68 protein-coding genes and 4 pseudogenes (1 of these 72 only partly in view) are annotated in these 56169 nt (G+C 45.1%); 34 read left to right on the top strand and 38 right to left on the bottom strand.

Features of this window, described 5'->3' with window-relative positions:
• Positions 1 to 432: the 5' portion of a thermonuclease family protein gene (locus C9889_RS06725; protein WP_129598150.1), read on the bottom strand. The gene continues 336 nt to the left of window position 1, outside the view; only the first 432 of its 768 coding nucleotides appear in the window; it begins with the start codon at positions 430 to 432; its stop codon lies beyond the left edge, outside the window.
• Positions 433 to 514: 82 nt separating this feature from the next.
• Here C9889_RS06725 and C9889_RS06720 point away from each other — a divergent pair, with 82 nt between their 5' ends.
• The 13 genes and pseudogenes from C9889_RS06720 to C9889_RS06665 all read left to right on the top strand — a co-directional run bounded on the left by C9889_RS06720 (position 515) and on the right by C9889_RS06665 (position 8632).
• Positions 515 to 1210, top strand: coding sequence for a matrixin family metalloprotease (locus C9889_RS06720; protein WP_129598148.1), 696 nt, complete (start codon positions 515 to 517; stop codon positions 1208 to 1210).
• Positions 1207 to 1555: pseudogene (locus tag C9889_RS06715) on the top strand (methylated-DNA--[protein]-cysteine S-methyltransferase). The gene C9889_RS06720 and the pseudogene C9889_RS06715 overlap by 4 nt, the downstream one beginning before the upstream one ends.
• A gap of 86 nt (positions 1556 to 1641) precedes the next feature.
• On the top strand, positions 1642 to 2025 hold the full coding sequence (locus tag C9889_RS06710) for a translation initiation factor IF-5A (protein WP_129598146.1): 384 nt from the start codon (positions 1642 to 1644) through the stop codon (positions 2023 to 2025).
• A gap of 8 nt (positions 2026 to 2033) precedes the next feature.
• Positions 2034 to 2903 carry an agmatinase gene (gene speB / locus C9889_RS06705; RefSeq protein WP_129598144.1) on the top strand — a complete coding sequence of 290 codons (870 nt, stop codon included), beginning with the start codon at positions 2034 to 2036 and terminating at the stop codon, positions 2901 to 2903.
• Between the two features lie 40 nt (positions 2904 to 2943).
• Positions 2944 to 3597 carry an HVO_0476 family zinc finger protein gene (locus C9889_RS06700; RefSeq protein ID WP_129598142.1) on the top strand — a complete coding sequence of 218 codons (654 nt, stop codon included), beginning with the start codon at positions 2944 to 2946 and terminating at the stop codon, positions 3595 to 3597.
• Positions 3564 to 3854 (top strand): hypothetical protein, encoded by a 291-nt coding sequence (locus C9889_RS10810; RefSeq protein WP_263853990.1) that lies wholly within the window; start codon positions 3564 to 3566, stop codon positions 3852 to 3854. Before C9889_RS06700 ends, C9889_RS10810 begins: the two co-directional genes overlap by 34 nt.
• Complete coding sequence (locus C9889_RS10805; RefSeq protein ID WP_263853989.1) at positions 3839 to 4213, top strand: hypothetical protein; 375 nt, start codon at positions 3839 to 3841, stop codon at positions 4211 to 4213. Before C9889_RS10810 ends, C9889_RS10805 begins: the two co-directional genes overlap by 16 nt.
• 79 nt (positions 4214 to 4292) lie before the next feature.
• A complete protein-coding gene (locus C9889_RS06690) occupies positions 4293 to 5306 on the top strand; it encodes a phosphate uptake regulator PhoU (RefSeq protein WP_129598141.1) in 1014 nt (337 codons plus the stop codon).
• An 82-nt stretch (positions 5307 to 5388) separates the two neighbouring features.
• On the top strand, positions 5389 to 6024 hold the full coding sequence (locus C9889_RS06685) for an Era-like GTP-binding protein (RefSeq protein ID WP_072361427.1): 636 nt from the start codon (positions 5389 to 5391) through the stop codon (positions 6022 to 6024).
• A gap of 6 nt (positions 6025 to 6030) precedes the next feature.
• A complete protein-coding gene (locus C9889_RS06680; RefSeq protein WP_048902195.1) occupies positions 6031 to 6390 on the top strand; it encodes a DUF2073 domain-containing protein in 360 nt (119 codons plus the stop codon).
• A 14-nt stretch (positions 6391 to 6404) separates the two neighbouring features.
• Positions 6405 to 6914, top strand: coding sequence for a hypothetical protein (locus tag C9889_RS06675; protein WP_072361433.1), 510 nt, complete (start codon positions 6405 to 6407; stop codon positions 6912 to 6914).
• A 5-nt stretch (positions 6915 to 6919) separates the two neighbouring features.
• Positions 6920 to 7522 (top strand): 6-phospho-3-hexuloisomerase, encoded by a 603-nt coding sequence (gene hxlB / locus C9889_RS06670; protein ID WP_129598139.1) that lies wholly within the window; start codon positions 6920 to 6922, stop codon positions 7520 to 7522.
• Between the two features lie 3 nt (positions 7523 to 7525).
• Positions 7526 to 8632 (top strand): pyridoxal phosphate-dependent aminotransferase, encoded by a 1107-nt coding sequence (locus tag C9889_RS06665; RefSeq protein ID WP_129598138.1) that lies wholly within the window; start codon positions 7526 to 7528, stop codon positions 8630 to 8632.
• A gap of 1 nt (position 8633) precedes the next feature.
• On the opposite strand, the gene C9889_RS06660 is transcribed toward C9889_RS06665, so the two are convergent.
• Positions 8634 to 9584, bottom strand: coding sequence for an NOG1 family protein (locus C9889_RS06660; RefSeq protein WP_191985826.1), 951 nt, complete (start codon positions 9582 to 9584; stop codon positions 8634 to 8636).
• A 117-nt stretch (positions 9585 to 9701) separates the two neighbouring features.
• On the opposite strand from C9889_RS06660, the gene C9889_RS06655 reads away from it, so the two are divergent.
• Positions 9702 to 10577 (top strand): CBS domain-containing protein, encoded by an 876-nt coding sequence (locus C9889_RS06655; RefSeq protein WP_129598136.1) that lies wholly within the window; start codon positions 9702 to 9704, stop codon positions 10575 to 10577.
• Positions 10578 to 10581: 4 nt separating this feature from the next.
• Here the strand turns inward: C9889_RS06655 and C9889_RS06650 are convergent, their stop codons facing one another.
• Positions 10582 to 10875, bottom strand: a complete 294-nt coding sequence (locus tag C9889_RS06650) for a phosphoribosyl-ATP diphosphatase (protein WP_129598134.1) — start codon at positions 10873 to 10875, stop codon at positions 10582 to 10584.
• Positions 10876 to 11044: 169 nt separating this feature from the next.
• On the opposite strand from C9889_RS06650, the gene C9889_RS06645 reads away from it, so the two are divergent.
• A complete protein-coding gene (locus C9889_RS06645) occupies positions 11045 to 11434 on the top strand; it encodes a CBS domain-containing protein (RefSeq protein ID WP_225420022.1) in 390 nt (129 codons plus the stop codon).
• 121 nt (positions 11435 to 11555) lie between these two features.
• Here the strand turns inward: C9889_RS06645 and C9889_RS06640 are convergent, their stop codons facing one another.
• From C9889_RS06640 to C9889_RS06630, 4 genes are read right to left on the bottom strand one after another with little or no spacing between them, the layout of a single operon-like run.
• Positions 11556 to 12842: a 3-isopropylmalate dehydratase large subunit gene (locus C9889_RS06640; protein WP_225420021.1), complete on the bottom strand. Its 1287-nt coding sequence runs from the start codon at positions 12840 to 12842 to the stop codon at positions 11556 to 11558.
• A 51-nt stretch (positions 12843 to 12893) separates the two neighbouring features.
• A complete protein-coding gene (locus tag C9889_RS06635) occupies positions 12894 to 13529 on the bottom strand; it encodes a YkgJ family cysteine cluster protein (protein ID WP_129598130.1) in 636 nt (211 codons plus the stop codon).
• A 7-nt stretch (positions 13530 to 13536) separates the two neighbouring features.
• Entirely contained in the window at positions 13537 to 13803 is a 267-nt protein-coding gene (locus C9889_RS11285; RefSeq protein ID WP_318531596.1) for a DHHA1 domain-containing protein, read from the bottom strand.
• Between the two features lie 11 nt (positions 13804 to 13814).
• A complete protein-coding gene (locus C9889_RS06630; protein ID WP_318531555.1) occupies positions 13815 to 14900 on the bottom strand; it encodes a DHH family phosphoesterase in 1086 nt (361 codons plus the stop codon).
• A gap of 232 nt (positions 14901 to 15132) precedes the next feature.
• On the opposite strand from C9889_RS06630, the gene C9889_RS06625 reads away from it, so the two are divergent.
• The 9 genes from C9889_RS06625 (at position 15133) to C9889_RS06590 (ending at position 20018) form a co-directional block, all read left to right on the top strand.
• Entirely contained in the window at positions 15133 to 16329 is a 1197-nt protein-coding gene (locus tag C9889_RS06625; protein WP_318531554.1) for an NAD(P)H-hydrate epimerase, read from the top strand.
• The gene (locus tag C9889_RS11280; RefSeq protein ID WP_318531595.1) at positions 16323 to 16598 is read left to right on the top strand and encodes an ADP-dependent NAD(P)H-hydrate dehydratase; all 276 of its coding nucleotides are present in this window, start codon (positions 16323 to 16325) and stop codon (positions 16596 to 16598) included. Before C9889_RS06625 ends, C9889_RS11280 begins: the two co-directional genes overlap by 7 nt.
• A 12-nt stretch (positions 16599 to 16610) precedes the next feature.
• Positions 16611 to 16796, top strand: a complete 186-nt coding sequence (locus C9889_RS06620; RefSeq protein ID WP_013038316.1) for a hypothetical protein — start codon at positions 16611 to 16613, stop codon at positions 16794 to 16796.
• Between the two features lie 13 nt (positions 16797 to 16809).
• On the top strand, positions 16810 to 17277 hold the full coding sequence (gene moaC / locus C9889_RS06615; protein ID WP_129598128.1) for a cyclic pyranopterin monophosphate synthase MoaC: 468 nt from the start codon (positions 16810 to 16812) through the stop codon (positions 17275 to 17277).
• 62 nt (positions 17278 to 17339) lie between these two features.
• Positions 17340 to 18188, top strand: coding sequence for a ribose-phosphate diphosphokinase (locus C9889_RS06610; protein WP_129598126.1), 849 nt, complete (start codon positions 17340 to 17342; stop codon positions 18186 to 18188).
• Positions 18189 to 18215: 27 nt separating this feature from the next.
• On the top strand, positions 18216 to 18596 hold the full coding sequence (locus C9889_RS06605; protein ID WP_129598124.1) for a hypothetical protein: 381 nt from the start codon (positions 18216 to 18218) through the stop codon (positions 18594 to 18596).
• A complete protein-coding gene (locus tag C9889_RS06600; RefSeq protein WP_225420020.1) occupies positions 18568 to 19239 on the top strand; it encodes an endonuclease III domain-containing protein in 672 nt (223 codons plus the stop codon). Before C9889_RS06605 ends, C9889_RS06600 begins: the two co-directional genes overlap by 29 nt.
• A complete protein-coding gene (locus tag C9889_RS06595) occupies positions 19226 to 19537 on the top strand; it encodes a hypothetical protein (protein ID WP_129598120.1) in 312 nt (103 codons plus the stop codon). The genes C9889_RS06600 and C9889_RS06595 overlap by 14 nt, the downstream gene beginning before the upstream one ends.
• Positions 19503 to 20018 carry a C15orf41 family protein gene (locus C9889_RS06590; RefSeq protein WP_164999309.1) on the top strand — a complete coding sequence of 172 codons (516 nt, stop codon included), beginning with the start codon at positions 19503 to 19505 and terminating at the stop codon, positions 20016 to 20018. The genes C9889_RS06595 and C9889_RS06590 overlap by 35 nt, the downstream gene beginning before the upstream one ends.
• A 2-nt stretch (positions 20019 to 20020) precedes the next feature.
• Here the strand turns inward: C9889_RS06590 and C9889_RS06585 are convergent, their stop codons facing one another.
• The 4 genes from C9889_RS06585 to C9889_RS06575 are packed head-to-tail and all read right to left on the bottom strand — an operon-like array spanning position 20021 to position 22936.
• Positions 20021 to 20239, bottom strand: coding sequence for a hypothetical protein (locus C9889_RS06585; RefSeq protein ID WP_129598117.1), 219 nt, complete (start codon positions 20237 to 20239; stop codon positions 20021 to 20023).
• 51 nt (positions 20240 to 20290) lie between these two features.
• Positions 20291 to 21217, bottom strand: a complete 927-nt coding sequence (locus C9889_RS10470; protein ID WP_225420019.1) for a ferrous iron transporter B — start codon at positions 21215 to 21217, stop codon at positions 20291 to 20293.
• A gap of 41 nt (positions 21218 to 21258) precedes the next feature.
• Entirely contained in the window at positions 21259 to 22263 is a 1005-nt protein-coding gene (locus tag C9889_RS10465; protein ID WP_225420018.1) for a FeoB small GTPase domain-containing protein, read from the bottom strand.
• A complete protein-coding gene (locus C9889_RS06575; protein WP_129598115.1) occupies positions 22247 to 22936 on the bottom strand; it encodes a metal-dependent transcriptional regulator in 690 nt (229 codons plus the stop codon). Before C9889_RS06575 ends, C9889_RS10465 begins: the two co-directional genes overlap by 17 nt.
• Before the next feature lie 163 nt (positions 22937 to 23099).
• On the opposite strand from C9889_RS06575, the gene C9889_RS06570 reads away from it, so the two are divergent.
• A complete protein-coding gene (locus C9889_RS06570) occupies positions 23100 to 24050 on the top strand; it encodes a deoxyhypusine synthase family protein (protein WP_129598113.1) in 951 nt (316 codons plus the stop codon).
• A 13-nt stretch (positions 24051 to 24063) separates the two neighbouring features.
• Complete coding sequence (locus tag C9889_RS06565; RefSeq protein WP_129598111.1) at positions 24064 to 25107, top strand: decarboxylase; 1044 nt, start codon at positions 24064 to 24066, stop codon at positions 25105 to 25107.
• A gap of 1 nt (position 25108) precedes the next feature.
• Here the strand turns inward: C9889_RS06565 and C9889_RS06560 are convergent, their stop codons facing one another.
• Positions 25109 to 25651, bottom strand: a complete 543-nt coding sequence (locus C9889_RS06560; RefSeq protein ID WP_129598109.1) for a pyruvoyl-dependent arginine decarboxylase — start codon at positions 25649 to 25651, stop codon at positions 25109 to 25111.
• A gap of 126 nt (positions 25652 to 25777) precedes the next feature.
• Here C9889_RS06560 and lysS point away from each other — a divergent pair, with 126 nt between their 5' ends.
• Together lysS and C9889_RS06550 are read left to right on the top strand one after the other, a co-directional pair.
• On the top strand, positions 25778 to 27361 hold the full coding sequence (gene lysS / locus C9889_RS06555; RefSeq protein ID WP_129598107.1) for a lysine--tRNA ligase: 1584 nt from the start codon (positions 25778 to 25780) through the stop codon (positions 27359 to 27361).
• A gap of 1 nt (position 27362) precedes the next feature.
• Positions 27363 to 28013 carry a class I SAM-dependent methyltransferase gene (locus tag C9889_RS06550; RefSeq protein ID WP_129598105.1) on the top strand — a complete coding sequence of 217 codons (651 nt, stop codon included), beginning with the start codon at positions 27363 to 27365 and terminating at the stop codon, positions 28011 to 28013.
• On the opposite strand, the gene C9889_RS06545 is transcribed toward C9889_RS06550, so the two are convergent.
• From C9889_RS06545 to hisF, 7 genes are all read right to left on the bottom strand, one after another.
• Positions 27972 to 28220, bottom strand: coding sequence for a pro-sigmaK processing inhibitor BofA family protein (locus C9889_RS06545; RefSeq protein WP_129598103.1), 249 nt, complete (start codon positions 28218 to 28220; stop codon positions 27972 to 27974). The two genes, C9889_RS06550 and C9889_RS06545, sit on opposite strands and share 42 nt — an antisense overlap.
• 77 nt (positions 28221 to 28297) lie before the next feature.
• Positions 28298 to 28735, bottom strand: coding sequence for a nucleoside 2-deoxyribosyltransferase (locus C9889_RS06540; RefSeq protein ID WP_129598101.1), 438 nt, complete (start codon positions 28733 to 28735; stop codon positions 28298 to 28300).
• A complete protein-coding gene (locus tag C9889_RS06535) occupies positions 28732 to 31128 on the bottom strand; it encodes a DUF3656 domain-containing U32 family peptidase (RefSeq protein WP_129598099.1) in 2397 nt (798 codons plus the stop codon). The genes C9889_RS06540 and C9889_RS06535 overlap by 4 nt, the downstream gene beginning before the upstream one ends.
• 68 nt (positions 31129 to 31196) lie before the next feature.
• Entirely contained in the window at positions 31197 to 31439 is a 243-nt protein-coding gene (locus C9889_RS06530; RefSeq protein ID WP_129598097.1) for a hypothetical protein, read from the bottom strand.
• A complete protein-coding gene (locus C9889_RS06525; RefSeq protein WP_129598095.1) occupies positions 31432 to 32421 on the bottom strand; it encodes a DUF7490 domain-containing protein in 990 nt (329 codons plus the stop codon). Before C9889_RS06525 ends, C9889_RS06530 begins: the two co-directional genes overlap by 8 nt.
• Positions 32422 to 32545: 124 nt before the next feature.
• Positions 32546 to 32833 (bottom strand): MazG nucleotide pyrophosphohydrolase domain-containing protein, encoded by a 288-nt coding sequence (locus C9889_RS06520; protein WP_129598093.1) that lies wholly within the window; start codon positions 32831 to 32833, stop codon positions 32546 to 32548.
• Positions 32834 to 32843: 10 nt separating this feature from the next.
• A complete protein-coding gene (hisF, locus tag C9889_RS06515; RefSeq protein ID WP_129598091.1) occupies positions 32844 to 33665 on the bottom strand; it encodes an imidazole glycerol phosphate synthase subunit HisF in 822 nt (273 codons plus the stop codon).
• A gap of 121 nt (positions 33666 to 33786) precedes the next feature.
• Here hisF and C9889_RS06510 point away from each other — a divergent pair, with 121 nt between their 5' ends.
• The 4 genes from C9889_RS06510 (at position 33787) to C9889_RS06495 (ending at position 36953) form a co-directional block, all read left to right on the top strand.
• Positions 33787 to 34065 (top strand): hypothetical protein, encoded by a 279-nt coding sequence (locus C9889_RS06510; protein WP_129598089.1) that lies wholly within the window; start codon positions 33787 to 33789, stop codon positions 34063 to 34065.
• 702 nt (positions 34066 to 34767) lie between these two features.
• Complete coding sequence (locus tag C9889_RS06505; RefSeq protein WP_129598087.1) at positions 34768 to 35760, top strand: DUF4198 domain-containing protein; 993 nt, start codon at positions 34768 to 34770, stop codon at positions 35758 to 35760.
• 103 nt (positions 35761 to 35863) lie between these two features.
• Positions 35864 to 36493, top strand: a complete 630-nt coding sequence (gene cbiM, locus C9889_RS06500; RefSeq protein ID WP_129598085.1) for a cobalt transporter CbiM — start codon at positions 35864 to 35866, stop codon at positions 36491 to 36493.
• Positions 36486 to 36953, top strand: a complete 468-nt coding sequence (locus C9889_RS06495; protein ID WP_129598083.1) for a peptidase associated/transthyretin-like domain-containing protein — start codon at positions 36486 to 36488, stop codon at positions 36951 to 36953. Before cbiM ends, C9889_RS06495 begins: the two co-directional genes overlap by 8 nt.
• A gap of 37 nt (positions 36954 to 36990) precedes the next feature.
• On the opposite strand, the gene C9889_RS11275 is transcribed toward C9889_RS06495, so the two are convergent.
• Positions 36991 to 37167 carry a hypothetical protein gene (locus C9889_RS11275; RefSeq protein ID WP_318531553.1) on the bottom strand — a complete coding sequence of 59 codons (177 nt, stop codon included), beginning with the start codon at positions 37165 to 37167 and terminating at the stop codon, positions 36991 to 36993.
• Positions 37168 to 37212: 45 nt separating this feature from the next.
• On the opposite strand from C9889_RS11275, the gene cbiQ reads away from it, so the two are divergent.
• Both cbiQ and C9889_RS06485 read left to right on the top strand, forming a co-directional pair.
• Complete coding sequence (gene cbiQ / locus C9889_RS06490; protein ID WP_263853987.1) at positions 37213 to 37728, top strand: cobalt ECF transporter T component CbiQ; 516 nt, start codon at positions 37213 to 37215, stop codon at positions 37726 to 37728.
• Positions 37729 to 38640, top strand: a complete 912-nt coding sequence (locus C9889_RS06485; protein ID WP_129598081.1) for an energy-coupling factor ABC transporter ATP-binding protein — start codon at positions 37729 to 37731, stop codon at positions 38638 to 38640. It abuts the gene before it with no gap.
• A gap of 12 nt (positions 38641 to 38652) precedes the next feature.
• Here the strand turns inward: C9889_RS06485 and C9889_RS06480 are convergent.
• The 18 genes and pseudogenes from C9889_RS06480 to glyA all read right to left on the bottom strand — a co-directional run.
• Positions 38653 to 40418, bottom strand: a pseudogene (locus C9889_RS06480) (ribosome biogenesis/translation initiation ATPase RLI).
• 30 nt (positions 40419 to 40448) lie between these two features.
• Positions 40449 to 40835 carry an EMC6-like membrane protein gene (locus tag C9889_RS06475; protein ID WP_129598079.1) on the bottom strand — a complete coding sequence of 129 codons (387 nt, stop codon included), beginning with the start codon at positions 40833 to 40835 and terminating at the stop codon, positions 40449 to 40451.
• An 84-nt stretch (positions 40836 to 40919) separates the two neighbouring features.
• Positions 40920 to 41822 carry an MBL fold metallo-hydrolase gene (locus tag C9889_RS06470; RefSeq protein WP_225420017.1) on the bottom strand — a complete coding sequence of 301 codons (903 nt, stop codon included), beginning with the start codon at positions 41820 to 41822 and terminating at the stop codon, positions 40920 to 40922.
• A gap of 185 nt (positions 41823 to 42007) precedes the next feature.
• The gene (locus C9889_RS06465; RefSeq protein ID WP_129598077.1) at positions 42008 to 42277 is read right to left on the bottom strand and encodes a thioredoxin family protein; all 270 of its coding nucleotides are present in this window, start codon (positions 42275 to 42277) and stop codon (positions 42008 to 42010) included.
• A gap of 132 nt (positions 42278 to 42409) precedes the next feature.
• Complete coding sequence (gene cofE, locus C9889_RS06460; RefSeq protein WP_129598075.1) at positions 42410 to 43207, bottom strand: coenzyme F420-0:L-glutamate ligase; 798 nt, start codon at positions 43205 to 43207, stop codon at positions 42410 to 42412.
• The gene (thiC, locus tag C9889_RS06455; protein ID WP_129598073.1) at positions 43191 to 44435 is read right to left on the bottom strand and encodes a phosphomethylpyrimidine synthase ThiC; all 1245 of its coding nucleotides are present in this window, start codon (positions 44433 to 44435) and stop codon (positions 43191 to 43193) included. Before thiC ends, cofE begins: the two co-directional genes overlap by 17 nt.
• Positions 44436 to 44456: 21 nt before the next feature.
• Entirely contained in the window at positions 44457 to 45338 is an 882-nt protein-coding gene (locus C9889_RS06450) for a methylenetetrahydrofolate reductase (RefSeq protein ID WP_129598071.1), read from the bottom strand.
• Between the two features lie 63 nt (positions 45339 to 45401).
• Positions 45402 to 46013: a methylenetetrahydrofolate reductase C-terminal domain-containing protein gene (locus C9889_RS06445; protein ID WP_129598069.1), complete on the bottom strand. Its 612-nt coding sequence runs from the start codon at positions 46011 to 46013 to the stop codon at positions 45402 to 45404.
• Positions 46014 to 46132: 119 nt separating this feature from the next.
• Positions 46133 to 48055 carry a hydantoinase/oxoprolinase N-terminal domain-containing protein gene (locus tag C9889_RS06440; protein WP_129598066.1) on the bottom strand — a complete coding sequence of 641 codons (1923 nt, stop codon included), beginning with the start codon at positions 48053 to 48055 and terminating at the stop codon, positions 46133 to 46135.
• Between the two features lie 258 nt (positions 48056 to 48313).
• Positions 48314 to 49090: a dihydropteroate synthase gene (locus C9889_RS11270; protein WP_318531552.1), complete on the bottom strand. Its 777-nt coding sequence runs from the start codon at positions 49088 to 49090 to the stop codon at positions 48314 to 48316.
• Positions 49015 to 49548 (bottom strand): dihydropteroate synthase, encoded by a 534-nt coding sequence (locus C9889_RS11265; protein ID WP_318531551.1) that lies wholly within the window; start codon positions 49546 to 49548, stop codon positions 49015 to 49017. The genes C9889_RS11270 and C9889_RS11265 overlap by 76 nt, the downstream gene beginning before the upstream one ends.
• Before the next feature lie 36 nt (positions 49549 to 49584).
• Positions 49585 to 50445, bottom strand: a complete 861-nt coding sequence (folD, locus tag C9889_RS06430) for a bifunctional methylenetetrahydrofolate dehydrogenase/methenyltetrahydrofolate cyclohydrolase FolD (protein ID WP_129598065.1) — start codon at positions 50443 to 50445, stop codon at positions 49585 to 49587.
• Between the two features lie 9 nt (positions 50446 to 50454).
• Positions 50455 to 51114, bottom strand: a pseudogene (locus C9889_RS06425) (serine hydroxymethyltransferase); the annotation flags it as partial.
• Positions 51115 to 51403: 289 nt separating this feature from the next.
• A complete protein-coding gene (locus C9889_RS10105; RefSeq protein WP_164999308.1) occupies positions 51404 to 51550 on the bottom strand; it encodes a hypothetical protein in 147 nt (48 codons plus the stop codon).
• Positions 51551 to 51560: 10 nt separating this feature from the next.
• Positions 51561 to 53423 (bottom strand): annotated as a pseudogene (locus tag C9889_RS06415) (hydantoinase/oxoprolinase family protein); the annotation flags it as partial.
• Positions 53392 to 54288 carry a dihydropteroate synthase gene (gene folP / locus C9889_RS06410; RefSeq protein WP_318531594.1) on the bottom strand — a complete coding sequence of 299 codons (897 nt, stop codon included), beginning with the start codon at positions 54286 to 54288 and terminating at the stop codon, positions 53392 to 53394. The gene folP and the pseudogene C9889_RS06415, both read right to left, overlap by 32 nt.
• Before the next feature lie 96 nt (positions 54289 to 54384).
• Positions 54385 to 55245, bottom strand: coding sequence for a bifunctional methylenetetrahydrofolate dehydrogenase/methenyltetrahydrofolate cyclohydrolase FolD (folD, locus tag C9889_RS06405; protein WP_129598064.1), 861 nt, complete (start codon positions 55243 to 55245; stop codon positions 54385 to 54387).
• Positions 55246 to 55254: 9 nt separating this feature from the next.
• Positions 55255 to 56169: serine hydroxymethyltransferase (glyA, locus tag C9889_RS06400; RefSeq protein ID WP_164999307.1), on the bottom strand; the 915-nt coding region annotated here is incomplete at its 5' end.

Below are 56169 nucleotides of genomic sequence, written 5' to 3'. Positions count from 1 at the left end.
CTCAGCTCTTGCATGTTGCTGGGCTTCAGCAAAAATATGCTGATATTTCGTGTCGGGCTCATAGGCCTTGGCCAGAGCCAAACCTTCTTCCACAAGCTCCCTGTTTACCAGTTCACCGTCAAGCCAAACGTATCTCAATAAACGGTCATAAGTATCCCGGTTACTGCTATCCCCTTCCAGCAAAACCTGCTTACCTTCGATCCGGTTGGACAAATAATATTTTGCCTCGGTATAATAGGGTTCATCTACCTCCGGTGTATCTATCCCGATTAGTCTTACTTTCTCCCCGGAATCCGTCACAAAAGTATCCCCATCTATCACGCTGGCAACCGTTGTGGTCGAATTCACAATCTGGCTTTCATCCGAAGAAAGACATCCACAAGAAATTAGTATGAAAAGAGCAACGACCATAATTAATGACTTTTTAAACATAGGAAGAAAATAATTCTGCCACTATTAAAATATAATTGTACCCCGGGCAATCTTTATTTTTGATGGGAGATTATTGGTTGGTATGAAAATACCGGCTAGAAAAATCCTTTTCGTACTACTTGCCGTCATGATATTTTTCACCAGCACATCCCTTGCAGATATTGAAAAAATATCAGACAAACCCTGGGACCACAGCCCCATAACAGTATATATAGATGATAAGGATACGCCTGAACACTACAGCCCCACCTACAGAGAACAGGTTGAAATTGCCCTGGATTACTGGGAAAAAGGTGGCAACGGAGCCCTCAGTTACCAGCCGGTATTCAAGGTCATCGACAATCCTGACGCTGACATAAATGTTCGCTGGGTTGAAAATCTTGAAAAGGTAGAAGGAGCCGATGAAGGAGTGGCTGGATACTGTAGACCCACCATTGTCGGGAACAAATACCTGCATGCTGAAATTGTGCTTGAAGCAGGAAATTACCAGGGTTTTTCCTGGGTGCAATATGGCGATGCAAATATGCAGGAGGTGTCCAAGCACGAAATAGGACATGCCCTGGGACTGGGACATAGCACAGACAGAGGAGATATCATGTATCCCAGCTATGAACAACGTGACAACATCAACCCCCTCCTCTTGAAATCCACTTTCCCCTACCTTATAGGTGCAATAATAGTAATCGTAACCATAATAGGATACCACGGGATTGGCTGGAGAATAATGCGCAAGCAACGCAAACAAATCGAGAAAGAGGTTTTTAAAGGCAAAAAATGAATATGCAGCAGCTGTGTTGCGACATCATGAAATATCTCGCAGGCGAGCATGTGGATTTCCTGAAATACGAGCCTGACCTTACGCATCTTACAAAGTTCCAGCGGGAAGTCCTGGAAGCCACCCGAAAAATTCCTTACGGACAAACACGCACATACGGGCAACTGGCAAAAGACATTGGTAAAATTAAAGCCAGCCGCAGTCGGCCGGGCGCTCAACAAAAACCCTTATCCCCTGGTAATACCCTGCCACAGGGTAGTTGCTAAAAATAGTATAGGTGGCTATGCAGGTGGCACAGAATTAAAGAAAAAATTACTGGAAATGGAAAAAAGCCATTTATTACGATGAATCAGTTCGTTAAGTTGATATAAGGGAACCGAAAATTATACCCCTGACTATCAAATGTTCATAATTTATCAAAGGAGTGTAATCACATGAAACAACAGGTTGAAGTAAAGGAACTCAAGGAAGGCAAATATATACTAATCGATGACGAACCATGCACTATCAAGGGTCTGTCAAAATCCAAACCCGGAAAACACGGTTCTGCTAAAGCAAGGATTGACGCAGTTGGTATCTTCGATGGACAAAAACGCTCAATCGTAAGTTCTGTTTCCTCAAAGACCTTTGTGCCTATTGTCGAAAGGAAAAGTGCACAGGTACTTTCCGTCACAGGAAACATTGCCCAACTCATGGATATGGAAGAATACTCCACCTTCGAAATGGAGATACCCGATGAATACAAGGACAGGGTGAACGAAGGAGGAGACATTTCATACATAACCGCTATGGGTAAAATGAAGATAGACCTGCGTTAAATAACGAAATGTTCTACCAGCCCCTCATGATGGACGCCCTGTGGGATTACGGGGCTGCAAAATATGTTGTATTCGGAGTCCCTTTTGACGGGACTTCCTCTTACAGGCCGGGAAGCCGCAGGGCTCCGGATGCTATGAGACAGGCGTCTGAAAATTTTGAAAGCTACAATCCTTTTTTTGATATTGACCTTGCATCTATTCCGATTCATGATGCAGGCAATCTTGAAGTTTATTCTTCAGTTGATGAAACCCTCAGGGACCTTTACTATGATACCAGGGACATAGTAAAAAATGAAAAGATTCCCATAATGATGGGCGGGGAACACTCCCTTACTCTTTCCACCGTTAAAGCCTGTGCAAAAGACGATGATGACATTGGAGTGATCGCACTGGATGCTCATTTTGACCTGCGGGAAGAGTTTGGCGGAGTGAAAAATAACCATGCGTGTGTCAGCCGGCATATCTTGGAAGAGGCCACCGACAGGTATGTATCCATTGGAACCAGGAGCGGACCCCGGGATGAATGGGATTTTGCAAAAGATAATCACATATCCTATTACACACCGGAAAAAGTGAAAGATTACTCTGCCAAAAAAATTGCTACAAAGGTTATGAAAGAAATAGGGACCTCACAATTCTACCTATCTCTGGATATGGACTGTCTAGACCCTGCTTATGCCCCTGCAACAGGTACTCCTGAGCCCTTTGGTCTTGATCCCTGGCAGGTAAGGGACCTGATACATGCTTTTGCCCCCCACACGATTGGTTTTGATATTATGGAAATTGCTCCGGACTATGACAGTGGACAGACAGCCCTGCTCGGTACAAAACTACTAAGGGAATTCATAGCCGCACATGCAGCCGGCAATATCCAATAAGCATCAATTAGATATATATCCTCAAACCTAACTGGCGATTATGAGTGAAGAGATCGAGACCACATGCCCTGCATGCTCACCACAGGAATTCGTGTGGCACGACATACTGAAGGATGGACAGAACATGCTTGTCCGGTGCCAGGTTTGCGGTGATGTACATCCCACAGAGATCGAGACAGAGAAGACCATCCCGGTAAGAATAGTAATCAGTCGAGGGGATGAATCATTCAAGACTAATGCACTTTTTGAAGAGACACAGGTCGTCACGACAAACGAAGAATTGGTTGTGGAAGACCAGAATGGTGAAGACGTATACCCCATACAGATCACTTCCATCGAAACACCCACAAAACGTGAAGAATACGCAAAGATTGCAGATGTTGAAACCATATGGGCACGTGCGATTGATGAAGTCGATGTCAAAATATCAGTACAATCCATAGGAAATACAAATCCCCACACAAAAAGAGTACCAGGAGAGGAAATTTTTGAAGTCGGCCTGGAATACGAAGCTGGAGGAGAGCGCTTCAGGATCACAAGAATAAAGATACGTGGAGGAAAATTCAGGTTTAAAAGGGGAGACAAAGTCGAGGCAAAATATATAAAAAGAATCTTCGGCAGGGTGGCCTATAAGAAAGGCTGGGGTGGGGGCAGGACCGCTTGGAGTATGAAGAGAAACGTAAGGAACTGGTAAACCAGATCAAAGAAGAAGGAATCGGGAAACAGGTGCTTGAAGCTATGGGGAAAGTTCCCAGGCACCTTTTTGTTTCCAAAGATCTTAAAGACTATGCATATATTGATTCTCCCTTACCTATAGGGAACAGGCAAACGATTTCAGCACCTCATATGGTAGCCATAATGTGTGATGTCCTGAAAATAGAAGAGGGCATGAAGATTCTTGAAATCGAACCGGTTCCGGTTATAATGCTGCTGTTATGGCCGAAATGGTAGGCAAAGAGGGACATATATACAGCATTGAAAGAATCCCTTTTTTAAAGCAATTTGCCGAAAGTAACCTTAAAAGCGCGGGTTACACCAATGTTACTGTAATCGAAGCAGACGGCACCCTCGGTTATCCCCCACAGGCTCCATATGAACGTATATGCGTAACCTCCGCAGCTCCATCTATTCCTCAACCTCTCAAAGAGCAACTTTCAGCGGGCGGAATTATGGTGATACCGGTTGGCAAATACATGCAAAACCTGATTCTTGTCCACAAAATTGGTGACGGAACCTTCAGTGAGGAAAACCTTGGTGGCGTTATTTTTGTACCCCTTATTGGAAAATACGGGTACAGAGAAGCTATTTAATGAAAATTATATACGATGGACATATATACAATGAATCCATCTATATACGCATATATAGTGATGACGAATTAATCGAGGGATGGATATAGAAACAAGAAAAGTACAGCAAACCGGAGGTTCTACATACATTATTTCCCTCCCAAAACCCTGGGCACAGAGAATGGGAGTTGAAGCAGGCTCCAGAGTATCCGTCAGAAACCAACCCGATGGATCCCTTAATATAGCCACTCTGGACACCACAACAAAACCCAAAAAACGTAAGATGGAAATCACCAATTACAAGGGAGAAGGGCTGATACGTAACATAATTGCCGCCTATGTTGCCGGTTATGACCTTATCGAACTTGTTTCCCCAAGAATACTTGCCGAGCAGAAAAAAATAATACGAGAAGTCTGCCACAAATTAATCGGCCCTGAAATCATCGAGGAAACCTCCAAAGGTGTTCTCATACAGGATCTACTCAACCCTGAAGAAGTTTCCATCAAAAAAAGTATCCGCAGAATGTACCTAATTTCCACTTCAATGCATAAGGACGCCATACAGTCCCTCAAGACCGGTGAAAAAGACCTTGCACTTGATGTGATGCTCAGGGATGATGAAGTGGACAGATTGTTTTTACTCATATCAAAACAGTTCCGCTCTCTGTTCAGAGGAACACGGCTTGCCGATACCACAGAGACATCCATTGATGAATATCATGATTTCCGACTTGTTGCAAGTTCCCTGGAAAGGATTGCAGACCATGCCCACAGAATCGCAGGAGTTACCAGAAAACTGCAAGGACCTGTTCCCGAAGAAATAATGGAACCTATAGAGAAGGCGAGCGAGGAGGCACGCAACACTGTGGAAAAGGCAATTGATGCCCTCTATGGTTGTGATGTGAAACTGGCGAATAAAACCATTGAGAACATAAAGCACATAAAAACCGATGTTGACAAACTCAATGCATCCTTTATGAAGCTAAAAGATGTAGGGACTGTAGTCGGACTGGGAACTGTGGCCGATAGTATAGAGAGGACAGCAGAATACGGCACGAATATCGCTGAGACTGCTATAAACATGGCCATCGCCACTACAGAGGAAAGTGCCTGAATTGAAAAACAGACGCTTATTTATATAATGATATTATCAGAAATTAAGAGGACAATTCCCACATCATAAATGGAGGAAATAGATGGGAGTAATAAGATCATTAAAAAGAAACTTCACAGGTCTCCTGAAGAAACTGCTCAATAAAAAAAGTGCAAGGATTGGCATTTATGGACCCCCAAATGCAGGCAAGACCACCCTTGCAAATCGCATACTACGTGACTGGACAGGAGATGCCATGGGTTCAGTATCCAATGTTGCACATGAGACACGCCGTGCCAGGAGAAGAGAAGGAGTAACAATCAAAGGCAATGGTAATTCATTATCACTTGATATTATAGACACTCCCGGTCTTGCCACAAAGATAGATTTCCATGAATTCATGGAGCAGGGGATGAGTGAAGCAGAATCTAAACGCAGAGCAAAGGAAGCCACTGAAGGAGTTATTGAAGCGGTCAAATGGCTGGAAAACCTTGACGGTATAATCCTTGTAATGGATGCAACCGAAGACCCATTTACACAGGTAAATGTCACGGTCATAGGAAATATGGAAGCTCGAGGCCTTCCACTCTTAATAGCTGCCAACAAGATCGATCGTGAAGATTCATCACCTTCAACAATAAGGGAAGCGTTCCCCCAGCATCCACTCGTTGCCATATCTGCCCTTGAAGGAAAGAACATTGATACTCTTTATGAGGAAATTGCAAAGAGATTCGGGTGATTTGAAATGCAGGGTATTCAAATGGATTTACTTTCAGAGGACCGTCTTGCAAGGATGAGCCCTGTGGAAAAGGTGCGTTTCATCATTGATGAAGTCAAAAACGGCAAAATCCTTGTACTGGAAAGGGGACTCAGTCCCGAGGAAGAAGCCAACCTTATCGAGATGACAATGACACAAATAGCACCTGATGAATTCTCAGGTATAGAAATGGAGACATATCCAGCCCACGAAACCAAGTCTTTTCTGGGAAAACTTTTCAACAAAGGCCCAAAAGGCAGACTGACCCTTATTGGTCCGGCCGATCAGCTCAAGACCCTCAAGAAAGACAGGGATATGATTACAGCATTGGTATCCTCAAACAGATAAGTGTTGTTTAACCTATGGAATCCATAGAAAGAGACATTAAGGAAAATACCAGCAACCAGTCCCTTTCATCTTATGAAATGGGAAGAGACGACGTCAATGTCATTTGTACCTATGGAAAAATATCGGTGTGGTTTGGCAGGCAGACTCCTGAAGTCGTGGTTGGGAGAATCCTTATTTCGATTTCCCGGATTGATAAATCCGCTGTCCATGAAGTGGAAATTGTTTGTCCTTTTGAGAAAATAACAGAATATGAAAGCCATGGATATGTATTGGTATCCTATGCTAAATGTGAAGGTGGTTACAGGGCTACATTCCACATACCCTTCTATAACAAAAAGGCCCTTTTCTTTTTTGCAGAACACATAGTCAGAAAATTGCAGCAGAGAGATGTAAAAATAGATATATACTGGAACGGGGATGATTCAGACATCACCCGATTAACTGAACATCTCGAAGAAATTGATGACTGGAAAGTAAAAAACATAAATTACAAGGATAACAATAAAGAAAAACAGGAGAAATAAAGAGAATGAATACCTGTAATGAATGTGAACACCTCACATTATCCATGGAATTAATGGCCGATCAAATAAAGAACATAGCACAGAGGCTCGACAGGAAAAGTATCAAGAAAACCATCGAGTACATAATGGGTGCAGATTCCATTTTTATAATGGGAGCAGGGAGATCCGGTCTTGTTGGAAAAGCTTTTGCTATGCGCCTTATGCACCTGGGATTTACAAGTTATGTTGTAGGAGAATCTACAACCCCAGCTGTGAACAAAAACGATGTAGTAATTGCCATATCCGGATCAGGAGAAACACGCTCAGTATCAGACCTGGGAAGAATTGCAAAGGATATCGGAGCAACCCTGATAACAGTAACCTCCAACAAGGATTCCACACTTGGCCATATATCAGATGCAACCCTGGAAATACATGGACGCAGCAAGGAAGACGCAGGCGGTTATCTTGAAAGACACATGAGAGGGGAATATTCCCACCTCACACCCCTGGGAACTTCCTTTGAAATTTCTTCCCTTGTCTTCCTTGATGCCCTTGTTGCAGAATTGATATTTATAACAGGTGCATCAGAAGCGGACCTTAAATCGCGCCACGCCAAACTGGAGTGAAACATGTTTGCCGGCAAATTCTCGCAGAGGGTACAGGACATTGATATATCCGGCATCCGTAAGATATTCGAAGCGGCCGGCTCGGATGCCATCAATCTTGGATTGGGCCAGCCGGATTTTGACACACCCGAACATGTAAAAAAGGGTGCTATAGATGCCATAAATGAAGGATTTACAGGTTATACCCTGGGACCCGGCATCATAGAACTCAGGGAGGCATTGAGCAAAAAATTCCGGGAAGAAAATTCAATTACCACTACACCGGATGACATAATCGTAACATCCGGTGCCTCAGAGGCCCTGGAAATTGCACTTGCATCACTGGTAAACCCGGGTGATGAAGTTCTTCTTGCAGATCCGGGTTTCGTATCATACGCATCTCTGGCAGGAATCATGGGAGGAAAAGGAATCGGTGTGCCCCTGTCCGATGACCTGAGAATGCAACCTGAAGACGTGATGGAAAAGATCACGTCAAAAACCAAAGCTTTTATCGTGAATTCTCCTTCCAATCCCACAGGGGCCGTCCAGACGAAAAAGGATATGAAAGGATTTGCCGAGATTGCAGATGACTATGACCTTACACTGATTTCAGATGAGGTCTATGAGCATTTTATCTATGAAGGAGAACATGTCAGCCCCGCCCAATATTCTGACAATGTAATTACCGTGAACGCAACATCAAAGACCTATTCGATGACGGGCTGGAGACTGGGATACGTAACAGCTTCTCCAGAATACATCCAGCAAATGTTAAAAGTTCATCAATATGTACAGGCGTGTGCATGTTCCATTTCCCAGAGGGCTGCCCTTGCTGCCATTCAGGGACCACTTGACCCGGTTGTGCATATGCGCGAAGAATTTAAAAAACGCAGGGATATGCTCATAGAAGGGCTCAATGGGATGGGTATCAAATGCCACAAGCCCGCAGGTGCATTTTATGCATTCCCCGAGGTCGAACCTGAATATGCCCAGCAACTTATCGCAAATGGAGTAGTGGTCGTGCCGGGTGAAGCATTTGGTGAAGGTGGAGCAGGACATATGCGCATATCATACGCCACCTCCATGCAAAACATAAAAAAAGCAATGAAAATTATGGAAGAAATACTTTAAATTATTCTTCCAGGCGCTCGAGTAACAATGAAAGCGCCTCATCTATTCCTTCACCGGAGAGGGTGGACATTTCAATATCCACTTTAAACGTGTTGTTTTCACAAAGGTCCAGTTTGTTTGCAGCGACCAGCACAGGCAATCCAAAATTATCCCGTACATCATCAAGCAATTTTACCTGTTGGGACATTTCATAGCCACAGGTTTCGCTGGGATCAAGGATGAAAATTACCACTGCATCAAGATATTTCAGAGCAGTGATAGCCTGCATCTCCACTTCGTTGCGATCCGACATAGGACGATCAAGCAGACCGGGAGTATCGATTACCTGATAACGGTTATATCCTCGCATAAAGTGACCGATCGTAACACCCTTGGTTGTAAAGGGATATGAAGCAACCTCTGGTCTTGCATCGGTGACAGCAGCCACAAAACTCGACTTACCCACATTGGGATAACCCGCCACAACTATTGTGGGTTCTTCCCTCACATCCGGAAGCTTGCGAAGCTTGTTGCGGGCTTCATTCAGATACAAAAGATCTTTCTTGATGGATGAAATAATGGAAGCCATCCTGCCAAAAGCTTCTTTTCGCACCTGTGGTGATGAAGGGGCACCCCTCATTTTCTGGACATATTCTCTGGAAAGATCATGGATCTTATAAGATGCCCAGTCAAGCCGGGACAAGGATTGCCTCATCCTGTCGACATCTACAAGAATCTGAGCCAATTCATAATAAAAAGGTGGTATGGTTTCAAAGCTGGGGAACCTCCTCACAATGTTGGAGAGATTATCTGTCAGGATGTTACCTGCAGTAAGTACCATTGATTCATCTGCTTTCAGAGCAGCCTCCCTACCTCCTCTCTCCTTACCTGCATTTGCACGACTGGCCCGCCTGAAAGCCTTGTCCACAAGTTCATCTTCTGTAGGTACTGTACTAATCTTCTCAAATATCATGATACGATTACCTTCCGATTGCGACAAACACAAGTAAGATATATAGTCTTTATTCTGCAAAAACACTATTTATAAATACAGCTTTTGATTATTTCTTGTTATAAAACGGTGGTCATCATGGAACTTACTCCAATCCAGAAAGAAATACTAATTGCATTGATAAATTTACAGCGCCAGAAAGATTCGGCCGTTAAAGGGGAAGAGATCGCCGATCTGATTGACCGCAATCCAGGGACAGTCCGAAACCAGATGCAGTCCCTGAAAATGCTGGGACTTGTAGAAGGAGTCCCCGGTCCAAAGGGAGGATACCGTGCAACAGGTACCGCCTATGAAGCTCTTTGTGTCACATCCATGGAACATGAAGCAATTGTGCCCATCTATCGTAACGGGGAACTTGTACAGGGAGCTACAGCTGCTGAGATAATATTCACAACAGTCAGGCATCCCGACCTTTGCAATGGCAGGATTAAAGTAATAGGCAATGTCCGCAGTTTCCACGAAGGAGACCAGGTGCAGGTAGGCCCGACACCTGTAAACAGGCTTACAGTCCGTGGGGAAATCGTAGGCAGGGATGATACCGAAAATTCCCTTCTATTCTCAATAAACGAAATGGTTTCACTACCCAAAAAATCCGTCAAACATTACATAACTCACCAGCCAATTTATGTGAGTGTCAATTCAACAATTCAGGAAGCTGCCAGAATACTGGTAAGCAACAATATACACGGTGCACCTGTGGAAGATAACAGCAAGATTGCCGGGATTGTGACGTTCACAGACATAGGAGAAGCTCTTGCGAGCGGAAAAATGACCCTAAAAGTCAAAGATATTATGACAAAGGACCTTATCACCATTGACGGGGATTCTTCCCTCAGTGATGCGGTCCAGATGTTCAACGAATACGATATCGGAAGACTTGTGGTGACACTCAACGAAGAGCCGGCAGGACTGTTATCAAAAACAGATGTCCTTCACGAACTTGCTGTTTACTGAAATCTCAGTGACGTCTGCCTTTCATCTCAGCAGATATCTCATCCAGGGTAATGTTGTTGGCTGAAAGCATGACCAGCATGTGGAAAAACAAATCGCAGGATTCCTCAACAATTCTTTCCTTCTGTCCATTTTTTGTGGCAAGGATTACTTCGGTGGACTCTTCGCCTATTTTTTCCAGAATCTTATCCATTCCCTTGTTGTGTTTCAAGAGAGAACACACATAAGAACCCTCAACTGCGTTTTCTTTGCGATCTTCTATTACATCATATACATCTTCTAGAACTGAAATTGAACTCATTGATAATCACTCCCTGAAGAATGGAATACAAGTTTTCCAAAGGTTATATGATATTATATGATTTTCCCTCCTTCAACAGCCAATGCCTATATATGCTTGCAAAAATAAATTAAATGAGGAAGAAGTAAATGATACCTTCCAAGGAGTCAGAAAAATGATAGGGGAAAATATGCAGGTAAAAGATGCAATGAGCAGAGGAGTGGTTACAGTGCCAATGGATGCAACAGCAGCAGAGGTTGCAGAAACAATGGCAAATCGTGATGTTTCTGCTGTTGTAGCGGTTGACAAAAATGGTGAAACCTTTGGATTTGTTTCCGAGATGGACATCCTATCCAGACTCGGAGACAAAAACTGGGAAATTGACTCAATAGAAGACCTGATGGCGTCATCTATTGAAACCGTGAATCCGGATATGAAACTAAAGGATGCGGCAAAACAGATGGCTGAAAAGCACATACATCGCCTGATAGTAATGTCAGAGGATAAAGTCGGTGCGTCATACAGGCCAATCGGGATACTGAGCCCGGTAGACGTAATAAAATACCTTGTCCGAAAATAAATAGGATGACGTTGGAAGAAAAACCAATATGACGGGATACCTTTAAGCTTTTCAGCCAACGTCTTGTCATTCAATTAACATTGATAAATATATTTTTTGTGGTCTCCCGTCTACTGTTTAATTATATTTTTCTTGGATCGGTTATTTCACCTGTCAGTGCGGCAGCTGCGGCTGTCGCAGGAGAACCCAGATAGACAAAAGACTCGGGACTTCCTTCCCTGCCACGGAAATTCCGGTTGGAGGTTGCCAGGCCAACTTCACCGTCACCCAGAAGACCGAACGAGCCACCCATACACGGTCCACAACATGCAGATTCCACAATTGCACCGGCTTCCATGAACTGTTCTATATAACCGGCCCTGAGGGCTTTCATGTATTCGGTCCTTGAAGCAGGTATAACCAGCATCCTGACGCCCTCTGCAACGGGTTCATCGCCCATCATATTGGCAACAATTTCAAGGTCTTCGAACCTGCCGTTGGTACAGGAACCCACAAATACCTGATCCACTTTTGTTCCTTCTACTTCTGAAACGGGCTTTACATTGTCAACATTATGAGGACAGGCAAGCTGTGGCTCCAGGTTCGACACATCGTAGTGACGGACGTCCAGGTAGTCTGCACCGTCATCGGAAACCCAATAGGGATCAAGTTTGTATCCGGGTATCCTTTCCTGCAGGTATTTCTCGGTAACACCATCCGGTTCGATGATACCTGCCTTCCCTCCCATCTCTATGGCCATATTGGACATGGTCATCCTTTCAGAGATAGAAAGGGAACGTACTGTCGAACCTGCATATTCCGCAGCCATGTATCTTGCACCTTCAACACCCACATCGCCTATCAGGTGAAGAATAAGGTCCTTGGAATAAACCCTCTCGGGCAATTTTCCTTCAACTTCAAAGCGGATGGTCTGGGGAACACGGAACCAGAGTTTGCCAGAAGCAAGTACTGCTGCCATATCCGTAGAGCCCACACCGGTGGAAAAGGCACCCAGGGAACCATAAGCACATGTATGTGAATCCGAACCTACTACAAGGTCACCTGGTTTCACATGTCCCTTTTCGGGAACCACCTGATGACATACCCCTTCATAAACATCATAATTGAGAATATTCTGCTCCTGTGCAAACTCACGCAGCATAATGTGATTCTTTGCTGCATGGAGAGAATCAGCCGGGACCTGATGATCAAACAGGATAACAATCTTGCTGGGGTCCCACACTTTTTTCTCTTCCCTGCCTTCCATGATTTCATAGAAACCATCAACAGCCAGTGGACCGGTAATGTCATGGGTCATTGCAAGGTCAATATTTGCAAGGACGAAGTCCCCGGCTTTGACTTCCTTGCCCGAGGCACGGGAAAATATCTTTTCAGAAATAGTCATTGGATGAGAGTCATTGGCAGACATGATAATCAGCAAAAATAATGTGTGATATAATAAATAAACCAATCGATAGAATCATTTGTCATCAAGTAGCCATTTACCCCTGCTATCATGTACAATCAAATTATAATCAGAAGCAGGTTGGGAAGCCAGAAATAATGGACCCTCTTTAAAATGCCTGTATGTCATAATGGTATCCCGAAGTTCAATAATATAGCGTTGTAACACTTCATTTGCAAGCCTGCGTGCATGATAAAGCGGTAAAATCCCGCCCTCGATCTCGCATTCTGAAATTTCCAGCTTGGCTTCTGCGATATAGAAAGGATAGGTCCTGCAGAGAAGGGGCCTGAATGGATATATGGTACATCCGGCCGCACCCAGGAAGACACACTCTCCGTTTGTTTTTCTTTTGAGCCTCAAGCCAAATGTATGTACATTGCCTTCATTATCTGCCAGAAACATACCCTCTTCTGCTACCGTCGGTTCAATCGCATTTATATTGCCGCCTTTTTTCAAGTTATTAATATCAAAATAGGTCAGCAGTACGCTGTTATCTCCTGAGGAAAACTTGCAGCATCTGCCACATCCGCTGCATCTGAAACCAGTGCGGATAATTTCCACGACCAGATCATGAAGAGATATGGAAATAGAGTCCAATGCCTGTTTTTCCAAATTCTTTAAAATAAGTGAACGATATTCTTTTTCCTTCATTCAGATCTTATTCATCCACTTCCTCTACCCCGACAGCCTTGAGGAATTTCTTAACGACTGCCTCATCCACAAGTTTCAGTAACGTCTGGCGGTCCTTTATGCCACTGAAAACACCCAGAGCTATCTGTGCACCTGCAGATGTGGAATGGCCTCCGGCAGAACCCTCACCAAAGGCCTTTTTCATTATGTCACCCAGATTGACACGGATATCATTGCTGCGTCCTGAGACATAGATGACTTCATCACTTACACCAAAAACTATTGTGGTAAATATACCCTCAAGATTTAGTAAGTAATCGGCTGCCTGGGGAAGAGTATCTCTGTCCCGGATGTTCCCACATTGGAAAGCAGGTAGCTACCAAAGACCTGCCGGTTCTTGATAGCCTGGCCCAGTACATCGAGGGTTTCGATGGACATTGAAGGTCTTTCAAGCTGATCCAGAACCTCATGGTCGGCCATAGGGTAAAGGAAAGAAGCAGCTGAAAGATCATTGGGATCGGTATTGCGTTTAAAATCCAGCGTATCGGTACGAATGCCGTACAGCAGAGCTGTGGCAATTTCACTGCTGATATCTATATTCAATTCCTGCAGGTATTTGGTCATTATAGTAGCAGAAGCCCCCACATTGGGCCGAACATCAATAAAATCAGCATCAATTTCAGCATCACCCACAGGATGGTGGTCTATTACCACACCAATGTGTGTTCCTTCTGAAAGCATATTATTTGACCCTGGCACCGCACAATCGACAAGAGCAATCTCATCAAATTCAGATATATCCCGGCCTTCCATATGCTCGAGATTGATACCCAGCAGGTTTACAAATGCCTTGTTCTCCTGATGGCCTATTTCACCATTATAGAGAATCGTGGGATGCAGACCATAATTTTCGGCCATGAGTTTAAGGGCCAGGGCACCTGATATAGCATCGGGGTCAGGGTTGTCATGAACCACTACAGCAAGGCTTTTGCCAGTGTTTTTGCTGAACCACTGGGAAAGCTGGTTACCAATTCGCACAGATTCAGCACGTTCAAGCGATCTTGAAAGGGATTTTGATACTATCCGGGATGGCATGAACACAAAATCCGCACCAATTTCTTCCATTTCCTGCAGATTAATTACATCTGAGGCCCTTGCAACACAGTAAAGAGAAGGACGGAAATGTTTTTTCACATTCCTGAGAGCCTGTTTATTGGCCTCGTTATCTGAACTGACAATCAATACGCCGGATAGTTTTTTGGTCTGAAGGCCACGTAGAGTTTCAATCTCAGAAATATCACCCACTATCGCCTCATAGGCTTCCTCACGCAGAGTTTCAACTTTTTGTGGGTCCTTATCTACTATGATAAGTTCTTTTCCTAATTCCCTCAATGACTTTGCTGTGGCAAAACCAATACTTCCACTTCCGAGTATCAGATAGGTAGGCTTAAAACGTGTCCTTTCAGGTTCATTTTCTTTTGGCGTGGCGGGAATGATAATATACCTCCCTGTAGAAGATGAAATATCCCTAACTATTAAGACATTTTCGTCTCAAATCGGTGAATAATGGTAAAACAGCAGAAATTTCATTAACTCAGAAGAACAATAAAGAACAGGGGAAAGAATGCAATCTATCACACCTGAAAGAATGAAAGCCATAGACACAAACTGCACACATCTGGGATTGAAAGGGATACAGCTTATGGAAAATGCAGGAGCTGCAATTGCACGTAAAGTGTTATCCCTGGATGTTCACGACAATGTATTGATCGTGGCAGGCAGGGGAAATAATGGCGGCGATGCGTTTGTTGCCGCCCGCCATCTAAGTTATTATGATAATATTAGAGTAAGGGTGGTCCTGGCGGGGAAAGCAAGCGGCATAAGAACAAAGGACGCATTGGAAAATTTCAATTTATTGAAACATTGTGGTATTAAAGGTCTGGCTGAAATTACGGATTCCACACAATCCGATATTTTCCAATGGTTCAAAGAAGCGGATGTCATTGTAGATGGTCTGCTTGGCACGGGCATCCGGGGACATGTCAGGGAACCTGAAGCTACATTGATAGATGCCATAAATACCGGTAACTCCTATGTGGTTGCAGTAGACACACCCTCAGGTCTCGATCCTGCTACTGGAGAGGGTGAGAATACTGTCATGGCAGATACAACCCTTACATTTCACAGAATGAAAACCGGACTCGAAAACCAGGGCGAATTTACAGGAGATGTCGAAATCATCAATATCGGCGTTTGCAGGGACGCAGAAGACACTGTAAACAGAGGGGACCTGGAACCTCTGCTCAAAAGACATATTGATTCACATAAAGGACAGTCCGGCAGGGTACTTATCATTGGAGGAGGGCGATACTACGGAGCACCAGCCCTTTCAGCAATGGCTGCCCTGCGCACTGGTGCAGACATCGTTACCATTGCATCCCCGGCAAATGTGTCGGATACAATTGCCTCATTTTCCCCCAACCTAATTGTCAGGAAATTATCCTCTGACATTCTGCATACAAACGATATTGAAATCTTAAAAGATCTTATTCATGCACACGATGTGGTGGTTATCGGGATGGGGCTGGGTAACGAAGAAACAATACACCAGACAGTACACCAGATCCTACCCCTATGCAAAAAGATTGTTGTGGACGCAGATGCCCTCAATAAATTACAACTACCCCCTCCAGAAAATTGTGAAATGATACTTACACCCCATTCCGGGGAATTAGCCAGGCTCACAGAAAAGGAAGTTGAAAAAGAACTGCCTGCAAGAGCCAAAATGTTACAGGATTTTCCCGGGAAAATAAAATTATAACCGTCCTTAAGGGAAAAACCGATATAATTTCTGATGGCAGATACATAAGACAAAACTATAGCGGAAATGCAGGTATGTCCGTTGGCGGCACGGGAGATGTGCTTGCGGGAATAGTTGGTGCCCTGTTCTGTCGCACGGATGCGTTTAATGCAGCTTGTTGCGGGGCATTTGTAAATGGAGAAGCAGGAGATGTTGCTTTTGCAAAAAAGGGGTACGGATTACTGGCAACAGATGTGATCGAACATATTACAGACATTATGAAACAATGAAAGGTGAATTAAATGACGCACACAAAAGACAGGAATATTGTAGTGGATATTGAAAGGAACAGGCTGCGAGTTATAATCAGCCACGGAGAAGATGAAGAAATAATCAAATTAAGTGTTGGTGAAGCCCGGACACTCCACAAAGCTCTCGGGGAAAAACTTGAGGATTATGAGCAGCGCCAGAATCTCAGAATAGATTAAATGAGGCGAATCCGTGGGAGAATTCACTCACATCAAAGATGGCCATGTCCATATGGTCGACGTTTCCGAAAAAAGCGAGTTGAAACGCACTGCTCTTGCCAGGGGCAGTATATTCCTTTGTAAAGAAACTATTGGAGAAATCCAAAAGGGAGATGTCGAAAAGGGCAATGTACTGGCCACCGCCCGCATTGCCGCCATAATGGCTGTCAAAAAGACTCCGGAGCTCATTCCTATGTGCCACCAGATCCCGATAACCGGTATCGACATGAATTTTGAGAGAGGTGAGGACAGGATTACTGTTGACCTATCAGTCAAATCCAGAGGTCAGACCGGGGTGGAAATGGAGGCGATTACAGGCGTAAGCTGTGCCCTCCTTGCAATATGGGACATGGTCAAAGCACTTGAGAAGGATGAAAACGGAAACTATCCCCATACCCGGATTACTGATATTGAAGTAATCCATAAAGTGAAAGAAAGCTGATACCCAATTCTTATAAGTAACCAATACATTCATAGCCATTATCAAAAAAGCGAGGGAATGATGTGAAAATAATAGCCGGACCAGCTTCCCAATTGCTTGCCTCTAAAGTGGCACAGCAACTCAATACGCCTCCTACAATATGTGATTATAAAAGATTCCCTGACGGGGAACTGTATACTCGCATCAAGGATGACAGTATCGATGATGTTACCATCATACAGAGTACACCTACAGATGGCGATTATGTAGCCCTGCTACAATTAATAGATGCTTGTGAGGAAGCACCAACCATCAACGTTGTAATACCCTATATGGGATATGCCAGACAGGACAAAGTCTTCAACCGGGGAGAACCGGTCAGTGCGCGTGCAATTGCCAGAACCATTAATGCTGACAGGGTTTTCACAGTAAACATACATGAGAGAAGCATACTTGAGCATTTCAATGCCGATTCCTTTGACCTTGACGCTTCACACTTAATCGGGAATCATATACGTTCCCTGAACCTGACAGATCCACTCATAATCTCTCCCGATGTCGGTGCCCTCGAACTTGCAAAAAGTGCATCTGCAGATATAGGCATTCCCTACGAACAACTTGAAAAAACAAGGCATAGCGGAGAAAGTGTAACTATTGCTGAAAAAGAGATTGATGTGAGCGGAAGGGACCTGATACTGCTGGACGACATGATTGCAACCGGTGGTACCATGGCAGAATCCATCCGTATGCTTAAAGAACAGGGTGCAGCAGACATATATGTTGCCTGTATACACCCGGTACTTGCACGCAATGCTGTGGTGCGTCTTTACAATGCCGGGGTCAAGGAGATCATATCCACTGATACCCTTGAAAAACCACAGAGCATTATATCGGTAGCCCCCCTGATAGCCGATACCCTTAAAAGCCTCTAATATTCACCTATATGAGGAGTGTAATGTATGTCTTTACCGGAAATCTGTCCCATTGATGGGACCCAGGTGTGCAAAAAAAGAAAGTGCCACCTCTACCATGTGGATTGGCGTACCGGTGATGAAAACTGTTCCGTTGGGTATAATCAGACCACAAAAATGAGAAAGAGTTCTGAGTCTGTAGTGGATGAATATGCTCAACGTGTGAAGGAAAAACTAAAGAACAGGACAGAACCACCGGTAGATTCCAGAGAACCCACTGAGGAAATCCCACAACCAGAGAGCAATAAGGCTCCCACAAAAGAAAAAACCAGAGAGATATCCACAGAAGGAAAGAGGAAAAGTATAGACAAAGCAATGGAACTTGACCTTCCAGATGATTATGAAGAAGAGTTCTGGTCCGACAGATAAAGCAGATAATATGCACGCAGAGATGCTGCAATCTATCTATGACACACTCATCGGGGAATTTGGTTCACAGCAGTGGTGGCCTGCTGAGACCCCTTTTGAAGTTATCGTTGGAGCAATGCTTACACAGCAGACAAAATGGACTAATGTGGAAAAAGCTATCGATAACCTCAAACAGAAAAATATGCTTGAGGCCGGCAAACTGGCAGAGATGGATCTGCAGGAACTTGAAGAGGATGTCAGATGTACCGGATTTTACAGGCAAAAGGCCAGCAGATTACAGGGAATATCCAGCTATATTGATCGTCACGGAGAAGAAGTACTTTTCTCCCTTCCTGCAGAAAAACTACGCAAACGTTTACTCGAATTAAAAGGCATCGGACCTGAAACCGCAGATAGTATCCTCTTATATGCTGCCGGAAAACCCTGTTTTGTAATTGATACATATACGACCAGAATAATGCGGTGTATCGGAGTTGAGGGCAATTACCACCAGCTGCAGGAAATGTTTGTAAAAAATATTCCAAAAGATGTGGAAATGTATAAGGAATACCACGCCCTGATAGTGGAGTATGCGAAAAAGTACTGTGCAACCAAACAGTGCGAAAAATGTCTCCTGAAGGGGAACGTGGATGGACAAAACTGAATACAATGAGATACACCGAAGTGTCACTGATGCTTCAGACTTCGAAAAACTGGCCCTGGATTACTGCCAGCCCGTAGGTGTAGTCGCTTCCATCCTGCACCAGAAGATTATCGATCACGTCAAGAAAAAACATTATATCATCCAGAATAAAAAGTGCTTTACTGCTCAAAAAATGGAAAAGCGGCAGCAGTATAATTCAACTTTCAGAAGAATACAAGTTCCCTCCTACCCTTATAGCCACAACACTGCTAAAAGAGATGGGGATGTCCAAAAAATACGTATTCAACCATCTAGATGAGATAGAAGACAACCGGCTGGCAGCTGAAATAAAAGAAGCCCTTGAAACAGATCTCTATTTTTCACCTGAAGCCCACTCTTTCCAGGCCAGGAAAGGAATTTTCGGGGAAATGATCGTAGCCAGGTGGCTTGAATACAGAAATATCGAATATCTGACAGAAGAAGAATTGAGAAAGCAAAGTGCAGAAAAGACACCTGATTTTCTCCTTCCAGATCCTGTTGAGATCCGGGGCCAACAGGTAAACTGGATCGAAAGCAAAGCCGTATTTGGTAACGAAACCGATCATCAGAACTATATCAAAAAGCAGTTTTCCCACTATGAAGAATTATACGGCAGCGGAATGGTTATCTACTGGTACGGTTACGTGGACGGAATCAGCCTGGAAGGCCATATAATAAGTGACTACAGGATAGATGATGAGTTTGATCCAGACATCCTGCGGGATATAGTAGAATTACTCAATCTCGCGCCTGACTGGTAAAATTACATTCCTTCATTGGCCCTCAGTGGCAAATCGGTGACTGTATCACTAAAATCTTCCTTTAATAAAACATCGCCCTCTACGAGACTGGCATGTGTACCCATGGTTTCGAGCAATGAATCTACCTCTTCTCCCACAGGTTCTCTCATATTGTTCATTTCAAAAATATCTTGTAAAACAGATATTGCATTTCTTTTGCGGGAATCAGTGATGCGTGTCATTAAAGTTAACACCGTTGATTGTTTTTAAAAACCTGTCGATTTTTACCTATTTTACAAGAGCATTCCTATTTGGTAGATTACTGCACCCACGGTGAATGCAAGGAGTATCGTGAATGTGGAGATCATAACAGTATCCCTTGTGCCCAGCTCATGTTTAAGTATTGCAATGGTTGCAACACAGGGAATGTATATTGTTGTAATTACAGCAAACACGTACATCTGCAGAGGCGTCAATACCATTGCAAAGTTAGCAGTACCCGCAAGCACCGCCAGTACCTCAAGCGCCATTTCCTTGCGCAGTATACCGAATACAAGTGCTGTGGCAGCAAAAGCAGGCAGACCCAGAATCCCTACAGATATAGGAGATACGGCATTCTCAAAAATATCCAGAATACCCAGAGTATCCAGCCCACCCAGTAATGCACTCCCCACTATCAGAAGAGGGAATGCGATATAGACAAACTCACGTATCCTAAGCCAGGTCTTTTTAAGAGTGGACACAACATCAGGATGTCTCAACGGACCCATTTCCATAATAAAACCGGTCCGCTCGCCGGGAAGACCCCTTCCCAGTATCCAGCCGGTAATGAAAATTATGAAAATCTCCAGTACATAGATTGATACTGCAGCCCAATAACCTACAAAGGTACCTACAAGTCCCAGAATAATAACAGTCCTTGCAGAACAGGGGATAAGGGATATGAGAACTGAAGCGATACGCCTCTCCCTCAATGTATTCAATGCACGGGTAGCCATGATTGCCGGTACATTACAACCCAGCCCAAGTACCAGAGGGATCACTGCCCTGCCATGCAACCCCATCCTGTGAGTCAGGTTATCCAGCAGGAAAGCTGCACGGGTCAGATATCCCGAATCCTCGAAAACCGAGAGGATAATATAAAAAACCCCTATGTAGGGAATTGCAATGGCAAATCCAGCCTCTATGCCCAGCAGGGAATAGATGATTACATTGCGCACAAGGGGGTTGCTTGTTGCAAGCTCGGCTTCAACCGGAGCTATCAGGTAGGTTTCAAAAGATGGACGATTCCCTCTTCCAGGAATCCTCCAACCCTGAAAACCAGAAGGAAAGTAAGTAAAAGGGCTGCTGCAAGACCCACGACACCCACATATTCAGATGTGAGCATGTCATCAATACGATGCTTTAGAGAAGTGTCCTTTTCCACAATTGACTGCACCGAGTCTGTAATCTGGCCGGCTTCCCCATAGAGGTCTCTTGCCATGGTATCTGAAATCGCCATATTGTGGACATCTTCGATTTCTGAAGCCATTTCTGAAGCTTTTGATAAAAGCAGGTCTGCTTCGTGGGGTCTGCAGCACATGCGTACAAAATCAGAGTCATTTTCAAGAGCTCGCAATTTTATTACAGAGGCCGTATCAGGAAAATCCACACCAAGATCATTGATAGCGTTAGTTATATGATTATCATAGTGAACACGGATTCGCCCTGCTGGTGAAAGGGATGGATCAACTGCTTCTTTCAGGACCTCATCAAGCCCGATTCCCTTTGTGGCAACAGTAGGTACAACAGGTACACCCAATATTTGGGATAATTTGGGGGCATCAATGTCAATTCCCATTTCCCTGGCGGCATCCAGCTGATTGAGGGCAATTACTACAGGTACACCGAGTTCCAGTATCTGGAGGGTAAGATAGAGGTTACGTTCCAGTCTTGTTGCATCCACCACATTTACGATCACATCGGGATATTCACGCAGCAGATATTCCTTTGAGACCCGTTCATCCTCTGTGGACGTACCCAGTGAATAAATACCCGGCAAATCCACAATATCTATTTTCTTCTGGCCAACCTTTACAGTGCCACGTGTCATTTCCACGGTGGTTCCCGGATAATTGGAAACCATGACACCCACACCGGTGACCCTGGAAAAAAAAGCACTTTTACCTACACTGGGATTGCCAACAAAGGCAATTGTCATGTCATGATCGCCGTCATGCATGCGTTTTTCGGCTGCCCCGCAGCAAGAATCAGGAATGACTACCACGTCTCCGTTGCATGTGGTCGTTTTCTGCAGGTTTCACAAAAATTTTCTCTGCCACTTCATTTCCCAGGGCTATTTCAGTACCCTTGGTAATTATAGAAATACAACCCTGTTTTTGTTTTCTTTTGATTTCAATATCCTCACCTGCAACCATCCCCAATGACGTGAGCCTATCCTTGGTCTCTTTTGGCAGGGCAACCATTACCACTTTTCCTTTAGTTTTTTCATTCATTTCTACAAGAGAAATATAATGTTCCCTGCTCAAACTACATTTAGAAGGCAGAGTGGTTTCAGAAATATCACAAAGACCTTTTTCTGCCAGATAAGAGCACATTCTTTCAAGTACAACATCTGACATAACATGTTCGAGCGCACAGGCTTCCTGGTCCGCTACTTCTTCATTTATATCAAGTACCCTGGTGAAAAAGTTCTTGAGCACCAGATGTTTTCGCTGAAGATTGTTGGCCTGTATTATTCCGGATTCGGTCAATTCAACCCCACTATAAGGAGCATGAGTCACAAGGCCTTCATCCGAGAGGCGCTGTATCATTTCAGTAACTGTTGCCGGAGAAATTTCAAGTTCCTTTGCTATATCCTTGTTCTTGGCCGGGGAACTTGTGCGATTGATCAAACCCTGTATGGTTTCCAGATATTCTTCGGTTCTCTCAGTATACATAAATGACCCACTTCTAGAGGAAAATTAGAATACATGTTATATTAGGTTATGCGAAAGTGAAGTAGATAATCTATAAATATATATTTAACGCTCGCACACAAATGCCGAACAACTTTTTAAGTGAATAAGAACATGAATTGTATCCTAAAAGTCGTGATATACAATGGTTCAGGTAAAGGATCTCCACTGGAAAAAAGACATGAGAGTGTCCGAACTCGTTGATTCCTATGAGAATGTGGGTTTTCAGAGTGTAGAACTGCATCGGGCATCCGAAGTAATAGTCAAGATGAAAAAGGATTCAGCAAAGGTTTTCCTTACATTTACCTCCAACATGGTTACTTCCGGGCTGAGAGGATTTTTTGCCCAGCTCATTGAATTGGGAATTGCAGACGTGCTTGTTACAACGGTCGGGGGCCTTGAAGAGGATATAATGAAAGCCACAGGGGAAGTTTTCTCCATCGGCAATTTCAATACAGACGATGTGGAGCTCCATGAGAGAGGAATTAACAGAATCGGGAATCTCCTGATCCAGAACCAAAGTTACATGAATTTCGAGGATATGATCACGGATATTCTCAGGAAACTCTACGCAAAGCAAAAAAGATGGTCTGTATCAGAGATGCTGCGGGAAATCGGCCTGCTTTTGGATGACCAGAACTCAATCCTTTACCAGGCAGCAAAGAATGATGTGCCTGTTTTCTGTCCCGCCATAACTGATGGTGCCTTCGGATTCCACCTGTATCTTTTCCAGCAGGAAAACCCGGATTTCATAGTTGACGTCGTGAAAGATTTCGGCAACATTCTCCTTACCACCAGCCATGATGACAGGAAGGGAGTTATCGCCCTGGGTGGTTCAATATCCAAACACCATGCAATCCTGGCTACATTGCTCAACGGAGGGGCGGAATACGCTGTATACATGACCACAGCCCACCGCACTTCAGGGAGCATGTCCGGTGCCAATACAAGTGAAGCAAAATCCTGGGGCAAGGTTAAGGATGAAAGTGATATTGCCACGGTTATCGGTGATGTCAGCATAACCTTCCCGATGGCAATGACTCGGGCACTGGATGAACTGTACGAAGAAGGATTACTGAATATAGAAAATAAGTAAAGAGATTTATAAAATGACTGTCCCTGATCCCAAATTCATTCTTTCAAAAAGCGTGATTATGCAACAGTATGATCTGGTGAAGGATATCGCTGACATTGTCTCATACAGTTCCAAGACTAACCCTAAAGTCACCCCTGTACTTGAAGAGATGACGGATTGTCTTTTCAGCGTCCATATGGAGAACGAACTGAAACATATATGTGATCTATCCAGAGCAGTATTTCTGGCACAGGGGTGGAGCAGTGCCCAGGCAAAGGAACTCTATAACAGGGGCATTCGGAATTTCATTCTAGACAACGAACACGACCTGGAAGTCCTGCTTGCAACCCTTAAGGACACCAACCGCAAGATCAACCTTATGCTCAGGCTCAAGCTGCGGGAAAATTCCATACGTACCGAACGCTATTTTGTCTTTGGTATGCCTTCTGCAACCATAAACCGACGTATTGGCGAACTGGTGGACAGCCCTAATATCGGTAAACTTGGCATACATTTCCACAGGAAGACCCAGAACGTGAGCGAATGGAAACTGCAGCGTGATATCGAAGATGTAATCAGTCCTGAAACACTGGATGCCATCGATGTTCTCAATATCGGGGGAGGTTTGCCTTCAATTTATGCCAACAGTAATGCCGATGTCATCGGAGGTATTTTCAAAAGAATTACAGATTTCAGGAAATGGTTGCATGACAGGGACATATCCCTCATGATTGAACCCGGCAGGTATATTGCCGCGCCTGCAGGCAAACTGGTGAGTCGTGTGATGGCGATTTATGAGGACAATGTCATCGTGAATGCTTCCGTATACAACAGTGATATGGATGCAATCCTGGTACCTGTAAAACTTCGTGTGGAGAATGAGGTCAGCAGCCATGAAGGAGAAGCCTATGTGATCAAGGGTTGTACACCCTGTTCAATGGATCTGTTCAGGTACCGTGTTTATCTCGAAAAGAGGCCGCAAATTGGCGATCCGATTACCTTCATAAATGCAGGGGCATATAATTTCAGGTCTGATTTCTGCGATCTGGAAGAAATCACCACTGAATTTACTGATTGAGTTACTCCACAAATACCATAGCAGCCACAACGGTTGTCCAGAGACCACTCCTGTCGCCTTTGGCAGTCTGGCAGAAATGAGAAGTATTAATAATATGACCGCTGGCCCTGTAGAGCTGTTCCCTTTCCTGCCAGGCAGAATCGGCATCAAATTCAATACCCAGGGTGGTTGCGAGCATTGTGGCAGCAATATCCTCTGCATATATCCCTGCGGTATCCTCATCTTCCCCGAAGGAATGGTGTTCTGAAATGTACCCATAATTATCCTCATTCACAGGTACCGCCGTTCCTACTGCCGAAGCTATCAGACGATGAGCTTCATTGGTCTGGTTGCGAGCAAGTACGGAATAGACGATCTCCCCGGGACTGAGATCTTCAAGACCCTCCTCCTTTGGAATCATCCTGCAACCGGGGGGCAGGATACTGGAAACACTCACAAGATTATATTTTTCAATACCCGCATCCCTTAACGCAAGTTCAAAGGAAGCCAGTTTATCCCGATGGACACCTGTTCCCTTTGTGAGGAACGCCCTGGAAGGAATCATGGCTTTCCGATAGAGCCTTATTGATAAATAAATTTCGATACCTACAGATATTGATTTAAAACATGAAACCTTTAGAAAGGCACATAATCATAGAAATTTTGAATAAAATCATTATCGGTGAACATAATGGCAGAAATTACACACTGGGCAGATGTTGTTGCTGAAGAAACCCTTGAAAGGGGAAACACACACCTCGTTGCCACCGGTATCACCCCCTCCGGCCACATCCATGTCGGGAACATGCGAGAGGTTGTGACAGCCGATGCCGCATATCGTGCATTACTGGAAAGGGATGCAGACGCAGAACTGATCTACATTGCAGACACCTACGATCCTCTGAGAAAGGTCTATCCGTTTTTGGATGAGAGTTATGAGGAACATGTGGGCAAACCTCTCTCCGAGATCCCCTGTCCCTGCGGTAAATGCAAGAATTATGCAGACCATTTCCTGCAGCCGTTCCTGGATTCCCTGCACCGGCTGGGAATCAAGCCTGAAGTATACCTGGCAGATGAACTGTACAAATCCGGCAGGTATAACGAGGCCATTAAAACTGCCCTGAAAAAGAGAGATGAGATTGCAGCCATCCTGAAAGAGGTTTCCGGAAAGGAACCTACTGATGACTGGAATCCTTTCAACCCGATCTGCATGCAGTGTGGAAAGATCAATACCACAAAGGTTACGGGTTTCGATGAAAAGGAAGAAACAGTGAATTACACCTGTTCCTGCGGTCACAGCGGCACTGTATCCATGCAGGGTGGGGGGAAACTGACCTGGCGTGTGGACTGGCCTGCTCGCTGGCAAATCCTCGGTGTGACCGCGGAACCTTTCGGCAAGGACCACGCCTCAAGGGGCGGTTCCTATGACACCGGCAAACGTATCGCCAGAGAAATTTTTGACTGCGAACCCCCATATCCCATTGTCTACGAATGGATCATGCTGGGCAAGGAAGGGGCGATGTCCTCATCCACCGGCGTGGTTGTATCCATTGCAGATATGCTCAAGGTTGTACCCCCCGAGGTCCTGAGATATCTGATCATCCGAACTAAGCCCGAAAAGCACATCCGTTTTGACCCTGCACAGCCGCTGCTTACTCTTGTGGACCAGTATGAGAAACTCCATCATACAGGAGGCGACTCCGAATATGACAGGCGTGTAAAGGAACTTTCCCATGCAAGCGGCCTGTGCCATACGGATATCCCGTTCAAGCACATGACAACCATCCACCAGGTAGCTCACGGAGATTTTAACAGAATATTGAAAATCGTAGAGCGAGTGGGTTACGATACCAAAAATACGGAATGCATAAAGCAGCTCGCTGATAATGTGGGCAACTGGCTTGATATGTGCGCTCCTCCCTTCGCAAAATTCAGTGTTCAGGAGAAACTGCCCGAACTTGCGGCCACCCTTTCCGACAAACAACGAGCATTCCTGACAACCCTTGCCGATGCCCTGGAAGAAAGTGCAGAACTTGATGGTTCTGATTATCACAATCTTGTCTATTCCGCAAAGGAAGAAGAAGGCAGGCTGCACAGGGATATGGAGAAAGTAATGGACGAAGAATTTACCATCGGTCCGAAGGATCTGTTCAAAGCCCTCTACATATCCCTGCTGGGCCAGGCTTCCGGTCCGAAAGCCGGGTGGTTTTTGTCCTCACTGGAAAAGGGGTTCCTGATCAGGCGGTTCAGGGAAGCCGCAGAGTACAGGCCCTGATATGGCCTGCAAACACTTCAGCGCCTGGGATGAGGAATACCGTCATGTCCGGTGGGCGGGACCGCTGGATATATCCTCCCTGCAGGAGGAACTTGAGGGAGGTGAACTTATTCTGGATGCCGGCTGCGGCCACGGCAGGTATGCTATCTCTCTCTCTCGTGAATATACAACCGTGGGCTGTGATGTCTCCCAGCGTGGCCTTTTGAGATTATGGGAAAAGGCAGAATTGCCTTTATGCAGGGCAAGTATTACAGACCTTCCTTTCCCAGAGGCTTCTTTTGATGTGGTACTGTGCCAGGGGGTACTCCAGCATCTGTTTGAGGCGGAAAGAAAACAGGCCGCAAACCAGATGATGAATGTACTGAAACCGGGAGGGAAACTTATCTTCGAGGCTTTTGGCAGGGAGGACATGCGCTATGGAGGGGATGCTGTGGAGCAGCATACATTCCGACGCAAAAACGGAATCATCTACCACTATTTCACCATGGAAGAAGTAGAGAGTCTTTTTGACAAACTGGATATTACTAAAAAAGAAAACAGACTGAAAAAAAAGATATTCAGAGGCACGGAATATACCCGCCATTCGATTTTCCTGGTGGCCCGCAAACCTTCAGAAGAAGATTCCCAGATGGTTGAGCAGGATAACCAGTAAGGCACCGATGGGCCCGCCAATAGCACATGTCAGGATTACCACGGCCGAGTAAGCTATACCCAATCCAAAAACGATATTCGCTCCCACGATTATGGCAAGGCCGAGAATGGTATTTACTATGAGACTTTTAACGGTCTTGAGAACCTTATAGATCATAAGGGCTACAATAATAGCTACAAGAACGAGAATTATTTCTGATCCTACCATACACGAAAATATGCAGCATAATTATATATTTGTTTCCAATGCAGGGGCTAGTCTTTCATCCATACGGGACTGGAAGGTCATTCCACCTGATCTTCACCGCTCACAAAGTCCAAAAACGACGGGATGAGGGCTTCGAGATCTTTTTCTTCACGGTAGGCATCCAGGAGGATCAGGTGGTTGGTGTTTCCCAGCAGCATTGCAGAAACTGTTGAACCCTCTCGGTAAACACATTGTACCGGAATACCGAGGTTCAGGGCAGAGCATACCTCATAGCCAACACCTGTGGAGGCAAGAGAAACCTCCGCAATCATGCAGTCACAACCATCAAGCAGGTGCATATCCCTTTCAAAAATTTCGGATTCAGACATACCTGCTTCGTTTTCTTCAACATGTGGATCAACCACATGCAGGCTGGCCACATCGTGGCCTTGGTTTTCTACAATCTGTACCATTTGCTGATAAACCGGGAGGTTTTGCCTGCCTCCCCTGATAGAACCTGACAGGAATACTTTCATAGTACACCCCGATAGAAGTGACCAGTGGTATATTTTTTGCCTGCACGCATTTTCTTTGTACTCGCCCTGCCGTCCAGAACCTGCCTGTACAGGCCAACCAGACTGCCGATATCCCCCGGTGATTCCCAGCGGGCTTCAATACGTATAGCAGAAACCCCTGTGGCAATCACATCCTCCAGGTAATCAAGCATGCTCAATCCCCGGGAGTTAAGCAGGTGCATCCGGCAGTATTCATCCGTTTTCAGGGGGAAGGAATAACCTTTCCTGTCGACCAGGACACTTTCCATCTCCCGACAGGAATCCGAACATCCTGAAGTGTGCGAAAGAGGGCAATATTCTGAGACCATTACCTCGAAGTTGCCTTCCACGATGCATTCCAGACCACTGCAACCGTCAGCGATCTTACCGAGTTCATCCAGCGTCAGTTCCGCAGATGCCGTGACCCTTTGGGCCCCGAGATTTTTCAGGATGGCACTGGAATGGTGGTTGAAAACATTAAGCGTGGTGTCGATAACAAAAGGAATTTGCTTTTCCGATGCCATCCCGATCATTCCCATGTTGGCCACAAGCAGCCCACTGCATTCCCGTGCTTCTTCCAGCAGCCAGAAAAGATCTTTCATTTCCCCGTTTTTAATGATTCGAGGAGTGGAAAGATAAAGAGATGTTCCGTAACTCTGGCATTGTTCCTTAACTATAGCAATTTCATCAACCGAAGGCATGTGCAATCCTGCGAAATATATCACATCTGCACCTGCAGCCACAGCAGCCTCCGCATCTTCAACAGAGGATACAGCCACACAGAGCAACGGGTTTGTATTGGATACAGCACTACTATCCGCCGGCTCAAGGGAAGGTTTGCTGCATTCCCGATGATATTGTTCGGTTCGTTTTTTTTGCAGAAGGTCCACAGCATCATTGCGCAGATCATTCAGTACACCAAGAGGAACGAAAATCCCTTCATCCATTTCTATAGATATAGAGGAGGGAACAAAAGCCGTATTTCCCAGTTTTGCCAGCTGTTTGCGCAACTGTTTTTCAGAGGCTGCTTTTCCTTTGGCCGCCTCGACCACATAGTCAGAATGCAGGGATACGGTACTGCAACCCCTATCCTTCACTGACAGACTTAGAGGATGACCCAACCGTGCCTCCAGCTGCATAATGACCGGAATTTTACGTTGTGGTGCAGCAGAAATATAGGTCTGTTGCAACTGTTTTATCTGGCGGCTGTCCAGCGTACGGTAGAGGATATCCCCTTCCTCCAGGCTTCCGGAGAAAGGGATCTCTATCGTATCCCCGGCCGAGGCACTCTTTTCCTGCCTGCCTTCCCGATAGATCACACCTATCTTCTCACCGTCACCTGCTTGCGAAACAATCCCGTCGCCTACGGCCAGGTCTTCCTCAAGGAAAACTACAGCACGATCCATATACCTGCCAATTCCCACAACTGTCCCGATGGGAATGCCCTGATTTCCCGGTGAGACGGCACCCATCATGTCCCGGGTATTTCCTTCAAGATAGGTTGAGGTGAACCCCCGATTGAAAAGTTGTTCAAGATAACGTATCTCTGATTCGGCCACATAGAAATTTGTGGGGTCTGCAAAATAACGATCGATAAGCTTGCGATAGATGGAGACCACACCCCCCACATATTCAGGCCTCTTCATCCTGCCCTCTATCTTGAAAGAATCCACACCCGCTGCTACCAGCTCCGGTATCAGACGGGCTGCACACAGGTCTTTGGGACTTAACAGGTAGCCTGCTGTAACAATTTCATCATCACAACTAAGCGAATACTGCCTGCGACAGGGCTGGGCGCAGTAGCCTCTATTGCCACTCCTTCCCCCAATAATACTACTCATAAGACACTGCCCGGAATACGAGATACAGAGGGCCCCGTGCACGAAGACCTCAAGTTCCATATCCGTGTTATCATTCAGGGCAGCAATCTCTTCCAGACTCATCTCGCGGGAGAGGACCACACGCTTTACACCATATTGTTCCAGCAATTTCACTGACTCACTGTTATGTACTGTCATCTGGGTACTGGCATGAACGGGCAATTGCGGGAGGTGGCTACGGCAGGCGGCAAGCAGGCCGATATCCTGTACGATGACAGCATCCACTCCCATATTGCATAATTCAGTCAAAAAATCCATGGCCTGCAAGAATTCACTGTCCTTTACCAGGGTATTTACGGTCACATAGACCCTGACTCCGTAAAGATGGGCATAATCAATCGCTTCCCCGAGATTGTCAGCCGGGAAATTATCTGCATAACCCCGTGCACTGAAGGCAGAACCTCCGAAATAGACTGCATCAGCTCCGTTCTGGACCGCAGCCACCAGGGAATTGTAGTCGCCTGCAGGAGCAAGAAGTTCCGGTTTTTTGTTCATTGTCTGGTGTGCATATGGACGGGCGTTATATAAAAGCTGCCGGGTAAAAAGAAAAGATGGAAAGCAGTTCAATCCTGCTTCCTGACAAAATAGTGTATTACAATGTACAGGGCTACTAAAAGCACAACCAGGTTATAAGCGGCCCTGAATATCGGCACATACTGGTATTCAAACCACGTACTGATAATATTTTCCAGGGCAAAATATAGCCTGAACACCGATATCAGAATCAAAAGCATCAGTATTGCAAAACTCGCCTGCCTGAAATAGTACACCAGGTCTTTCCTGTTATCAGTAATTTCCTCACTCATCCTTATTCCTCCTTGCCACGAAATACACCATACAAAGCATCACTAAAGCACCAAAAACCCCCGGTCCTGGAGCACCCATCGGCTCCTCCGTCGGATATTCTGATGCTGATTCTTCTTCCACGGGAGCCTCACCAAATCCCTCCACAACGAAATCCCCGGAATCGATATCCTTTGTCTGCAACCGCTTGTCCTTATCGATATCCTTCTCAGGATTCAGCTGGACATAATCCACTCCCTGCCTGACAATGTTATTATTTTCCCAGAGAATTATCTCCACTGCATAGTTGTAATTGTCAGGGACGCTAAGATTGACCGATCTGATCACAGTTTCATCCGGTGCAAACATCCCGGTCTCGGTCCATGCCTTATCAGCAATCAGGCCGGCATCCATTTCCCTGGCTTTGACCAGCATCCGGTAATTTTTATTTTCACCAACTCCCTCGTTTGTGAGATAGATATCATTCTGGATCAGCACTTTATTCTCGGCAACTTCCATTACCATGAAATCCATTTCACTGATTTCAACACCCGGAGTTTCCAGACTCCCCTGCAAATCCTCAATATTATTCAGAGTGATCTGTCTGCCAGTTTTTCGGGAGCCATCCTCAAAAACCAGTGCAACCACACGATAACCGTCCTTTTTAGGCAGATTTACGGGTACAGTGACCTCCCTTGCGGATTCAGCCGGAATATTGCCGATGGGACTTTCTTTTTCTATTTCAAGCAGCCCTGTACGGGTATTATAAGCCTTCAGGATCATGGTCGTATTATTATTGCTGGCAGTCTCCCCATAATTTTCAACATACATCGTGACATTGAGATCGACAAAAGCACTCCTGACATCCGTTGCCATGACGTCAATATTGATTATTTGCAACTGGCTTTCCTCTTCAAAAGAGCGAAGACAGCCACTTGTTGATACAAGGGATATCATCAATAGCAACAAGCATAACAACTTCAATGAACCTTTTATATTTTTCACAATGATACACCCCGGATTAAAAGGAATATATGTTATATAACACTTACTAAATAATATAGCGTTCTGCGGAAAATAAAAAATGAGTAGGTAAAGAACAAAGAAAAAATAAAATTACAAAACAACATTAATCCGTGCAGATGCACGGGTTCCTGCCGCAGGTGGGACAACTCTGTGGATATTTCTCGCTGAATACCTCCTCCAGGTCTATCCCGTACAGATTTGCCAGTGCCCCAATCCAGGCAAAACAGTCGGCCAGCTCCTCCCGGATGTTCTCCGGGTCATCCCGCCGGATAGCCTCAGCCAGCTCACCCACTTCTTCCACCAACCAGAGGGTAGTCGCTGTTTTACCCCGCCGTTTGTCGTTCTCCAGATAGAGATCACGCATCAGTTGCTGGAAGGCTGCTATTTCCATTACTGCCACCTCAGGGTCGTACAGGCACGTTGTTCTTACGCAGGTGTTTTTTCACATCATCAACCGTATATTCCCCAAAGTGGAAAATACTGGCAGCCAGTCCTGCATCAGCTTTGCCTTTTACAAACCCTTCCTGCATGTGTTCAGGGCCACCCACACCGCCGGAAGCAATAATCGGGATTTCCAGTTCCTCGGACAATTTGCGGGTTATCGGCAGGTCAAAGCCATCATAGGTACCGTCACGGTCCATGCTGGTTAATAGGATCTCCCCCGCACCCAGCTCTTCCACCTTTTTGGCCCACTGTACAGTATCGATACCGGTACGTTTGCGTCCGCCATAGATGACGACTTCATACCATACCCGGCTTCCGTCTTCAAGTTCTATTATCGTCTTGTCAGGATTATTTTCGACATCTGTATTACGCTTACAATCAATAGCAACAACGATACACTGGGAACCGAAGATCTGCGCACCTTCCCGCACAAGTTCCGGGTTTTTGACCGCCGCGGTGTTAATGGAAACCTTATCCGCACCCGCTCGCAGGATTTCACGGATACGTTCCACCGAACCGATACCTCCTCCCACGGTCAGGGGAATGAAAACCTCATTCGCCGTGCGCTGGATCACATCGATCATGGTATCCCTGCCTTCATGGGATGCCGTGATATCCAGGAAAACCAGTTCGTCAGCGCCCTGTTCATTATAGCGTTTTGCCAGTTCCACCGGATCACCGGCTTTCCTGAGGTCAAGGAATTCCACACCCTTGACTACGGTCCCGCCTGCTTCGTCCAGTGTTACGTCAAGACAGGGGATGATTCTTTTTGTGAGCATGTAAATGACAATGAAGTATTATTGTATTAAATATTGTTGTAGAGATGCAGAACCTACTTCGTAAATTACATATATGTCCAATAAATACATTCTATTGTTGACTTAAAACGGGAGTGGTTGTATGATGTATAGCAGGCGTGCATATGCCTCGCCCGTGAGACATATGCTACATGACATGCCGCATGATTCCTTTGTCAATGCACACGTAGTGCTGCAGGATAAAAGAGAATGCGACATACCCCAGATCACCGATTGCAGGGAAACTTCCGACGGTAAATGGATTGTGTTTGCCCAGCATATCGAAGACCGGGAAAAGGCGACATTCCTTAAGAGAAGGGATGTGCAAAGTTTCTATGTTTTCTACGTGCATACCCCGCATGCTGCTGGGGCATGTGCTTAATTTTTTTTATTCAACATATGAAAAAGGTATTTTGTAGCCATTAATTTAATCTTAGTAGCCCCAGTTTGACAGTTTCTACTCTTTCTTGAAGAGAATGTCTTCTCTTTCAACTCAAAATTTTCACTTTTTTGTCAGGAAAAGCTATTTGACAGTTCAAACAATTTCATGTGAAAAACTCCGATTTCATCGGTTTTCCTTTAAAATGGATGCAATTTTTCAGGAATCTTGGCCTGAATTTACTCGTTGAACCCTTATTTTCATAAGAATAATGCTCATCTGTCAAATTCCATTAAGCTATTTTTGGATATTTTTTGCTTGAAAACAAAATGAAATTGATCTAAGAGGCTTATTTAGAAGATTCAACAATGCTGTCAAATTCTTTGTCCAAAAAATGGGCAAAAATCAGAAAAAACACAATCCAATGACTTATGTGATACTGTCAAATCAATGGGGCAAAAAATGGATAAAATTATAAAAACAAGCATGGAAGAAAGAAAAGATGCTAACGAACGACTAGAAGAAAAAAGATAAACATAGAAATTAGAATAGAACCTAAAAAGAGAGACATTCAGTTGATTAAAAATAAAACTGTCAAAGTTGGGTAGTAGCACATCCCATATGCAATACAATCACAAAATAATAAATATTAGTAACACTTATTGCTTTTTCTGTAGATAATAATCACACATAAGGAGTAGAAAAATGAGAAAAATAACCACAACACTATTACTGGCTATTATGCTGGTAGTCACTATTGGAACGGCCAGTGCCCATTTCACCATGGTCTTCCCATCAGATGATGAAAATATGTGGGACGTTGCGCCTGAAGATTATATTGCAGAACTCGGAGAGGAAAAAACCATCTATATCATGTGGGGACACCCCTATGAACACATCTCTTTTGATGTAAGCTCGATACCCGAAGTGACCATCACAAAACCTGACGGGACAACAGAAACCCTCACTGTGGAGGAAACTACCGTAGAAGGAATGGATGAAGACGGCAATGATGGCACTTTTGTCGCCTACAAGACATCATTTACCGTGGATCAGATGGGCGACACTGTGATCGCAGTTAAATATGAAGACGGCGAGGAAGAACTCATTGATTACACCAAAGCCGTGATCCACTGCGGAGAAGAAATGTGGGTGGGCTGGGATCGTAAAGTAGGACAGGAAACGGAAATCGTGCCCTACATGAGACCCTATGGCATGGAAGAAGGATTTGTGATTGCAGGCCAGGCTCTCCACAACGATAAACCGCTGGCAGATGCAGATGTGGAAATTGAGATCTATCACGACCTTGAAGAAGGTAAAGAGGTTGTAGAAGAAGCAGAAGAAATGTATCCCTATGACGCTCCGATGGTCTTTACAAGGCTTACAAAATCCAATGCACAGGGAGATTTCTCCTATACCCTTGACGAACCCGGCATTTGGTTTGTGGGTGCCACCATGGAACCTGAATCTGGAAAAGCAACACGTGGAGTCTTCATCATACCGGTGATCGAAGAGTTCCCCGCAGAAGATGCAAACGGTGACTATGCAGAACTCCAGCAGGAAGTGGATGAAGCAAAACAACTTGCACAAGAAGCGAAAGAATCCGCGGAATCCACCACTGAAAGTGCACCCGGCTTTGAAGGAATATTTGCTATTGCCGCTATCATTGGAGCAGTCTTCCTTAGCAGAAGAAAATAATCATGGGGAATAAATCCCCAATCTTTTTTTATATCAAATCATACTTCATAAGGCTACCATAACACTAAATGTTTACATTCATTTATTTCATAAGAGGAATCCAATGGTACATATTACAGATGGTGTGCTTTCCCCGATAGTAATTGCAGCAGGCTGGGCAGCTACTGCAATATTGCTTGCCCTGACACTCTGGCGAAGTAACAGGAAGGAAGAGCCACTGGAACAGATACCGAAAATATCCATATTGACAGCTGCTTTTTTTGTTGCTTCCCTGATACACATATCCCTGGGACCCACATCCGTACACCTGATCCTCAACGGTTTACTCGGCGTCCTGCTGGGTACTCTGGCCTACCCCGCAATTTTTGTGGGCCTTATACTACAGGCATTCCTGTTCCAGCACGGAGGAATTACGGTGATCGGGGTGAACACATTGAATGTGGGCATACCGGCCTTAATCGTAGCATTCATATTCAAGAGGGGATATTCGGCAGGTGTCAATCCATCCGTTCTGGGAATTATCTGCGGCGGACTTGCGACTCTGATAACAGCCCTTCTGATGGCCCTAGTTCTTGTCACTACAGGTGAGGAATTCACCGAAGTAGCCTATGCGGCTATTGCAGCCCACGCACCAATAATGATAGTTGAAGCCCTTGTGACAGGTTCTGTAGTCGGATTTCTGCTGAAGGTTAAACCTGAAATGTTACCTGAAAGGAGGTCAAAAAATGAATAAACGGATAATCAATATGCTGATGCTGGCCCTGATTCTTGCAATGCTTGCAACTCCCGCAGTTTCTGCCCATCGTGTTTATCTCATGCATCAGGTCAACGAAGTAGAGGTGAAGGCCTGGTATGGTGGCGGAGACCCCATAGCCAACGCCGAAATTACGATATATGCCATAAAAGACGGTGAAGAGGAAATTTATATTGAAGATGTAACCGATGAAGATGGTATGTACTATTTCTCCCCGAAACTCGGAGTGGATGAATATCGCATAATTGTCTCCCAGATGGGACATCAGGACGAAATTGAGATAAATCTCAAGGGTGAGGGAGAATCTGCGGTAGAAAACAATTCCACAGATGACACGGAACCACCCCTCACAGCCAACATTGTAGCAGGAATCGGGTACATTCTGGGATTTGCCGGGATTGGGTTGTACGCACGTGCCCGTAAAATGCAGAAAGAATGAAAGGTGCAACTTTAATGGAATATCCCCATATTGACCGTTATGCAGAGATGGATTCACCCATCCATTCCCTGGACCACAGGATGAAACTGGTAGCCTTTTTTATCCTCATATTTTCATTTGTCTTCCTTCCCAGCGTAAACCTTGCCCTAATCGCCCTGTTGGCCAGCCTGATGATATTGGTCATCTCCGGGTTACCTAAAAGTTTGTTTTGCACAGGGTCAAATGGGCAGTACTTATTCTTTTACCCCTTTTTTTCATATTGCCATTTACAGTGGAAGGCAGAGGAATGTTTGGAGGGGGTTATTTCACTGTTTCATATGAAGGAGTCTATCTTGCAAGCCTCATAATGCTGCGGGCAATTGCAGCGGTTACACTGGTGGTCATTATGCTTGCGACCGCAAGTTTTGACACAACCATCAAGGCCCTTTATTCCCTGAAAGTACCTTCCACTATAGTACAGATGCTTATGTTCACATACCGCTATATTTTTGTGATAACTGATGAGTTCCAGCGGATGTGGAAGGCCATAAGATCAAAGGGTTTTCGACCAGCAACAGGCAAATATGCCCTTTCTATAACAGGAAACCTCATCGGAATGCTCCTTGTCAAAAGTTATGACCGGGCTGAAAGGGTATACCAGGCAATGATTGCAAAAGGATATACTGGCAAACCATGCACTATCGTGGAATTTCATATGAAAGCAAAAGATTATCTGGCAGGTATCATTATTATATCGGTTGCAATCCTGTTACATACCTATCATCTGGTGTTCTAAATGAATGAAGCAATAAGTGTCCGTAATTTAAATTATGCATATCCCGATGGGACACTCGCATTAAAGGATATAGAACTACATGTCAAAAAGGGAGAAAAAATAGGTATATTGGGTCCCAACGGGGCAGGTAAGACCACCCTTTTCATGCACTTAAACGGGGTTATCAAAAATCCCGATGGTGAGGTCAATATATTCAATCAGGATATTTCCAGCCTCAAAACCGAGGAAAGGATTCACAGAGTAGGGGTCGTATTCCAGGATCCGGATGATCAGCTTTTCATGCCGACAATCTTTGATGATGTGGCATTCGGGCCCATCAACATGGGACTCAATAAAGAAGAAGTACACAAGCGAGTCTCTTCTGCACTGAAAACTGTGGGCCTTTCTGGATTTGAGGAAAGAGTCCCCCATAATCTGAGCTATGGCCAGAAAAAGAGGGCTGCGATTGCGGCTGTTCTTTCAATGGAACCGGAAATCCTGATCCTTGATGAGCCCACTGCCAACCTTGACCCCAGAAGCAAAGCGGAACTGATCAAACTCGTAAACCGCCTCAACAGCCAGGGAATTACAACCATAATTGCAAGCCACGAAGTAAACACGCTTCCGGAACTTGTTGACCGGATATATATCATAAATCGGGAAATTATTGCCGAAGGTACACCCCGTGAAATATTTTCAGACTGGCAATTACTCAGGGATAACAACCTGGAGGCACCCGATGTATTCAAGCTCTTCCAGGTACTCACATGTTTTGGATATGACTGTGAGAAATTGCCATTAAGCATCAACGAAGCAGTTGACGAATTAACAAAAACGATAGAAGGTGGCAAAGGACATGTCCACCTGCACATTCATGAACATACCCACAGGGATGTCAGTGAGTACCTGAGTAACTATAATCACCACTCATAAAAAATAGTCCTCTCATTCATCCACATTGTAATAATAGTATTCACCCTTGGATTTTTGCAACCTGTCCAGATGTGAATCCTTTTTATTGACCCTGGGACGGGACGTATCTTCATCACGGCGGAAAGTTATGTCCAGGTTGGATAGGAACTTATTCATTCCTTTCTGCATATCGGTCGGGGAATGGGCTTCACCATATACAGCCGGCTCACCTTCAAATACAATCAACCTTTCACTGAGCATATCGATCATGTAAATATCGTGATCTACAACCATGGCGGTTTTCTTATTATTCTCGGCAAAACGCTTGATGGTCTTGGTGGCCTGGGAGCGCTGTTCGACATCAAGATGAGCACTTGGTTCATCAAGAATATACATATCTGCATCCCTGGTCAAACAGGCTGCTATTGCAACCCTCTGTAATTCACCACCACTGAGATCGGCCAGGGAGCGGTCATAGAGCCTTTCAAGCTGGAGAGGTTTGCAATCTCAGCCTCGTAGTAACTGGTGTCGACCTTTGAGGAGATTCCCCTGAGGAAATACTTAACCGGTAGATTCTGGTCAACCACGACATACTGGGGCTTATAGGAAATGGATATGTCAAAGTCCATCTCTTTTTCATCCGGTTCTTCCTCGCCCGCAAGGACCTTTACGAAAGTGGACTTACCAATTCCATTGGGACCGACAATACCGAGCACTTCACCGTTTTTAAGAGAACCTTCATCGGCTTTGAGGCTAAACTTATCATAGTTCTTGGAAAAGCCCTCATATTCCACAAGTGTGCCAACTTCCTTTTCAGCTCTTGGAGGATGGACCTCAAAATTTATACTGTCCGACCTGACACGCACATTTTCCTCGGGAAGATAGCCTTTGAGATACTGATTGATGGCAATACGCACTCCCTTGGGATGAGTGATCACACCATAACCTGAAGGCATACCGTAAGCAACATGCACCACATCAGAGAGCATGTCCAGAATTGCCAGATCGTGTTCTACAACAAGTACGGCCTTGTCCTGTGAAATTTCCTGAATTAACTGGGACACTTTTATACGCTGGTAAATGTCAAGATAGGGGCTGATCTCATCAAAAAAATAGAAATCGGCGTCTTTGGCAGCACAGGCAGCAATAGCTACTCTCTGGAGTTCCCCTCCACTCAAGTCTCCGATATTACGATCCATTATATTAGATAAACCGAGCTTATTCACAAGGTCATCCAATCTGCCACATTCATCCGTATTTTCAAGCAATTCACGGGTTTTGCCCTTGAAAGCTTTGGGGATCATATCCACATACTGGGGTTTCTGGGAAACTTGTATAGTGCCTTCTGCAACCTTGCTGAAATATTCATACATAGAGGTTCCTGAATAATATTCAAGCACCTCATCCCAGCTTCCTTCCTCACCACCAAAATTGGGGATCATGTTTCCTGAAAGAATCTGCACACAGGTACTTTTACCGATACCGTTGGGCCCCAGAATACCGGTTACCCTGCCGGTTTCAACTGAAGGCAGGCCATAGAGTGCAAAGCCATTGGTACCGTAACGATGGATTGGTTTATCCAGTTCCTCGGGCAGGCCAATAATCATAATGGCATCAAAGGGGCATTTATTGACGCATATACCACAACCCACACACATCTCTTCTGAAATTATGGGTTTACCGTCTTCTCCAAAAATGATTGTTTCATCGCCTGTCCTGACGCGGGGACAATATTTCTCACATTCGTGGCTGCATCTTCTGGGCTGACATCTATCTTTATTCAGTACTGCAATTCGCATATCAAAATACCTGCCAGATAAGGGTGGATATCAGTTCAAAAGTAATGTCCATGTGACAAGGCAAAAATCAATAACTAGGAACTCTACGTAAAACCAGTCTTTCATACCAAATTCCTTGGTATCGATATTGATCTTTGGGAAAATCAAGCGCTGGGCATAATAGGCAAGTATTGCAACAATTACAAGGATAGCATACCATTTTGTTTCCGCTCCTATTCCCAGTACGTTGAATGCTATGATACCTGCGAAAATTCCTATAAAAGCAGCAACTGCAGTCTTCACGATACCCTCAACATGAGCTGCTCTCTTCTCCTCGGGAGTCATGACCTTCGTAGCTGTGGCCACTTCTGCAGCAGAAGCCTTTTCCCCTTCAGCAGGCTTATTTTCCTTTTTTGATTTATTCGCTTTATTTTTCAAGGGGCATCTTCTCCTGAATGAATATTATAAATGAACATACAACACAATAACCTATATAAACGTTTATTCATAGGTAATCACCTATTACATAAATTCATTGCTGACAACATTATTGATATCCGCAAGGCAAACGGCATCATAGCCCAATGAATTCAGATGACAAGCAAATCTGGAGGGACGATGTCCCCCCGGATGATAGACAACCACAAATTCAGGATCGATATCCAGAACCATTTTTTCCAGGCCTGAAGCATCCAGGTGGTCACTGATATTAATGGAGGGAAACCGGTGGTCCCTGCGTCCTGTAATCATGTATTTGGACATATAAAGGGGAAGGTCTTCAAGTTTGCCCGGGGAAACAACGTTAACTCCGACTCCTTCATCCATCGAAACAAGTTCACCTGCATCCTCAAGCAGGTTTTGTGTAAGTTCCTGCGACTTGTCATCCATCCCTATTGGTCCCTGATAGCCTGATTGCCTGATAAGTCTGACAACTCTTTGCGCTTTACCAAAGGGATAAGCGCCAAATGCTACATCAACCGGGGATTCAAGAGCCGCATAAAATCCTTCCAGGTCATCCTCAAAATAACAGGAAAGATCTGCAGGGTCCCCATAATTTGCCTCTGTTATAAGTACATCACAATGGGGAAGATTTGAGGCATCTTTCACATCACCTGTTGCAAGAATACGCATCCCGTTTTCATTTTCCCATCCAAAGGCCACAGAACCATCGGTATGATGGTTTGGATAGGTGTGTATTTTTACACCCCTATAGTCAATAAGTCCATTTTCCCCTGCCAGATTGCCTTTAAAGTTACGACTGTGCCGCACCTCCAGGGCATTCATTGTCTTTTCCGTGCATATTGAGCACTCAGACAGCATTGCTGAACTGCCATGGTGATCGGAATGGGCATGGGTTATCAAATAAGCGTCCGGCTGCGGATACTTTGCCGCAACCCTTGTAGAATCAATAAAAAAAGAACGCAAACTTCCTTCTTCACTTCTGAACTTTACAGCCAGATGGGGCTTGAAACCTCCACGGGCGTTTTTTGCCTATACGGCATCATACCCATCCTGACCAAACGCTGCACTTGTTATACCTCATGACAGGAAAGGATTACAACTTATTTACCATTTCCGAAAAAAGAAGAGAAAAGAAAAAGGAGAATGTATCAGAACAATTTATTCAGTTCAGCACTCAGTATATCGGCACTTGTTACGCCGGTATACCTTTTAATTTCCGAACCATCTTTTTCGATGATCAGGGTAGGTACTGCATGAATTCCAAATTTCCCTGCAAGATCCGGACTCTGATCCACATCAACTTCCTTTATATCGACCTTGTCGCCGAATTCCTCCTCCAGGTTCTCAAGAATTGGTTTCTGCATCTTGCATGGGCCACACCAGGTGGCGCTGAAATCATATAATACAACATTACTCATCTGATATCACCTTGAATATTACCACATATATCTACAACAGTATCTTTGAAATGCTTTACCGTGGGTTGCACGGTATTGCATCAACCATACAAAATCATGATGTTATCTTATATAAACTTACTGGTGCAAACATCAGGGTTTCGATGTACCGTTCATACGAATATTGCTGTAATACATACATTCTTCCCTGGAAAACAGGGGCATAGGCACATCTTCATCGACCAACATTACAGGTGCATTCCTCACAATTACACAGGGAACACTTTCTCCACCCTCACCCATCACAAGCTGGCAGGCAGACATAATATTATCCGCCACGGCCTTATGAGTGATATGAAGGATATTTCCAAACAGATCATTCTCCCCCCTGGCATCCTCAACCGGAATCAGGCCGGAGGTGCCAAGCGCCACACCCACACACCCCAATCGCAGGGGCTGGGTGCGACTGTCACCCACAATTACACCGATATCACATCCAAATTTTTCCCTGAGTCCTTTCCTGATAACTGAAGCACTTTTATCGGCATCCTCAGGAAGCAGGACAACATGCCCTTCCGGGGCATTGGAACCATCAATTCCTGCATTGGGAGAAAGATTTCCTTTAGTTATGGTCAATGCTGCACCGGGCACCCCTCCGAATACTTCATCACATTCCTGCAACACCAATTCCATTTCCCGCGGATCCAGACTGTAGCGGTGGGCCAGTTTCAGTGCCTGTTGTGTGGGACTTATGTCTGATAGGTTCACGATCCTTCCTTCAGCTGTAGCAACTGCAGATTCGGCCAGCACTACCACATCACCATTTTCCAGAGTAATGGATTGTTCTGCAAAAGCTTTTGAAAGTACCTCTACAACATTGTCCCCGGAATTTATAATGGGGGTTTTTACACCTATGAGCTGCATTGAAGGAGATTTATTCGCCTTCTGCAAGATATTCCCCCATTATCTGGATGGCACAGTATTCCCCGCACATGGAACATGGCCCCTCCATCGGACAAAAATCCCTTGGACGGTCCTGATCAAAAGCAAGTTCCATCTGCCCTTCCCAATCAAAACTGGCGCGTCTTTTTGCAAGCAGACAATCTTTTTCTGCCATACCGTATTTCATCGAGTCACCTATATGGGCCGCGATTTTGAAAGCAACCAGCCCTTGTCTTACCTGGTCCGGAGTTGGCAGGGAAAGATGCTCGGAAGGAGTTATGTAACAGAGGTAGTCGGCACCTGCACCGCTAGCCATACTTGCCCCTATAGCACCTGCGACATGATCATAGCCCAGAGCAATATCCGTAGGCAGAGGACCTGCCACAAAAAGGGGATGAGGAGATTTGGAGCGATAGGTCCCAACATATTCAGGAATGGAAGCGGCCGCCACATGCCCACCCATCCCTTCTATGATTACCTGCACGCCTTGCTCATTGGCACGTTTTGCAAGGGCTGCATTGTTTTCCATCTCCATAAGCTGGGCCTTATCCGGCCTGTCATGGATACAGCCACTTCTCATAGTGTTACCCAAAGACAGCACCACATCCTTATCCCGGAGAATTTCCATGACCTCATCGAAGTTTTCAAGGAATGGATTTTCACAACCACTGCCAAGCATGAAGACACTGGTAAATGAGCCGCCTTTGGAAACCATACCCATTAACCTGCCTGAACCTTTCACTTCTTCAAGCATTTGTTTTTCAACACAGTGCAATACAACGGAGCTGATACCTTCATCTACCTGGGATCTGAGATAAGAAAGTATGTCAGCTGAAGTAACATTTTTCAGTCCGCATTCGACAACTGCCTGATAGACAGGGACCGTAGTCAATGGCAAGGTGGTGTTTTCAGTAATTGCTTTACGAATGTGCGGAATGTCCCCACCCATTGAAAGATCGGTTATGGTATCACCACCATATTTTTCGGCAATCCGGGCCTTTTCAATCTCTGAGGAGGGATCAATACTCGCAGCGGAACTGCCGAGATTTACATTGATTTTGGTGGTAGCCCCTTTTCCAATTGCAACCGGAGAATTGCCCTGTCTTGTCATGATTACAAGGCTACCCTCCTTGACACGGGACAGTACCGTATCAGGGTCCATATTTTCCTGTACTGCGACCTGCTGCATTTCAGCGGTCAATTCATCGTTTTTGGCATGATCAATCTGTGTAAGCATAATAATCCCTTGGAGGGGTAGTCAGTTCTTTTCATATAAACCGGCCATTTCAAAGAGGGCCGTTATGTGCCTGTAATGGCCAATGGGCATGAGATGTATGCCCCTGCACACCTTTTTTAATTCACGAATTTGTTCGGCACATATTAGAAGGCCTTCTTCTGCAGGGTCAGTTGAGGATTCCATGCGTGCTATCAGTTCATCCCCTACATGGATGCCAGGAATCTTCTCATTCATAAAACGGGCCATATGAGCGGATTTGAGAGGAATGAGCCCCGCAAGCACCGGCACCTCCACATGGGAAATACTGTCCATGAATGTCTCAAAAAGCCCAATATCATAGACGGCCTGGGTCTGGAAAAAATCAATACCCATACGTGCTTTCTTTTCGAGTTTCATTAGCTGTAGCGGCTTACCGGGTTCGGTATTACATACCGCCCCTTTTGTAAAGGAGGGAGCCGATTCCAGAGGGTTGCCTGCAATATCGTATCCTTCCTCCAACCGATTCATTGCCCCTAGCAACTGTACAGAATCAAGATCATACACCGGTTTTGCACCGGGATTATCCCCTTTTGTCGGATAGTCCCCGGACATTATACAGACATTTTCCATACCCATTGCATAAGCGCCGAGCAAGTCGGACTGGAGAGCCAGACGATTACGGTCCCTGCATGTAAACTGCATAACAACATCCAGCCCCTGCCCCTTTAACAGGTGACCCATTGCCAGAGGAGACATGCGCATAACCGCACGCTGATTATCGGTAACGTTAAAAGCGTCCACATAATCCCTTACCAGTCCTGCTTCCTCAAAGGCCGAGGAGACATCCACTCCCTTGGGTGGCGATATCTCTGAGGTGATTACAAATTCATCGGACAGCAGTTTTTCCTTGAATGCAGATGGCATGCTAGGATAATATGTAACATTGGTTTTTAAACTCATCGAAGTGGGAAAAGGAAATAGTAATACTCAACCGTCATATTCCTTGGGCTCAAAAATCTTCTCCAGCAGGTCCAGCCGACCGATCTCTTTGAGCCTTAAGTAGATCAATTCCCAGGCACAATCCCTGTCCGGGTCAACTTCACATTTACCTTCCATTGCACCACCGCAGGGACCATTCATAAGACCCTTGGGACAGCGGGCCGTCGGACAGACACCGCCAAAAAAATCTGCAATACAACTGCCACACATGGCACACAGGTCTTTTCTGACATGGCCTTCTGAATATCCGCCCAGTGAATCGGTGTTTGTTGCAGGATGCATCGGAACATCCACAAGAGAGGAAACCACTGAAAGACCGCTGCCACAGGACATTACTATAATGGTGTCGGCTTTCTCAATTGCAGGATCATTCTCCAGCAAACTCTCCTTTGATTTAATGCTGCAGGCAGCCTTTGCAACTCCTCCACCAATTACTTCTTTTCCTGCATTCCTTAGTTTGCGGCACATAGCCTCAACTTCAGGTTCCCCGCCCACATGTAACTTGGTGGCGCAGACTCCGCAGCCCAGCACAAATATCTTGCCGGGATCATCGAGGTTTTCCAGGATTTCTTCAAAGGGTTTGGAAGAGGAGATTATCATAGGTATCCATTCTGCAAAAGGAAAAGATGGTATTAAAGTTTACCAGTGTATCGAAGAATTAGCCTTATACTATTCATGAAGGGTGAAAAAGGAGGGTAAATAATTGAATACAAGCCTCCTTATTTTTCAATCTCAGGCATTCCTATACCCACAAAAGTCAGCTTGGTCTCAATAGGCAAGCCACCTTCATAGAGTTTGATTTCCTGCTTGCTGACTTCCACTTTAACATCTCCGCGATCCAGACCGGCTTCTTTCATGTATTCAAGCACCATTTCCCTGCCGAGTTTTTCAGCTGCTTCAAGAGCATCCGGATAACCCGGGAATTTTTGCCTGCCATGCGGGGAGAACATCATTATACCTGTTTTATTACCCTTGGAAACCGTACGAATCAGAATCTCCACACGTTTGATACCTTTACCCACAAGTGCCCCCACAGCATTACCAACTTCCGCATGTTCAGGGAGGATTATGTCGGCATCAAGCAATTCATTCACTTCATTCACATAAGCACTTACAGGTCCGCCCAGTAGTATGACCGGAACATCTACTTTGAAATGACTGAAAAACTCCTTCTGGTTTGCAATAATTGTCTCAATTTCCTCTTTATCCACCTTCCGGAGAAGATAGGCCATTATGTATAATGCCATATTATGGGCAAATTTGGATTTTACAGCCTCGGAAAACTTGCTTTTTTCCAGAAAAGTCAACCTGCCCAGTGTGTTTGCACCTATACGGGATGCTTCCGCATTCCAGGCATCATATTCGCCGAGTACATGTAATGCATCCGTAGGAGTGAAACCGATAGCCTGCACCAGTCTTTTCTGGATCAGCCTGTCCAAAAGCAGAGGAGAAGGCAATCTGTCGATGAATATTTCAGTTACAGAGACAGGTTTCTCACCTATATTATCCAGAATCTCCTGCTCAAGCTTACTGATGTTTGGAACCTCTTTACCCGTTTTAACAAAGAATTTGGTGGGCTGGATATTCTCACACATCTGCATTTTGGAAGGAGTACGTGAAAGTTTGAGCTTGTCAATAATAGATGGCCACTTCGAAGCTGCTACACATAGAGGCATGACCCTGCGAGGGCCAATGTTTATCTTCTGGGCTTTGATCCAAACGTGGCTATCTCCACCCATAGCTGAAGTCTCCATGCGTAGGGCCTGTACCTTGGTCTGCCAGCCTCCCACTACTGCGCCCCTGTCGGTAATCTCGGGCAACCCATCATTTACCATGGCTACATCGGTACTGGTACCACCGACATCAATAGCAAGACATGTAGGAGAATCCGATAGGTAGGAAGCACCGACAAGACTTGCTGCAGGACCTGAAAATATGGATTCAATGGGTTTTTCCTTTGCCTCATCGATACCCACAACTGAACCATCACATTTGAGCATCAGAAGACGAGCAGTAATGTTACGTCTTTCCATTTCACCAATAACTGTTTCTATGAACTGACTTGTTATAGGTATCAACTGGGCATTGAGATAAGCAGTAACTCCTCTTTCATAGGCCCCTAGTGCCTGGGACAGCTCATGGCCACAGACCACCGGCATTCCGGTAATTTCTTTTACGATATCTTTTGCACGCAATTCATGGTTTGGGTTACGTACACTAAAATAGGAAGAAATGGCAAAAGCCGACACCTTCCCTTTCATTTTTGTTACATAATCCCTGATGGCCTGCTCATCCAGAGGACTTAATTCTTCCCCATAAGAGCCATGCCCTCCCTTAATTACAATGGAATTGTCAATAGAATGCCCTTCAGGAATCGAATAATCCCCTATCATCAACAGTGCCACAGGGTAACCGGTTTTTTCCAGAATAGTGTTCGTGGACAGGGTGGTGGAGACAGATACTAATTTTACATTTGTAAGGTACTCCTGATCCAGCCCGTCAAGCGAATTTCTTATTCCTTCAAGAAGATCCGGATAAGTGGTAAGAGCTTTATTCGAATCGATAACTGCTCCGTCCGAATCCCTGATTATAACCGAATCCGTATATGTGCCACCTGCATCAATCCCCATACTATATTGCATAATAGTTGTCTCCAATAAATCGGTTCATTAATAAGATACCATCCATAGATATAATTAGTTTAACCCACAGGACAAAATAACTCCTGCAATAAAAATTCCGGTTTTTATGTACGAGCATGCAGCAAATTCGTGGTGCATATCGCACGGTATTGCACCAACCATACAAAATCATGATATTATGGTATATATAATATTTGGAACGTGACGGTATAAAAAGACCCGCCATTCACCACAATAACCAATAGAAAAAGAGATTAATCAAGATTTCCAGGAAGAATAACGATATTTTACATCATAATATTCATCCAGAACTGTGTCCATCATCGTGGCCATCTGGGGCAAACCCCTGGCCTGGCACTGAAGTTTTGCAACAAGCTTTTTCAGCTGCAGCAGGGTGCCCATGACAATCAGATCTGTATTCTCAGTCTCATGCGATATGGCATTTCGCTCAAGACATGCATCCCCGCCTCTTGCCAGAATTTCCTGCTTGATGATAAGGGCTTCTGTGGTTGTAATATTGCACACAAGAAGATTGAACAGCAAGGATTTATTTTTCATAACCTGTGCCCCGGTTGAAGTCACACCCAGGGATTTCATCACCCTTACAGAATCATCCGGATCGGTAATCTCCAGCATTCTCACCTGCCTTTCATCAGATTCCTGACAGGGTATTCTGCCGCGTATCGCCTCAGCTATTTGCACAGCATCAGTTGTCGCAGCCACATCGTGGGTCCGTATAATGTGCGCTCCTTTATGCACAGCAATTGCGGTTGCTGCCAGACTTCCATATAATCTTTCATCAGCGGACTTGTTCAGGACCTCACCTATGAAAGATTTACGGGAAAGGGCTGCAAGAACCGGTTTTCCAAAGATCTGCAGACGTTCAAAACGGTCAAAGGTCTCAAGATCATATATCGGATCTTTTTCAGGGATCCATTTACCAATAGCCGGATCCAGAATTAATCGATCCGTATCAATACCCTTCCCTTCACACAGCTCAATGATTGCCTCCAGGGAATCCATAACTGCATCCATCCCAAGCACGTCACCCGGTAATTCCGGGATGCCATCACAACAGCAGGACATTCATGGTTTGCCACCACATCCACCATGTTTTCATCTGTCATTAAACCGGAAACATCATTTACAATGTCAGCGCCCCTGTCAAGACACTGATCGGCAATATCCGCAAATACAGTATCCACTGAAAGGACAGCATCCACGTTTCCTGCAAGGGCATCTATTGCAGGAAGTAACCGTTCCCGCTCTATTTCCTTGCTTATGGGTTCGGCAAGGGGCCAGGTGGAGCGGCCGCCTATGTCAAGCACGGTCGCACCTTCCTCCACCATTGCAGAAGCAGCATCAATGAGGGAATCTTCCCTGACAACAGACCCCTTATAAAAGGATTCATGGCTGAGGTTCAATACACCCATCAATCTTACAGGGTGGTTGTCTCCTACATTTAGTCCGCATATGTCAACATCGACGACCATTGAAATTACCAGATGTTTTTATATTTAACAGGATAATTATTCAATTTTCTTTGCAGCAAAGGTCACATGGGTCAGAAGCATGGCTATAGTCATAGGTCCCACACCTCCTGGCACCGGTGTAACAAGTGAGGCTTTATTCACAACATTCTCAAAGTCCACATCACCATATATCTTGCCTTCTTCTTCGGTGATTCCCACATCAAAAACAACAGCTCCTTTTTTGACCATATCTTCTTTGATGAGATGCTTGACACCGGCTGCAACTACAAGTATATCGGCACCTGCGGTGTAACTTTTAAGATCTCTGGTGTAAACATGGCATACCGCCACTGTAGCATTGCGGTTTAAGAGCATTGCTGCCATGGGTTTGCCAACTACATTACTGTGGCCAACTACCACAGCATCCTTTCCTTCAATGTCGACATCATAATATTCAAGAGCAAGGATTATCCCCGCAGGCGTGCAGGGAACAAAGCCCTCGTCACCGATCATCAGGTTGCCCATGTTATAGGGGTGAAAACCATCCACATCTTTTGCCGGGTCAATGGCCTGCATGGCTTCTTTTGCATCCAGATGTTGAGGCAGGGGCAACTGAAGCAGTATACCATGGATATCTGCACGTGTGTTCAGATTCTCTATCACATCCAGCAGTTCCTCCTGGGTAATAGAAGCATCGAGTTTCTGATCCTCCGCATAGATGCCTACCCTGTCACATGCTTTATGCTTCAGTCGCACATACAATTGTGAGGCGGGGTCTTGCCCCACAAGGATAGTTGCAAGACCGGGGATTATACCGGTATCGGCCTTCATCGAAGAGATTTCTTCTGTTAATTCAGCCTCAATCTGCTTTGAAATCGCTCTGCCGTCTATGATTCCCTGTTTAGCTTCACCCGCCATTAAATCACCTTAGAGATGCTTGTAGATCGGGAAGTCATTGCACAATTGCTGTACATCAGCATTAACCTGATCCAGTACAGTCTGGTCTTTAGGGTTCTGGATTACTGTTTCTAGGAAGTTAGCAACATCTTCCATCTGAGCTTCCTTCATACCACGAGTGGTGACCGCAGGAGTGCCTGCACGCAAACCGCTTGTAATAAAGGGGCCCCGGGTTTCGAAAGGAATAGTGTTCTTGTTGATAACAATCCCACCATTGCTCATATAGGTCTCAGTCTCCTTACCGGTCAGATCATATTTGTTTAGATTGATGAGCATAAGATGGTTATCCGTGCCACCGGCCACAATATCAAAATCACGTTCTATAAGGTTTGCACAGAGAGCTTTTGCATTTTTCACGGTCTGTTTCTGGTCCTGCTTGAACTTAACAGAAAGAGCTTCCTTAAACGCAACTGCCTTGGCAGCAATAATATGCATGAGAGGGCCACCCTGGATACCGGGGAAAACTGTTTTATCCACACCTTTTGCATATTCTTCACAACACATGACCATCCCTCCGCGGGGACCCCTCAGTGTTTTGTGTGTGGTCGTTGTTACAAAATCAGCATATGGCACCGGACTTGGATGTTCACCGGCCGCAATGAGGCCTGCGATATGAGCAACATCCGNAACTCTCCTTTGATTTAATGTTGCAGGCAGCCTTTGCAACTCCTCCACCAATTACTTCTTTTCCTGCATTCCTTAATTTGCGGCACATAGCCTCCACTTCAGGTTCCCCGCCCACATGTAACTTGGTGGCGCAGACTCCGCAGCCCAGCACAAATATCTTGCCGGGATCATCGAGGTTTTCCAGGATTTCTTCAAAGGGTTTGGAAGAGGAGATTATCATAGGTATCCATTCTGCAAAAGGAAAAGATGGTATTAAAGTTTACCAGTACATTCGAATAAATAATCATAGCTATTATTTTGTGATGATGTCCCTCTTGTGTTTTCCGCATCTTCTGCAGACATAATGTTTCTCTGCAACACTGGAAGAGAATTCAGAATAGCCTCCGGCATTTTTCCATTCATGGATACCAATAAAGCAAAGGAGTTTGGATAATTGCATCCCAATCTCCTTATTTTTCTATCTCAGGCATTCCTATACCCACAAAGGTCAGCTTGGTTTCAATCGGCAAACCACCTTCATGGAGTTTGATTTCCTGCTTGCTGACTTCCACTTTAACATCTCCGCGATCCAGGCCGGCTTCTTTCATGTATTCAAGCACCATTTCCCTGCCGAGTTTTTCAGCTGCTTCAAGAGCATCCGGATAACCCGGGAATTTTTGCCTGCCATGCGGGGAGAACATCATTATGCCTGTTTTGTGACCCTTGGATACCGTACGAATCAGAATCTCCACACGTTTGATACCTTTACCCACAAGTGCTCCCACAGCATTACCAACTTCCGCATGTTCAGGGAGGATTATGTCGGCATCCAGCAATTCATTCACTTCATTCACATAGGCACTTACAGGCCCACCCAGAAGTATGACCGGAACATCTACTTTGAAATGACTGAAAAACTCCTTCTGGTTTGCAATGATTGTCTCAATTTCCTCTTTATCCACCTTCCGGAGAAGATAAGCCATTATGTATAATGCCATATTATGGGCAAATTTGGATTTTACAGCCTCGGAAAACTTGCTTTTTTCCAGAAAAGTCAACCTGCCCAGTGTATTTGCACCTATACGGGATGCTTCAGCATTCCAGACATCATATTCGCCGAGTACATGTAATGCATCCGTAGGAGTGAAACCGATAGCTTGCACCAGTCTTTTCTGGATCAGCCTGTCCAAAAGCAGAGGAGAAGGCAATCTGTCGATGAATATTTCAGTTACAGAGACAGGTTTCTCACCTATATTATCCAGAATCTCCTGCTCAAGCTTACTGATGTTTGGAATCTCTTTACCCGTTTTAACAAAGAATTTGGTGGGCTGGATATTCTCACACATCTGCATTTTGGAAGGAGTACGTGAAAGTTTGAGCTTGTCAATAATAGATGGCCACTTCGAAGCTGCTACACATAGAGGCATGACCCTGCGAGGGCCAATGTTTATCTTCTGGGCTTTGATCCAAACGTGGCTATCTCCACCCATAGCTGAAGTCTCCATGCGTAGGGCATGTACCTTGGTCTGCCAGCCTCCCACTACTGCGCCCCTGTCGGTAATCTCGGGCAACCCATCATTTACCATGGCTACATCGGTACTGGTACCACCGACATCAATAGCAAGACATGTAGGAGAATCCGATAGGTAGGAAGCACCGACAAGACTTGCTGCAGGACCTGAAAATATGGATTCAATGGGTTTTTCCTTTGCCTCATCGATACCCACAACTGAACCATCACATTTGAGCATCAGAAGACGAGCAGTAATGTTACGTCTTTCCATTTCACCAATAACTGTTTCTATGAACTGACTTGTTATAGGTATCAACTGGGCATTGAGATAAGCAGTAACTCCTCTTTCATAGGCCCCTAGTGCCTGGGACAGCTCATGGCCACAGACCACCGGCATTCCGGTAATTTCTTTTACGATATCTTTTGCACGCAATTCATGGTTTGGGTTACGTACACTAAAATAGGAAGAAATGGCAAAAGCCGACACCTTCCCTTTCATTTTTGTTACATAATCCCTGATGGCCTGCTCATCCAGAGGACTTAATTCTTCCCCATAAGAGCCATGCCCTCCCTTAATTACAATGGAATTGTCAATAGAATGCCCTTCAGGAATCGAATAATCCCCTATCATCAACAGTGCCACAGGGTAACCGGTTTTTTCCAGAATAGTGTTCGTGGACAGGGTGGTGGAGACAGATACTAATTTTACATTTGTAAGGTACTCCTGATCCAGCCCGTCAAGCGAATTTCTTATTCCTTCAAGAAGATCCGGATAAGTGGTAAGAGCTTTATTCGAATCGATAACTGCTCCGTCCGAATCCGGTTGAAGTCACACCCAGGGATTTCATCACCCTTACAGAATCATCCGGATCGGTAATCTCCAGCATTCTCACCTGCCTTTCATCAGATTCCTGACAGGGTATTCTGCCGCGTATCGCCTCAGCTATTTGCACAGCATCAGTTGTCGCAGCCACATCGTGGGTCCGTATAATGTGCGCTCCTTTATGCACAGCAATTGCGGTTGCTGCCAGACTTCCATATAATCTTTCATCAGCGGACTTGTTCAGGACCTCACCTATGAAAGATTTACGGGAAAGGGCTGCAAGAACCGGTTTTCCAAAGATCTGCAGACGTTCAAAACGGTCAAAGGTCTCAAGATCATATATCGGATCTTTTTCAGGGATCCATTTACCAATAGCCGGATCCAGAATTAATCGATCCGTATCAATACCCTTCCCTTCACACAGCTCAATGATTGCCTCCAGGGAATCCATAACTGCATCCATCCCAAGCACGTCACCCGGTAATTTCCGGGATGCCATCACAACAGCAGGACATTCATGGTTTGCCACCACATCCACCATGTTTTCATCTGTCATTAAACCGGAAACATCATTTACAATGTCAGCGCCCCTGTCAAGACACTGATCGGCAATATCCGCAAATACAGTATCCACTGAAAGGACAGCATCCACGTTTCCTGCAAGGGCATCTATTGCAGGAAGTAACCGTTCCCGCTCTATTTCCTTGCTTATGGGTTCGGCAAGGGGCCAGGTGGAGCGGCCGCCTATGTCAAGCACGGTCGCACCTTCCTCCACCATTGCAGAAGCAGCATCAATGAGGGAATCTTCCCTGACAACAGACCCCTTATAAAAGGATTCATGGCTGAGGTTCAATACACCCATCAATCTTACAGGGTGGTTGTCTCCTACATTTAGTCCGCATATGTCAACATCGACGACCATTGAAATTACCAGATGTTTTTATATTTAACAGGATAATTATTCAATTTTCTTTGCAGCAAAGGTCACATGGGTCAGAAGCATGGCTATAGTCATAGGTCCCACACCTCCTGGCACCGGTGTAACAAGTGAGGCTTTATTCACAACACTCTCAAAGTCCACATCACCATATATCTTGCCTTCTTCTTCGGTGATTCCCACATCAAAAACAACAGCTCCTTTTTTGACCATATCTTCTTTGATGAGATGCTTGACACCGGCTGCAACTACAAGTATATCGGCACCTGCGGTGTAACTTTTAAGATCTCTGGTGTAAACATGGCATACCGACACTGTAGCATTACGGTTTAAGAGCATTGCAGCCATGGGTTTACCAACTACATTACTGTGGCCGACTATCACAGCATCCTTTCCTTCAATATCTACATCATAATACTCAAGAGCAAGGATAATCCCCGCAGGTGTGCAGGGAACAAAACCCTCATCACCGATCATCAGGTTGCCCATGTTATAGGGGTGAAAACCATCCACATCTTTTGCCGGGTCAATGGCCTGCATGGCTTCTTTTGCATCCAGATGTTGAGGCAGGGGCAACTGAAGCAGTATACCATGGATATCTGCACGTGTGTTCAGATTCTCTATCACATCCAACAGTTCTTCCTGGGTAATAGAAGCGTCGAGTTTCTGATCCTCCGCATAGATGCCTACCCTGTCACATGCTTTATGCTTCAGTCGCACATACAATTGTGAGGCGGGGTCTTGCCCCACAAGGATAGTTGCAAGACCGGGGATTATACCGGTATCGGCCTTCATCGAAGAGATTTCTTCTGTTAATTCAGCCTCAATCTGCTTTGAAATCGCTCTGCCGTCTATTATTCCCTGTTTAGCTTCACCCGCCATTAAATCACCTTAGAGATGCTTGTAGATCGGGAAGTCATTGCACAATTGCTGTACATCAGCATTAACCTGATCCAGTACAGTCTGGTCTTTAGGGTTCTGGATTACTGTTTCTAGGAAGTTAGCAACATCTTCCATCTGGGCCTCCTTCATACCACGAGTGGTGACCGCAGGAGTGCCTGCACGCAGACCGCTTGTGATGAACGGGCCACGGGTTTCGAAAGGTATAGTGTTCTTGTTGATAACAATCCCACCGTTGCTCATATATGTCTCAGTCTCCTTACCAGTCAGATCATATTTGTTGAGATTGATAAGCATGAGATGGTTATCCGTGCCACCGGCCACAATATCAAAATCACGTTCTATAAGGTTTGCACAGAGAGCTTTTGCATTTTTCACGGTCTGTTTCTGGTCCTGCTTGAACTTAACAGAAAGAGCTTCCTTAAACGCAACTGCCTTGGCAGCAATAATATGCATGAGAGGGCCACCCTGGATACCGGGGAAAACTGTTTTATCCACACCTTTTGCATATTCTTCACAACACATGACCATCCCTCCACGGGGACCCCTCAGTGTTTTGTGTGTGGTCGTTGTTACAAAATCAGCATATGGCACCGGACTTGGATGTTCACCGGCCGCAATGAGGCCTGCGATATGAGCAACATCCGCAAGCAGGTATGCATCCACTGAATCCGCGATTTCACGGAATCGTTTGAAGTCGATCGTGCGGGAATATGCAGAAGCACCGGTCACTATCATGCGGGGTTTTTCCTTTTTTGCCATTTCTTCAAGGGCATCATAATCCAGCTCTTCAGTTTCCTCTGCTACTCCGTAGGGTACAATATCATAAAGTTTACCTGAAAAACTTACAGGACTTCCGTGGGAGAGGTGACCTCCGTGGGAGAGGTCCATTGCCATTATCCTGTC

The sequence above is a fragment of the Methanohalophilus profundi genome, assembly GCF_004137855.1.
Classification (GTDB): Archaea; Halobacteriota; Methanosarcinia; order Methanosarcinales; family Methanosarcinaceae; genus Methanohalophilus; species Methanohalophilus profundi.
The sequence above is the reverse complement of the archived record's forward strand: the minus strand, read 5'-3'. Positions and strand labels throughout refer to the sequence as shown.

Excerpts from the sequence above, each read along its gene's own strand:
- C9889_RS06720 (WP_129598148.1), top strand. The coding sequence starts at position 515 with ATGAAAATACCGGCTAGAAAAATCCTTTTCGTACTACTTGCCGTCATG.
- C9889_RS06710 (WP_129598146.1), top strand. The coding sequence starts at position 1,642 with ATGAAACAACAGGTTGAAGTAAAGGAACTCAAGGAAGGCAAATATATA.
- speB (WP_129598144.1), top strand. The coding sequence starts at position 2,034 with ATGTTCTACCAGCCCCTCATGATGGACGCCCTGTGGGATTACGGGGCT.
- C9889_RS06700 (WP_129598142.1), top strand. The coding sequence starts at position 2,944 with ATGAGTGAAGAGATCGAGACCACATGCCCTGCATGCTCACCACAGGAA.
- C9889_RS10805 (WP_263853989.1), top strand. The coding sequence starts at position 3,839 with ATGGCCGAAATGGTAGGCAAAGAGGGACATATATACAGCATTGAAAGA.
- C9889_RS06690 (WP_129598141.1), top strand. The coding sequence starts at position 4,293 with ATGGATATAGAAACAAGAAAAGTACAGCAAACCGGAGGTTCTACATAC.
- C9889_RS06685 (WP_072361427.1), top strand. The coding sequence starts at position 5,389 with ATGGGAGTAATAAGATCATTAAAAAGAAACTTCACAGGTCTCCTGAAG.
- C9889_RS06680 (WP_048902195.1), top strand. The coding sequence starts at position 6,031 with ATGCAGGGTATTCAAATGGATTTACTTTCAGAGGACCGTCTTGCAAGG.
- C9889_RS06675 (WP_072361433.1), top strand. The coding sequence starts at position 6,405 with ATGGAATCCATAGAAAGAGACATTAAGGAAAATACCAGCAACCAGTCC.
- hxlB (WP_129598139.1), top strand. The coding sequence starts at position 6,920 with ATGAATACCTGTAATGAATGTGAACACCTCACATTATCCATGGAATTA.
- C9889_RS06665 (WP_129598138.1), top strand. The coding sequence starts at position 7,526 with ATGTTTGCCGGCAAATTCTCGCAGAGGGTACAGGACATTGATATATCC.
- C9889_RS06660 (WP_191985826.1), bottom strand. The coding sequence starts at position 9,584 with ATGATATTTGAGAAGATTAGTACAGTACCTACAGAAGATGAACTTGTG.
- C9889_RS06655 (WP_129598136.1), top strand. The coding sequence starts at position 9,702 with ATGGAACTTACTCCAATCCAGAAAGAAATACTAATTGCATTGATAAAT.
- C9889_RS06650 (WP_129598134.1), bottom strand. The coding sequence starts at position 10,875 with ATGAGTTCAATTTCAGTTCTAGAAGATGTATATGATGTAATAGAAGAT.
- C9889_RS06645 (WP_225420022.1), top strand. The coding sequence starts at position 11,045 with ATGCAGGTAAAAGATGCAATGAGCAGAGGAGTGGTTACAGTGCCAATG.
- C9889_RS06640 (WP_225420021.1), bottom strand. The coding sequence starts at position 12,842 with ATGTCTGCCAATGACTCTCATCCAATGACTATTTCTGAAAAGATATTT.
- C9889_RS06635 (WP_129598130.1), bottom strand. The coding sequence starts at position 13,529 with ATGAAGGAAAAAGAATATCGTTCACTTATTTTAAAGAATTTGGAAAAA.
- C9889_RS06625 (WP_318531554.1), top strand. The coding sequence starts at position 15,133 with ATGCAATCTATCACACCTGAAAGAATGAAAGCCATAGACACAAACTGC.
- C9889_RS06620 (WP_013038316.1), top strand. The coding sequence starts at position 16,611 with ATGACGCACACAAAAGACAGGAATATTGTAGTGGATATTGAAAGGAAC.
- C9889_RS06605 (WP_129598124.1), top strand. The coding sequence starts at position 18,216 with ATGTCTTTACCGGAAATCTGTCCCATTGATGGGACCCAGGTGTGCAAA.
- C9889_RS06600 (WP_225420020.1), top strand. The coding sequence starts at position 18,568 with ATGAAGAAGAGTTCTGGTCCGACAGATAAAGCAGATAATATGCACGCA.
- C9889_RS06595 (WP_129598120.1), top strand. The coding sequence starts at position 19,226 with ATGGACAAAACTGAATACAATGAGATACACCGAAGTGTCACTGATGCT.
- C9889_RS06590 (WP_164999309.1), top strand. The coding sequence starts at position 19,503 with ATGTCCAAAAAATACGTATTCAACCATCTAGATGAGATAGAAGACAAC.
- C9889_RS06585 (WP_129598117.1), bottom strand. The coding sequence starts at position 20,239 with ATGACACGCATCACTGATTCCCGCAAAAGAAATGCAATATCTGTTTTA.
- C9889_RS06575 (WP_129598115.1), bottom strand. The coding sequence starts at position 22,936 with ATGTATACTGAGAGAACCGAAGAATATCTGGAAACCATACAGGGTTTG.
- C9889_RS06570 (WP_129598113.1), top strand. The coding sequence starts at position 23,100 with ATGGTTCAGGTAAAGGATCTCCACTGGAAAAAAGACATGAGAGTGTCC.
- C9889_RS06565 (WP_129598111.1), top strand. The coding sequence starts at position 24,064 with ATGACTGTCCCTGATCCCAAATTCATTCTTTCAAAAAGCGTGATTATG.
- C9889_RS06560 (WP_129598109.1), bottom strand. The coding sequence starts at position 25,651 with ATGATTCCTTCCAGGGCGTTCCTCACAAAGGGAACAGGTGTCCATCGG.
- lysS (WP_129598107.1), top strand. The coding sequence starts at position 25,778 with ATGGCAGAAATTACACACTGGGCAGATGTTGTTGCTGAAGAAACCCTT.
- C9889_RS06550 (WP_129598105.1), top strand. The coding sequence starts at position 27,363 with ATGGCCTGCAAACACTTCAGCGCCTGGGATGAGGAATACCGTCATGTC.
- C9889_RS06545 (WP_129598103.1), bottom strand. The coding sequence starts at position 28,220 with ATGGTAGGATCAGAAATAATTCTCGTTCTTGTAGCTATTATTGTAGCC.
- C9889_RS06540 (WP_129598101.1), bottom strand. The coding sequence starts at position 28,735 with ATGAAAGTATTCCTGTCAGGTTCTATCAGGGGAGGCAGGCAAAACCTC.
- C9889_RS06535 (WP_129598099.1), bottom strand. The coding sequence starts at position 31,128 with ATGAACAAAAAACCGGAACTTCTTGCTCCTGCAGGCGACTACAATTCC.
- C9889_RS06530 (WP_129598097.1), bottom strand. The coding sequence starts at position 31,439 with ATGAGTGAGGAAATTACTGATAACAGGAAAGACCTGGTGTACTATTTC.
- C9889_RS06520 (WP_129598093.1), bottom strand. The coding sequence starts at position 32,833 with ATGGAAATAGCAGCCTTCCAGCAACTGATGCGTGATCTCTATCTGGAG.
- hisF (WP_129598091.1), bottom strand. The coding sequence starts at position 33,665 with ATGCTCACAAAAAGAATCATCCCCTGTCTTGACGTAACACTGGACGAA.
- C9889_RS06510 (WP_129598089.1), top strand. The coding sequence starts at position 33,787 with ATGATGTATAGCAGGCGTGCATATGCCTCGCCCGTGAGACATATGCTA.
- C9889_RS06505 (WP_129598087.1), top strand. The coding sequence starts at position 34,768 with ATGAGAAAAATAACCACAACACTATTACTGGCTATTATGCTGGTAGTC.
- cbiM (WP_129598085.1), top strand. The coding sequence starts at position 35,864 with ATGGTACATATTACAGATGGTGTGCTTTCCCCGATAGTAATTGCAGCA.
- C9889_RS06495 (WP_129598083.1), top strand. The coding sequence starts at position 36,486 with ATGAATAAACGGATAATCAATATGCTGATGCTGGCCCTGATTCTTGCA.
- C9889_RS06485 (WP_129598081.1), top strand. The coding sequence starts at position 37,729 with ATGAATGAAGCAATAAGTGTCCGTAATTTAAATTATGCATATCCCGAT.
- C9889_RS06465 (WP_129598077.1), bottom strand. The coding sequence starts at position 42,277 with ATGAGTAATGTTGTATTATATGATTTCAGCGCCACCTGGTGTGGCCCA.
- thiC (WP_129598073.1), bottom strand. The coding sequence starts at position 44,435 with ATGCTTACACAGATTGATCATGCCAAAAACGATGAATTGACCGCTGAA.
- C9889_RS06450 (WP_129598071.1), bottom strand. The coding sequence starts at position 45,338 with ATGCCATCTGCATTCAAGGAAAAACTGCTGTCCGATGAATTTGTAATC.
- C9889_RS06445 (WP_129598069.1), bottom strand. The coding sequence starts at position 46,013 with ATGATAATCTCCTCTTCCAAACCCTTTGAAGAAATCCTGGAAAACCTC.
- C9889_RS06440 (WP_129598066.1), bottom strand. The coding sequence starts at position 48,055 with ATGCAATATAGTATGGGGATTGATGCAGGTGGCACATATACGGATTCG.
- C9889_RS11270 (WP_318531552.1), bottom strand. The coding sequence starts at position 49,090 with ATGGATGCAGTTATGGATTCCCTGGAGGCAATCATTGAGCTGTGTGAA.
- C9889_RS11265 (WP_318531551.1), bottom strand. The coding sequence starts at position 49,548 with ATGGTCGTCGATGTTGACATATGCGGACTAAATGTAGGAGACAACCAC.
- folD (WP_129598065.1), bottom strand. The coding sequence starts at position 50,445 with ATGGCGGGTGAAGCTAAACAGGGAATCATAGACGGCAGAGCGATTTCA.
- C9889_RS10105 (WP_164999308.1), bottom strand. The coding sequence starts at position 51,550 with ATGCAATTATCCAAACTCCTTTGCTTTATTGGTATCCATGAATGGAAA.
- folP (WP_318531594.1), bottom strand. The coding sequence starts at position 54,288 with ATGGGTGTATTGAACCTCAGCCATGAATCCTTTTATAAGGGGTCTGTT.
- folD (WP_129598064.1), bottom strand. The coding sequence starts at position 55,245 with ATGGCGGGTGAAGCTAAACAGGGAATAATAGACGGCAGAGCGATTTCA.